This is a genomic window from Micromonospora sp. NPDC049107, assembly GCF_040648595.1.
Taxonomy (GTDB): Bacteria; Actinomycetota; Actinomycetes; order Mycobacteriales; family Micromonosporaceae; genus Micromonospora.
Genome location: NZ_JBEZEC010000006.1, coordinates 343,290 through 399,092, shown reverse-complemented (window position 1 = coordinate 399,092; position 55,803 = coordinate 343,290). Strand labels below are relative to the sequence as shown.

At 73.4% G+C, this 55,803-nt stretch carries 56 protein-coding genes, 1 pseudogene and 1 riboswitch (1 of these 58 cut by a window edge); of the genes and pseudogenes, 31 read left to right on the top strand and 26 right to left on the bottom strand.

Annotated elements, in window-relative coordinates:
- A protein-coding gene (locus AB0B55_RS17680) for a TerC/Alx family metal homeostasis membrane protein (protein ID WP_357121751.1) crosses the window boundary here: on the bottom strand, nt 1-886 show its 5' portion. Its footprint begins 137 nt before the window's first position; the window shows 886 of its 1,023 coding nt (coding positions 1-886); it begins with the start codon at nt 884-886; the stop codon falls past the left edge of the window.
- Between the two features lie 221 nt (nt 887-1,107).
- On the bottom strand, nt 1,108-1,518 hold the full coding sequence (locus tag AB0B55_RS17675; protein WP_357121748.1) for a DUF2267 domain-containing protein: 411 nt from the start codon (nt 1,516-1,518) through the stop codon (nt 1,108-1,110).
- Between the two features lie 159 nt (nt 1,519-1,677).
- On the opposite strand from AB0B55_RS17675, the gene AB0B55_RS17670 reads away from it, so the two are divergent.
- Both AB0B55_RS17670 and AB0B55_RS17665 read left to right on the top strand, forming a co-directional pair.
- On the top strand, nt 1,678-1,950 hold the full coding sequence (locus AB0B55_RS17670) for a DUF2795 domain-containing protein (protein ID WP_357121745.1): 273 nt from the start codon (nt 1,678-1,680) through the stop codon (nt 1,948-1,950).
- 42 nt (nt 1,951-1,992) lie between these two features.
- Nucleotides 1,993-2,661 (top strand): DUF1345 domain-containing protein, encoded by a 669-nt coding sequence (locus tag AB0B55_RS17665; protein ID WP_357121742.1) that lies wholly within the window; start codon nt 1,993-1,995, stop codon nt 2,659-2,661.
- Nucleotides 2,662-2,941: 280 nt separating this feature from the next.
- On the opposite strand, the gene AB0B55_RS17660 is transcribed toward AB0B55_RS17665, so the two are convergent.
- From AB0B55_RS17660 to AB0B55_RS17645, 4 genes are all read right to left on the bottom strand, one after another.
- Nucleotides 2,942-3,913: a pirin family protein gene (locus tag AB0B55_RS17660; protein WP_357172231.1), complete on the bottom strand. Its 972-nt coding sequence runs from the start codon at nt 3,911-3,913 to the stop codon at nt 2,942-2,944.
- 136 nt (nt 3,914-4,049) lie between these two features.
- Nucleotides 4,050-4,781, bottom strand: coding sequence for a hypothetical protein (locus AB0B55_RS17655; RefSeq protein WP_357172229.1), 732 nt, complete (start codon nt 4,779-4,781; stop codon nt 4,050-4,052).
- 721 nt (nt 4,782-5,502) lie between these two features.
- Nucleotides 5,503-6,063, bottom strand: a complete 561-nt coding sequence (locus AB0B55_RS17650; protein ID WP_357122326.1) for a hypothetical protein — start codon at nt 6,061-6,063, stop codon at nt 5,503-5,505.
- Between the two features lie 523 nt (nt 6,064-6,586).
- Nucleotides 6,587-6,898 (bottom strand): MazG-like family protein, encoded by a 312-nt coding sequence (locus tag AB0B55_RS17645; protein WP_357121731.1) that lies wholly within the window; start codon nt 6,896-6,898, stop codon nt 6,587-6,589.
- Nucleotides 6,899-7,114: 216 nt separating this feature from the next.
- On the opposite strand from AB0B55_RS17645, the gene AB0B55_RS17640 reads away from it, so the two are divergent.
- Complete coding sequence (locus tag AB0B55_RS17640; protein ID WP_357172227.1) at nt 7,115-8,497, top strand: hypothetical protein; 1,383 nt, start codon at nt 7,115-7,117, stop codon at nt 8,495-8,497.
- Between the two features lie 59 nt (nt 8,498-8,556).
- Here the strand turns inward: AB0B55_RS17640 and AB0B55_RS17635 are convergent, their stop codons facing one another.
- The 3 genes from AB0B55_RS17635 to AB0B55_RS17625 form a co-directional block, all read right to left on the bottom strand.
- Nucleotides 8,557-9,270, bottom strand: a complete 714-nt coding sequence (locus AB0B55_RS17635) for a hypothetical protein (RefSeq protein ID WP_357121725.1) — start codon at nt 9,268-9,270, stop codon at nt 8,557-8,559.
- Nucleotides 9,271-9,502: 232 nt separating this feature from the next.
- Nucleotides 9,503-10,615: a DUF3626 domain-containing protein gene (locus tag AB0B55_RS17630; protein WP_357172225.1), complete on the bottom strand. Its 1,113-nt coding sequence runs from the start codon at nt 10,613-10,615 to the stop codon at nt 9,503-9,505.
- A complete protein-coding gene (locus AB0B55_RS17625) occupies nt 10,612-11,055 on the bottom strand; it encodes a VOC family protein (protein ID WP_357172223.1) in 444 nt (147 codons plus the stop codon). The genes AB0B55_RS17630 and AB0B55_RS17625 overlap by 4 nt, the downstream gene beginning before the upstream one ends.
- Nucleotides 11,056-11,109: 54 nt before the next feature.
- Here AB0B55_RS17625 and tsaA point away from each other — a divergent pair, with 54 nt between their 5' ends.
- A complete protein-coding gene (gene tsaA, locus AB0B55_RS17620; RefSeq protein WP_357172221.1) occupies nt 11,110-11,523 on the top strand; it encodes a tRNA (N6-threonylcarbamoyladenosine(37)-N6)-methyltransferase TrmO in 414 nt (137 codons plus the stop codon).
- A 38-nt stretch (nt 11,524-11,561) separates the two neighbouring features.
- Here tsaA and AB0B55_RS17615 read toward each other — a convergent pair whose 3' ends face one another.
- Both AB0B55_RS17615 and AB0B55_RS17610 read right to left on the bottom strand, forming a co-directional pair.
- Nucleotides 11,562-12,173 carry an MBL fold metallo-hydrolase gene (locus tag AB0B55_RS17615; RefSeq protein WP_357172219.1) on the bottom strand — a complete coding sequence of 204 codons (612 nt, stop codon included), beginning with the start codon at nt 12,171-12,173 and terminating at the stop codon, nt 11,562-11,564.
- On the bottom strand, nt 12,173-13,258 hold the full coding sequence (locus AB0B55_RS17610; protein ID WP_357121710.1) for an S-(hydroxymethyl)mycothiol dehydrogenase: 1,086 nt from the start codon (nt 13,256-13,258) through the stop codon (nt 12,173-12,175). Before AB0B55_RS17610 ends, AB0B55_RS17615 begins: the two co-directional genes overlap by 1 nt.
- Nucleotides 13,259-13,440: 182 nt before the next feature.
- On the opposite strand from AB0B55_RS17610, the gene AB0B55_RS17605 reads away from it, so the two are divergent.
- From AB0B55_RS17605 to AB0B55_RS17595, 3 genes are all read left to right on the top strand, one after another.
- Nucleotides 13,441-13,860 (top strand): hypothetical protein, encoded by a 420-nt coding sequence (locus AB0B55_RS17605; RefSeq protein WP_357121707.1) that lies wholly within the window; start codon nt 13,441-13,443, stop codon nt 13,858-13,860.
- A 70-nt stretch (nt 13,861-13,930) separates the two neighbouring features.
- A complete protein-coding gene (locus AB0B55_RS17600) occupies nt 13,931-15,106 on the top strand; it encodes a low temperature requirement protein A (RefSeq protein WP_357172218.1) in 1,176 nt (391 codons plus the stop codon).
- Nucleotides 15,107-15,181: 75 nt separating this feature from the next.
- Nucleotides 15,182-16,651: a cryptochrome/photolyase family protein gene (locus tag AB0B55_RS17595; protein ID WP_357121701.1), complete on the top strand. Its 1,470-nt coding sequence runs from the start codon at nt 15,182-15,184 to the stop codon at nt 16,649-16,651.
- On the opposite strand, the gene AB0B55_RS17590 is transcribed toward AB0B55_RS17595, so the two are convergent.
- Genes AB0B55_RS17590 through AB0B55_RS17570 form a run of 5 tightly spaced genes read right to left on the bottom strand, consistent with a single transcriptional unit; the run spans nt 16,652 to nt 20,538 of the window.
- Nucleotides 16,652-17,524: an SDR family oxidoreductase gene (locus tag AB0B55_RS17590; RefSeq protein WP_357172216.1), complete on the bottom strand. Its 873-nt coding sequence runs from the start codon at nt 17,522-17,524 to the stop codon at nt 16,652-16,654. It lies immediately after the preceding gene.
- Nucleotides 17,511-19,001, bottom strand: coding sequence for an NAD(P)/FAD-dependent oxidoreductase (locus AB0B55_RS17585; protein WP_357172215.1), 1,491 nt, complete (start codon nt 18,999-19,001; stop codon nt 17,511-17,513). The genes AB0B55_RS17590 and AB0B55_RS17585 overlap by 14 nt, the downstream gene beginning before the upstream one ends.
- 58 nt (nt 19,002-19,059) lie before the next feature.
- Complete coding sequence (locus tag AB0B55_RS17580; protein ID WP_357121692.1) at nt 19,060-19,587, bottom strand: PH domain-containing protein; 528 nt, start codon at nt 19,585-19,587, stop codon at nt 19,060-19,062.
- Nucleotides 19,588-19,597: 10 nt separating this feature from the next.
- On the bottom strand, nt 19,598-20,059 hold the full coding sequence (locus AB0B55_RS17575) for a hypothetical protein (RefSeq protein WP_357172213.1): 462 nt from the start codon (nt 20,057-20,059) through the stop codon (nt 19,598-19,600).
- Nucleotides 20,059-20,538: a hypothetical protein gene (locus tag AB0B55_RS17570; RefSeq protein WP_357121686.1), complete on the bottom strand. Its 480-nt coding sequence runs from the start codon at nt 20,536-20,538 to the stop codon at nt 20,059-20,061. Before AB0B55_RS17570 ends, AB0B55_RS17575 begins: the two co-directional genes overlap by 1 nt.
- 44 nt (nt 20,539-20,582) lie before the next feature.
- On the opposite strand from AB0B55_RS17570, the gene AB0B55_RS17565 reads away from it, so the two are divergent.
- From AB0B55_RS17565 to AB0B55_RS17535, 7 genes are all read left to right on the top strand, one after another.
- On the top strand, nt 20,583-21,560 hold the full coding sequence (locus AB0B55_RS17565; RefSeq protein WP_357172211.1) for a WYL domain-containing protein: 978 nt from the start codon (nt 20,583-20,585) through the stop codon (nt 21,558-21,560).
- Between the two features lie 90 nt (nt 21,561-21,650).
- A complete protein-coding gene (locus AB0B55_RS17560; RefSeq protein WP_357172209.1) occupies nt 21,651-22,283 on the top strand; it encodes an ATP-binding cassette domain-containing protein in 633 nt (210 codons plus the stop codon).
- On the top strand, nt 22,280-23,554 hold the full coding sequence (locus AB0B55_RS17555) for an extracellular solute-binding protein (RefSeq protein ID WP_357121677.1): 1,275 nt from the start codon (nt 22,280-22,282) through the stop codon (nt 23,552-23,554). The genes AB0B55_RS17560 and AB0B55_RS17555 overlap by 4 nt, the downstream gene beginning before the upstream one ends.
- A complete protein-coding gene (locus AB0B55_RS17550) occupies nt 23,551-25,317 on the top strand; it encodes an ABC transporter permease subunit (RefSeq protein ID WP_357121674.1) in 1,767 nt (588 codons plus the stop codon). Before AB0B55_RS17555 ends, AB0B55_RS17550 begins: the two co-directional genes overlap by 4 nt.
- Nucleotides 25,314-27,713 (top strand): tetratricopeptide repeat protein, encoded by a 2,400-nt coding sequence (locus AB0B55_RS17545; RefSeq protein WP_357121671.1) that lies wholly within the window; start codon nt 25,314-25,316, stop codon nt 27,711-27,713. The genes AB0B55_RS17550 and AB0B55_RS17545 overlap by 4 nt, the downstream gene beginning before the upstream one ends.
- 72 nt (nt 27,714-27,785) lie before the next feature.
- Complete coding sequence (locus AB0B55_RS17540) at nt 27,786-28,409, top strand: ABC transporter ATP-binding protein (RefSeq protein WP_355049939.1); 624 nt, start codon at nt 27,786-27,788, stop codon at nt 28,407-28,409.
- Nucleotides 28,406-29,836: a DUF6297 family protein gene (locus tag AB0B55_RS17535; RefSeq protein ID WP_357172207.1), complete on the top strand. Its 1,431-nt coding sequence runs from the start codon at nt 28,406-28,408 to the stop codon at nt 29,834-29,836. Before AB0B55_RS17540 ends, AB0B55_RS17535 begins: the two co-directional genes overlap by 4 nt.
- 11 nt (nt 29,837-29,847) lie before the next feature.
- Here AB0B55_RS17535 and AB0B55_RS17530 read toward each other — a convergent pair whose 3' ends face one another.
- Both AB0B55_RS17530 and AB0B55_RS17525 read right to left on the bottom strand, forming a co-directional pair.
- The gene (locus AB0B55_RS17530) at nt 29,848-30,879 is read right to left on the bottom strand and encodes a PHB depolymerase family esterase (protein ID WP_357172205.1); all 1,032 of its coding nucleotides are present in this window, start codon (nt 30,877-30,879) and stop codon (nt 29,848-29,850) included.
- Nucleotides 30,880-31,124: 245 nt separating this feature from the next.
- Nucleotides 31,125-31,841 (bottom strand): SDR family oxidoreductase, encoded by a 717-nt coding sequence (locus AB0B55_RS17525; protein WP_357121662.1) that lies wholly within the window; start codon nt 31,839-31,841, stop codon nt 31,125-31,127.
- 70 nt (nt 31,842-31,911) lie between these two features.
- On the opposite strand from AB0B55_RS17525, the gene AB0B55_RS17520 reads away from it, so the two are divergent.
- Entirely contained in the window at nt 31,912-32,727 is an 816-nt protein-coding gene (locus AB0B55_RS17520) for a helix-turn-helix transcriptional regulator (RefSeq protein ID WP_357121659.1), read from the top strand.
- Nucleotides 32,728-32,756: 29 nt separating this feature from the next.
- Here the strand turns inward: AB0B55_RS17520 and AB0B55_RS17515 are convergent, their stop codons facing one another.
- Nucleotides 32,757-33,359 (bottom strand): MBL fold metallo-hydrolase, encoded by a 603-nt coding sequence (locus AB0B55_RS17515; RefSeq protein WP_357121656.1) that lies wholly within the window; start codon nt 33,357-33,359, stop codon nt 32,757-32,759.
- Between the two features lie 54 nt (nt 33,360-33,413).
- On the bottom strand, nt 33,414-34,022 hold the full coding sequence (locus AB0B55_RS17510; RefSeq protein WP_357121653.1) for a hypothetical protein: 609 nt from the start codon (nt 34,020-34,022) through the stop codon (nt 33,414-33,416).
- Between the two features lie 163 nt (nt 34,023-34,185).
- Here AB0B55_RS17510 and AB0B55_RS17505 point away from each other — a divergent pair, with 163 nt between their 5' ends.
- The 3 genes from AB0B55_RS17505 (at nt 34,186) to AB0B55_RS17495 (ending at nt 36,624) form a co-directional block, all read left to right on the top strand.
- Nucleotides 34,186-35,277 (top strand): hypothetical protein, encoded by a 1,092-nt coding sequence (locus tag AB0B55_RS17505; protein WP_357121650.1) that lies wholly within the window; start codon nt 34,186-34,188, stop codon nt 35,275-35,277.
- Nucleotides 35,278-35,353: 76 nt separating this feature from the next.
- Complete coding sequence (locus AB0B55_RS17500) at nt 35,354-36,217, top strand: pentapeptide repeat-containing protein (protein WP_357172203.1); 864 nt, start codon at nt 35,354-35,356, stop codon at nt 36,215-36,217.
- Between the two features lie 164 nt (nt 36,218-36,381).
- Nucleotides 36,382-36,624 (top strand): preprotein translocase YidC, encoded by a 243-nt coding sequence (locus tag AB0B55_RS17495; RefSeq protein WP_357121644.1) that lies wholly within the window; start codon nt 36,382-36,384, stop codon nt 36,622-36,624.
- Here AB0B55_RS17495 and rnhA read toward each other — a convergent pair.
- Nucleotides 36,621-37,094: a ribonuclease HI gene (gene rnhA / locus AB0B55_RS17490; RefSeq protein ID WP_357172202.1), complete on the bottom strand. Its 474-nt coding sequence runs from the start codon at nt 37,092-37,094 to the stop codon at nt 36,621-36,623. The genes AB0B55_RS17495 and rnhA overlap by 4 nt on opposite strands.
- 83 nt (nt 37,095-37,177) lie before the next feature.
- Here rnhA and AB0B55_RS17485 point away from each other — a divergent pair, with 83 nt between their 5' ends.
- Together AB0B55_RS17485 and AB0B55_RS17480 are read left to right on the top strand one after the other, a co-directional pair.
- Entirely contained in the window at nt 37,178-37,906 is a 729-nt protein-coding gene (locus AB0B55_RS17485; RefSeq protein WP_357172200.1) for a tyrosine-protein phosphatase, read from the top strand.
- A gap of 56 nt (nt 37,907-37,962) precedes the next feature.
- Nucleotides 37,963-39,072 (top strand): serine hydrolase domain-containing protein, encoded by a 1,110-nt coding sequence (locus tag AB0B55_RS17480; protein ID WP_357121636.1) that lies wholly within the window; start codon nt 37,963-37,965, stop codon nt 39,070-39,072.
- A 10-nt stretch (nt 39,073-39,082) separates the two neighbouring features.
- On the opposite strand, the gene AB0B55_RS17475 is transcribed toward AB0B55_RS17480, so the two are convergent.
- A complete protein-coding gene (locus AB0B55_RS17475; protein WP_357172199.1) occupies nt 39,083-40,381 on the bottom strand; it encodes a lycopene cyclase family protein in 1,299 nt (432 codons plus the stop codon).
- Nucleotides 40,382-40,453: 72 nt separating this feature from the next.
- Here AB0B55_RS17475 and AB0B55_RS17470 point away from each other — a divergent pair, with 72 nt between their 5' ends.
- The 4 genes from AB0B55_RS17470 (at nt 40,454) to AB0B55_RS17455 (ending at nt 44,022) form a co-directional block, all read left to right on the top strand.
- On the top strand, nt 40,454-41,281 hold the full coding sequence (locus AB0B55_RS17470) for a metalloregulator ArsR/SmtB family transcription factor (RefSeq protein WP_357172198.1): 828 nt from the start codon (nt 40,454-40,456) through the stop codon (nt 41,279-41,281).
- Between the two features lie 334 nt (nt 41,282-41,615).
- Nucleotides 41,616-42,110, top strand: a complete 495-nt coding sequence (locus AB0B55_RS17465) for a hypothetical protein (protein ID WP_357172197.1) — start codon at nt 41,616-41,618, stop codon at nt 42,108-42,110.
- An 88-nt stretch (nt 42,111-42,198) separates the two neighbouring features.
- Nucleotides 42,199-42,810, top strand: coding sequence for a class F sortase (locus tag AB0B55_RS17460; RefSeq protein ID WP_357172196.1), 612 nt, complete (start codon nt 42,199-42,201; stop codon nt 42,808-42,810).
- Nucleotides 42,811-42,915: 105 nt separating this feature from the next.
- A complete protein-coding gene (locus tag AB0B55_RS17455; RefSeq protein WP_357172266.1) occupies nt 42,916-44,022 on the top strand; it encodes a magnesium and cobalt transport protein CorA in 1,107 nt (368 codons plus the stop codon).
- 89 nt (nt 44,023-44,111) lie between these two features.
- Here AB0B55_RS17455 and AB0B55_RS17450 read toward each other — a convergent pair whose 3' ends face one another.
- Complete coding sequence (locus tag AB0B55_RS17450; protein ID WP_357172195.1) at nt 44,112-44,825, bottom strand: MBL fold metallo-hydrolase; 714 nt, start codon at nt 44,823-44,825, stop codon at nt 44,112-44,114.
- A gap of 97 nt (nt 44,826-44,922) precedes the next feature.
- Here AB0B55_RS17450 and AB0B55_RS17445 point away from each other — a divergent pair, with 97 nt between their 5' ends.
- A complete protein-coding gene (locus AB0B55_RS17445; protein WP_357121615.1) occupies nt 44,923-45,342 on the top strand; it encodes a YchJ family metal-binding protein in 420 nt (139 codons plus the stop codon).
- Between the two features lie 56 nt (nt 45,343-45,398).
- Here the strand turns inward: AB0B55_RS17445 and AB0B55_RS17440 are convergent, their stop codons facing one another.
- Together AB0B55_RS17440 and AB0B55_RS17435 are read right to left on the bottom strand one after the other, a co-directional pair.
- Complete coding sequence (locus AB0B55_RS17440) at nt 45,399-46,790, bottom strand: MFS transporter (protein WP_357172194.1); 1,392 nt, start codon at nt 46,788-46,790, stop codon at nt 45,399-45,401.
- Between the two features lie 791 nt (nt 46,791-47,581).
- Nucleotides 47,582-48,304, bottom strand: a pseudogene (locus AB0B55_RS17435) (hypothetical protein); the annotation flags it as partial.
- 173 nt (nt 48,305-48,477) lie between these two features.
- Between AB0B55_RS17435 and AB0B55_RS17430 the strand changes: the two are divergent.
- The 6 genes from AB0B55_RS17430 to AB0B55_RS17405 all read left to right on the top strand — a co-directional run bounded on the left by AB0B55_RS17430 (nt 48,478) and on the right by AB0B55_RS17405 (nt 54,809).
- The gene (locus AB0B55_RS17430; RefSeq protein WP_357172193.1) at nt 48,478-49,608 is read left to right on the top strand and encodes an N-acetylmuramoyl-L-alanine amidase; all 1,131 of its coding nucleotides are present in this window, start codon (nt 48,478-48,480) and stop codon (nt 49,606-49,608) included.
- Nucleotides 49,609-49,860: 252 nt separating this feature from the next.
- A complete protein-coding gene (locus AB0B55_RS17425) occupies nt 49,861-51,435 on the top strand; it encodes an FMN-binding glutamate synthase family protein (protein ID WP_357172192.1) in 1,575 nt (524 codons plus the stop codon).
- A gap of 427 nt (nt 51,436-51,862) precedes the next feature.
- On the top strand, nt 51,863-52,576 hold the full coding sequence (locus tag AB0B55_RS17420) for a GNAT family N-acetyltransferase (protein WP_357172191.1): 714 nt from the start codon (nt 51,863-51,865) through the stop codon (nt 52,574-52,576).
- A 90-nt stretch (nt 52,577-52,666) separates the two neighbouring features.
- A complete protein-coding gene (locus tag AB0B55_RS17415; RefSeq protein ID WP_357172190.1) occupies nt 52,667-53,104 on the top strand; it encodes a VOC family protein in 438 nt (145 codons plus the stop codon).
- A 57-nt stretch (nt 53,105-53,161) separates the two neighbouring features.
- Nucleotides 53,162-54,349 (top strand): DNA polymerase IV, encoded by a 1,188-nt coding sequence (gene dinB / locus AB0B55_RS17410; RefSeq protein WP_357172189.1) that lies wholly within the window; start codon nt 53,162-53,164, stop codon nt 54,347-54,349.
- 103 nt (nt 54,350-54,452) lie between these two features.
- A complete protein-coding gene (locus AB0B55_RS17405; protein ID WP_357121596.1) occupies nt 54,453-54,809 on the top strand; it encodes a hypothetical protein in 357 nt (118 codons plus the stop codon).
- A gap of 75 nt (nt 54,810-54,884) precedes the next feature.
- Here the strand turns inward: AB0B55_RS17405 and AB0B55_RS17400 are convergent, their stop codons facing one another.
- Complete coding sequence (locus tag AB0B55_RS17400) at nt 54,885-55,553, bottom strand: transglycosylase family protein (protein WP_357172188.1); 669 nt, start codon at nt 55,551-55,553, stop codon at nt 54,885-54,887.
- A riboswitch (cyclic di-AMP (ydaO/yuaA leader) is annotated at nt 55,553-55,723 on the bottom strand. Its footprint overlaps the gene before it by 1 nt.
- Nucleotides 55,724-55,803: the final 80 nt, after the last annotated feature.

The following is a 55,803-nucleotide window of genomic DNA, read 5'->3' as shown; positions in this document are numbered from 1 at the left end:
CCCAGATGCCGTGGGCCCAGTGCAGACCCAGCTTGAGCCCGATGAACGCCAGGATGATCGCCAGACCGTAGCTGAGGTGCACCAGCCGGCTCAGCGCCGCGTGCAGGACGAAGTAGAGCGCCCGGAGGCCGAGCAGGGCGAAGGCGTTGGTGGCGAAGACCAGGTACGGGTCCTCGGTGATCCCGTAGACCGCCGGCACCGAGTCGACGGCGAAAACGATGTCGGTGGCCAGCACCGCGACCACCACCAGGGCGAACGGGGTGAGCGCCCGCCGGGCGCCCTCCCGGACGGTCATCCGGGTGCCGTGGTAGTCGTCGACCACCGGCATGACCTTGCGCAGCAGCTTGACCGAGCGCATCGTGTTGATGTCGACCTCCTGCTCGTGCCCGGAGAGGGCGTCGCGCAGGAGCTTCACCGCGGTGGCGATGAGGATGATCGCGAAGAGCAGGAACGCGAAGTCGAGGGTCTGCAACGCCGCCGCGCCGAGGGCGATGAAGACCGCCCGCAGCACCAGGGCGCCCGCGATGCCGTAGAGCAGCACCCGCTGGGCCAGCACGGCCGGCACCGCGAACGCGGCCAGCAGCAGCATGAAGACGAAGAGGTTGTCGACCGAGAGCGACTTCTCGACGAGGTAACCGGTCAGGTATTCGACGCCCTGCTGGGAGCCGTAGCGGGCCCAGAGCCAGCCGCCGAAGGCCAGCGGCAGGGCGATGTAGAAGGCCGACCAGCCGATCGCCTCGCGCATGGACACCTCGTGCGGCTTGCGCGTCACCAGGAAGTCCAGCACCAGCAGGAGCAGTACGCCGGCGATCGTCACCGCCCAGAGGGTGGGCGTACCGATCGACGTCAGGTCACTCGCCGCCGCCAAGGGGGACAATTCGGTCATGGGGTCTCCTCGAACACCGTGTCATGTTCGAGGTCTCCTTCACCCATCACCAGATGGGCAACCACCCGAGGCACGCCGGGCGTGCCGTACTGACCGGAATGGTTCGTGGGAAGTACTCCCCTCGCCACGACCAGGTTAGGCCAGGCCGGATCGACACGCCAAGCCGGACGTCGATGGTTGCCCTGGCCAACCGCTGTGTGCGCCTGCTTCTCCGCCCGCCGTCAGGCGCGGCGCAGCGTCGCGCCGGGGGCCATCGCCTGCTCGACGAGGTCCCGGTAGTCGCGCGGCAACTGCGTCGCCACGTCGTCGAACTCGCCGCCCGTGATCGCCTCGCGCAGCGTGGTGAACACCGCCCGGACGGCGTCCCGCGCCGCCGGCTCCTCGACCCGCGCCCGCAACGCCACGCGCGCCACGAACTCGGCCGCCCCGAAGCGGTCCGCCTGCTCGGTGCTCGGGCTCGGCTTGAGCACCAGTTGCAGCGGCTGCGGCAACTGGGCAGCCAGGTCCAGCACCTCGCCACCGGTCAGCCGCTCGGCGAACGTCTCCAGCACCGCCCGGGTCAGCTCGACGGCCTGCTCCGACGACGTACGGGTGCGTTGGGAAACCTGGTCGACGAAGGTGTCGTAGTTCATCGCGTACTCCCTCGAACTGTGTCTGCGGCGCCTGCGGGTACCCGCCGCGCCCCGGTGGAAACGACGCCGGATTTCCCGGACCGACCCGGGCGTGACCCGACGGCGGACGGGTAACCGCCGCCGGACGCGACCAATCCATGCCCCGAGGGAGCCCCAGACATGGCGAGCTACGCGGACGTCCTGCAGTACCTGTCGAGCCTGGACTACCCGGCCGAGAAGGACGACGTGGTCCGCGAGGCCGAACGCGAAGGCGCCCCGCCGGACGTGCTCAAGGCGCTGCGCGCCCTGCCGCCGGTCGACTACGCCAACGGCACCGAGGTGGCCCGCTCGGCCGGCATCGAGGCGGCCCCCGAGGTCGGCCCGGCGCAACGCGCCACGCAGGCCCGGGACAAGAAGCACAACCGGGTGTCGCAGCACCTGCGCGGCCTCTGACCACGCGGTGGGGTCGTCCGTCGTGGCGAGCCGGCGTCGCCGATGACCGGCACCGGTCCGCTGTCGCGCCCGCCGGACGGGCACACCCCCGCGGCGACGCAGCTCGCCATCGTGGCGGCCGTCGGCGTCCTCGTGGGCGGCGTCTTCGCCCTGGCGCTGTCGCCCGCGCTGTCCCCGCTGGCCGGCTGGGACGCCGCCGCGCTGAGCTGGCTGACGCTGGTCTGGCGCAAGCTCTGGCCGATGGACGCGCCGCGCACCGCGCAGCTCGCCGTGCACGAGGACCCCAACCGGGCCACCCGGGACGTGGTCCTGCTGATCGCCTGCCTCGCCAGCCTGCTGGCCGTCGGGCTGGTCCTGGCCAGCGCGCACGCCGCGCCACCCGGAGTACGCCGCGACCTGTACGGCGCGCTCGGGGTCCTCAGCGTGGTGCTGTCCTGGCTGGTCGTGCACACCGTCTTCGCCGCCCGCTACGCGCGGATCTACTACACGGGCCCGGACGGCGGGGTGAACTTCAACCAGAGTGAACCGCCCCGGTACTCGGACTTCGCCTACGTGGCGTTCACCGTCGGGGCGACGTTCCAGGTCTCCGACACCAACCTGACCAGCAACGAGATGCGCCGGACGGTGCTGCGGCACTCGATGGTGTCGTACCTGTTCGGCGCGTTCGTCATCGCCGTCACGGTGAACCTGCTGGCGGGGCTGGCGCATTGAGAGCTGAGGCCCGGCTGCGTCACGGGCGGGAGCCTCGCCGGGACAGGCGGGCGCCCCTTGGCCACGAACCGCGACCGGGGGCGCCACGCAAACCTGCCCAGGCGGTGGACCACGTCCGAACCGGTCGCGGCCACCAGGCGGTGGATGCCCGCCCGAACCGAGCGGTCAGCACTGCCGGGTACAACCATACGACAGAACATCCTCCGTACGGTCAGTTTTTGCCGAACTGTGGGCCAACGCACGTCAGCCCTCGGTCGGCCGTTCCGCAGAGCGGGTCGGGTCAGCCGTGCAGGCCGCCGGTACGGTCGCGGGCCTTGAGCCGGGTGGTGGGCAGCGCGGGCGCGGGCAGCGGCGACGCCGCGTCGTCGGCCACCACCCCGAAACGCCGCCCCGCCATCCAGTCGTCCCGAGCCTCGGCGATCTCCTCGTGCGAACGGCCCACGAAGTTCCACCACATGACCAGCGGCTCCTCGAACGGCGTACCGCCCAGCAGCAACAGCCGCGCCCCCGCCCCGCCGCGCACGGTCAGCTCACGCCGACCCGTACCCAGATAGAGCAGCGCCCCCGGCTCGAAGCCCACCCCGGCGGCCTCGGCCGCGCCGGACATCGCCAACACGGCGTACTCGAAGTCGGGTCGCAACGGGAGCGTCGTCGGCGCGGACCCGCCCAGCTCGAGCTGCACGCCCACCAGCGGGGTGTGCACCACCGCCGGCGACCGCTGCCCGGCGAACTCGCCCACCAGCAGCGTCGCGTCGACCTCACCGTCGCGCCAGCGCGGCAGGTCGGCGTGGTGGGCGAAGTCGGCCGCGCCGGCCCGCGCCGGGTCCGGCAGCGCCACCCAGAGCTGCACACCGTGCATCACCGGCGGGTGCGTGGCCGGCGACCGCTCCGAGTGGGCGATGCCGTGCCCGGAGGTCATCACGTTCAACTGGCCGGGTCGGATCGCCTGGACGTTGCCCAGGCTGTCCCGGTGGATGATCTCGCCGTCGAGCAGCCACGTCACCGTCTGCAGCCCAGTGTGCGGGTGCGGCGGAACCTCCATGCCCGGTCGCTGCGCCACATCATCCGGGCCGAAATGGTCCACGAAGCACCACGCGCCGACCATCCGTCGGGGCCGCTGCGGCAGCAGACGCCGCACCGTCGTGTACCGACCGAGCGGCACGTCGTGGCCGGGCAGCAGCACGCTGCCGGGATCGACGTCGGCCACGCCGGGCGGTCGGGTCTGCGCCAGCATCGATTCGGTACGCTCCACCGCCCGACTGTACGCTCGCGCGCTCCACCGACAGCGGCGCTTCCGGTTCGGGGTGACCCCCAACTCAACCGCGCGGGCGCTCGGACCCGCGCTCGATCCACCCGGCGTCACCCCGGCCGCTGAAGCCGGCCCGCCGTCACCGGGCCTCGGCCACCGTCACCGCGTTGACGCCCGCGACCAGGTCCAGAAAGATCCGGTTGGACGAGCGGTCCCATCCCGGCGTGCTCACCAGATCCCCGGCGGCGACCCCGTTCCACCGCTGGTCGCGGACCACCACCGAGCCGGCGCCCGAGCCCGCGCGCACCCGCACCGGCGGCGTGCCCGGCACCCGGACGGAGAGCCGGCTGGTCCCGCCGGTCAACCGCACCGTCATGACGCCGCGATCCACGGGCGGCAGGATGAGATCGGTACGAGCGGAGCCGCCGACAAGGTCCACTCCCCGCAGACGCGCCCGCGTCAGATCCAGCACCTGCTCACTGACCCCACCCTCCAGGCGCAGACGCCAGGCGACCCGCTCGCTGAGCAACACCCGTACGGCCCGTCCATCGGACGCGCCGGCGGCCACCACGCCGAGCCGGACCGTCTCCCCGTCGAGCACCGGCCGGGCAGCCACACCCGTGCCGGACGGGCTGCTGATCCGGTAGAGGTCGTCACCCAGGTCCGTCACCCGCAGGTCGAACGACGTCAACCCGTCGACGAGTACGAAGGTGGCCTTCTGCCGGCCCGCCAACGACGCGGTCATCGTCTGGTCGGATGCCGCCGCGGCGTCCTGCCTCGTGTCCTGCGGACCCGTGTCACTGTAGGTCTGACCGAGGCGGTAGGGGTCACTCACGATCACCGCGACGGCCATGACGCCGAGCACCAGCACGACGGCAGCGGCGGTCAGCAGCAGGCGGGCACCGACGGACCAGCGTCCCGACGCGACCTCCGCCTCCGGTGGCCCTACCTCCGTGTCCTGCCTCGAATGCGGCGCAACGTCCCGGCCCGCAGGTGAGCCTGCGTCGGACGCTGGGCGAGGCTCTGTCTCGGGCGGCGGTTCCGCTGTGCTGGTCTCCCGGTCCCGGCTGGCCGGCTCGGACCCCGGTTGGCTCGTCGCCGGGTCGTCGGCCGGCAGGTGCGCCGCAGCCGTCCGAGCCGCCGCCATCGTCTGCGCGAATTGCCGACCTGTTCGGCGTGCCGCCTGATGCTCGCTGCCGTCACCCACCACGGCCATGCCCTGTCCCTCCGCCGGTCCCCGCCGGAGGGTACGGACGCGATCGTCGATCGGATCACCGCGCGCTGACAACGCCACTGCGCTACGTCGCCACGCGGGATCCGCAGCCCGCTGGCCACCGACGGCGTCCACCGGGACAGCTTGGGCCATCGTGATGACCCGCGGGCATCACGCCGCCGGCGGTAGGCCCACCCCGGCCCCACCCCACGCCGCGACGCCGCCACCCGACACCGCCCCAACAAGCGTGATGCCTGTGCGTCATCTTGATGACCCACAGGCATCACGCCACCGACGGTAGGCCCACCCCGACGCCGCCGAGGTCTGGAAATGCGGCGATGGCCGGCACCCGTTGTCGGGTGCCGGCCATCTGTGTGTCTTAGCTGTTCCAGTTGTGGGCGACCAGGTCGGTGGCCTGCTGCTCCCACTGGGCGTAGGCGTCGGGGTAGGCGGAGACCTGGACGGTCTGGGCGGCGTCGGTCAGGGGCATGTCCTGCCAGCCGTCGACCTGGCGCAGGCCCTTGAGGAACGCGGTGGTGGAGTACTCGGGGTTGGTGATCTGCTCGGGGGTGCCCCAACCGCTGGTCGGGCGCTGCTGGAACAGGCCGAGGGAGTCGTGGTCGTTGGCGTCGCCGAGGTGGCCCAGGTTTTCCAGCTTGGACTCCTGCAGGCTGGTGGCGATGGAGATGACCGCGGCCCGTTCGGGCAGGCCGGCCTTCTTGGTGGCGGCGATGATGGCCTTGGCGTTGGCGGTCTGCTCGCCGTTGAGGTCGATGTGCGACTGGTCGCCCTGCGGCTTGGGTGCGGTGGTCTGCACCGCGGCGGGCTTGGCGTCCACGGCCGGGGTGGCGGCGTGGGCGGCGATGGGGCCGGCGAAGACGCCACCGGCGAACGCGAGACCAGCGATGGACAGCATGCTCTTGCGGAAGATCGTGTTCATGGGGGTTGCTCCTTCGGGGGTAGGAAACACCCACCCGTCACCAGTGCGGGGGATCGGTGACGGGGGTGTCAGCACCTCGTCCGGGCGCTCAAAGACTGGGGGGCGGCCTGCGAGCGGGGGGGGCTCGTGGCGGCCGGTCCGGGTGTAACGACCCGGGGGCCGGGGCCATTCCCCGGGGGCCGACGATCCGCGAGGGCTCGTCGCGCCGGGACCGGGTGTAACGACCTGCGGTCCGGGGCCATTCCCGGGGGCTTGGCTCCCCCGGGGCGGGGGGCTCGGCCGTGGTCCTGCGATCGTCGGAGGGTGTAACGACCCCCGGCCCGCCACGATTCCGGCCCACGGGTGCAGCGGGTCACCACAGCGGCCCCACAACCGGACATACCGCCCGCGCGGTGGTCGGCCTGGGTGATCGACTCCGGATCGCCGAACTCGGGGCATCCCGGACCGGTCGATGCCCCGATATCGGCGAACTCGTGTCGATCACGACACCGCACGACCGCCGGGGGGCCGGCGGCGGGCTGCCTCACTCGCCCAGGCGAGATCGGACCTTGTTCGCACACGAGTCCAGAACGGTTCGCGCGTCGAGTCCCAGGCTCTCGATCGCCACCAACGCGGTGAACACCACGTCGGCCAGTTCGGCTGCCACGTCCTCGCGCGTGTGGGTGACACCCTTGCGCGGATTCTGCCCGAGCAGGCCGATCCAGGCGGCGGACGCCTCGCCCGCCTCCTCGGTCAGCTTGAGGATTCGGCAGGTCAGTTCCGTCTCCCCGGTGCCGTTCGCGGTGTCCAGCCAGCCCCGCGCAGCCCGGGCCGCCGCCCAGATCGAGTCGTCCACGACGACAGTCAACCGCATCGGACCGGACCGGCCGACGATCGGCACCCACGCCGTCGAGGCCCAGCGCCACCGGGCTCCCTCGGGGCCTGACCGGTCGGTCAGCGTAGCCATTGACTCCGGTCGAAGGCGGTCCTAGGTTCAGGACGCTACCGGCCGGTAGGCAACCGTCCCGCCTGGTCGCCCCCGCAGGCGACATCCGTCCGATGGGGAGCATCGATGCTGTCCGTACCCGTTCGCACCCTGCGCCGCCTGGTCGCCGCCACCGCGACACTGACCCTGGCCGTCGGGCTGATCGGCCCCGCACCCACCGCCGCCGCAGCAGGCGTCGCAGCGGACCGCGGCTCCGACGGCGACCAGCCGCTGCCCGGCTACACCTTCCAGAACCCGCCGCTGACGCCGCTGACGGTGGCGGGTAAACCGACGACGGTACGTCAGGGCGTGCACCGGCACGCCGCGTACATCATCGAGGTTCCCGCCCGGTGGAACGGCGACCTGGTGCTGTGGGCGCACGGCTACCGGGGTCAGGGCACGGTTCTCTCGCCGGAGCCGCCGGGTTTCGAGCTGCGCCAACGGTTGCTGTCCCAGGGGTACGCGTGGGCGTCGTCGTCGTACGACCGCAACGGCTTCGACATCCGCTCCGGGGTGCTGGGCACGAAGGATCTCGCGGACCACTTCGCCCGGACGGTGCGTCGGCCGCACCGCACGTATCTCGCCGGGGTGTCCATGGGCGGGTACGTCATCGGTCGCTCGCTGGAGCAGTATCCCGGCTACTACGACGGCGCCCTGCCCATGTGCGGGGTGCTCGGCGACCAGAGGCTGCTCGACTTCTACCTGGACTACAACCTGGTCGCGCAGGCGCTCGCCGGAGTGCCGGCCTACCCCACGCCGACCGACTACCTGAACAACGCGGTGCCGCGCATCCAGGCGACGCTGGGCCTCGCGGGGCTCACGCCGACCGGCCCGGACACGACCACCGAGCGGGGCAAGCAGTTGCGGGCCGTGACGGTGGACCGTTCGGGCGGGCCGCGTCCCGGCGCTGACGCCGCGTTCGCGGTGTGGAAGGACTTCCTCTTCTCGATCATGGTGACCGAGGGCGGCGACTCCCCCGCCCAGCGGCCCGGACAACTCGCCACGAACCTGCTCACCCGCTACCGCCCGAACAGTCCGGTCGACCTGAACTCGACCGTGCGGCGGGTCGCGCCGGAGAACGTCCGGCAGCGGCTGCTGCCGACGCTGACGGAGGTGCCGCGCATCGCCGGCCGTCCCAGCGCGCCGGTGGTCAGCCTGCACGACCTCGGTGACCTGTTCGTACCGTTCAGCATGGAGCAGGCGTACGCCACCGACGTGGCACGGCACGGTCGTAGCCGGCTGGTGGTGCAGCGGGCCATCCGGGCCGCGCAGCACTGCGAGTTCAGCCCGGCCGAGGCCGGGGCCGCCTGGGACGACCTGGTGTCCTGGGTACGCACCGGCAAGCGCCCGGCCGGCGACACCGTGACCGATCCGGCGGTGGTGGCCCGACCCGACTACGGCTGCCGGTTCAGCGACCGGGCGGTGTACGCCGCCGGGGATGGCACCCGCCGCCTCTACGCCCCCTGCTGACGAAAGACGAGACCGGCCGGCCCCCGTGACGGGAGCCGGCCGGTGTGTTCAGGATGCTGTCACCAGAGCTGCTGGACGAGGTCCGCCGCCTGCTCCTCCCACTGCGCGTACGCGTACGGGAACGCGGAGACCTGCACGGTCTGCGCGGCGGTGGTTAGCGGCAGGTCCTGCCAACCGCCCACGTTCTTGAGCGCGTCGAAGAACGCCGTGGCGGCGTACTCCGGGTCGGTGATCTGCTCGGGCGAACCCCAACCGGACGACGGACGCTGCTGGAACAGGCCCTGCGAGTCGTGGTCGTTGGACGCGCCGAGGTGGCCGAGGTTGTAGAGCTTCGACTCCTGCAACGAGGTGGCGACGCCGATCACCGCGCCACGGTCGCCGACGCCGGTCTTCTTGGCCGCGTCGACGATCGACCGGGCGTTGTCGAGCTGCGCCTTGTCGAGCGGGATGCGCGACTGCGCGCCTTCGATGCCGTGCGGGATCAGCTCGTCGCGGCTCGGCTTGCCGGTCGGCGGCTTGCCGGTGGCGGAGCCGGTGGTCAGGCCGGATTCGACGGGCTGCTCCTGGTGCGCAGCGCCGGTGGCGGCCTTGCCGGTGGCGAGGTCGATGGCGGCGACGGCGCCCTGGTGCGGCCCGGAGGTGACCGGGGCGGCGGTCGCGGTCGGCGCGAGCGCCAGACCACCGAGGGCGGCCACACCCACCACGCCGAGCGCGGTCTTGCGGTACGAATCCTTGGCGATGGCGGGGAGCCATCGAGTGAAGTCGGGCTTCACGATGGTTCCTTTCGATCGTGCGGAGCGCTCCGGGGTGAACGCCCCTCGGGAGGGACCGCGGGAAAGGGGTTTGGGCTCCGGCGGTACGGGGGACACAACCGGGTTGACGAGTCGGTCATTCCGGAAATGCCGGAGTCACCCCCGAGCTGGGACCCGGTCACACCGGGGAATTCGGATGGCCGGCCGGACCCGGGTGACGGGTGGGCGGATTCGGACTATCGACGCAGACGGGTCAGCCCGGATGGGCCACGCCGAACCGGACGAGCACGTGCCAGAGCTGTTTGAGGTGCGCAAGGGTGTCGGCCACCGGACCCCGGTCGGCCCACCGCTGGGGCTCGGTCACCAGCGACACGGCGCCCCGGCCGATCAGCGCCGCGTCCACCGGCGCGTCCGGTTGGCCGAACTCCCGGTGCAGGCGGGCCGCGAGCACCGGGATGGCGGGACCCCGGAACTCGGCGTCGACCTCGCCGACGGGCAGCACGAAGCCGGGGTGCCAGCGCAGCGGGAAACCGTACCGACGCGCGAGAGATTCCAACTGCTCGCCGGTGGCGGTGCCGACGAAGGACGGGTCCGCAACCAGCTCCTCGACGTCGGACGCGAGGTCGAGAGCGCCGTGGACCTGGGCCTCCACGTAGTCGTCGAGCGCCCGACCGACGGTTCCCGGCGTGCGCGGGCCGTCGAGCAGCGTCCGCGCCAGGGCGGCGACGTCCGTCTCGGCGCGGCCGAGGCACACGCCGGTACGGGCCACCTCGGCCAGGAGCCCGGCGAGGACCGCCTCGAAGGCGTCCGCCGTCCCCACCACACCGGGGCCGAGGTAGCTGTCGCCGAGGCAGAAGGTCGCCCGCGCCAGCACCGCCGGACGCAGCCGCAGATGGCAGGAGCCGAAGCGGGGGCAGGCGCCGTCGGCGTGGTCGAGCAGGTTCAACCCACCGTAGATCGGGCGGTCCGCCGGGGTCACCCCGGTCTGTTGGTACGCGCCGCCGAACATCCGCCGCTCCCAACGGTCCCGGTCGCCACCGGGGTACGCGGTGAGGCCACCGGCGGAGATCCCCGTGACGAACTGACTGCGGTACACCCCGTCCTCGGCCAGCGCGGTCGCGACGGCACGCCCGTCGGCGCACAACCGATCCGGGTGGAAGTTGACGGTGATCCGGCCGCGCTCGACGGCGGCGAGCAACCGCTGAGCCGGCTCGTCGACAGCGGCGGCGGCGAGGTGGCGGGCGATCGTGGCGAGCGCCGCAGGACGCTCGGTCACCGCCGACGACCGCACGTACGCGAGGGCGGACGCCTGCGCCGGCGTCAGGGCCCCGGCGTGCGGCCCGTCCCGCTCGGACGTCGCCGTCACGGCGTGTCCGGCTCCGTGTCCGGCTCCGTGTCCAGCTCCTGGAAGACGGTGATGTGCAGGTCGGCGGGGGCGTCGAGGCGCGCGTTGAGCGAGCGCCACGGCGTCAGCGTCGGCGGCGCGACCTCCCTCGCACCGGCGGCGACCAGCCGGGCCGTGGTCGCGGCGGCGTCGTCCACCTCGAAGGCCACCCGGAGGCGCGGGGCGACCTGACGGCCCACCTCGACCTCGTCGATCAGGCGCTTCTGCGCTGGGTTGGCGATCTCCAACGTGGCCCGGCCGGCGTCCAGGATCACCACCCGCGCGTCCCCGTCGCTGGTGAACTCGGCCTCCACGGGCAGGCCGAGCGCGTCCCGGAAGAACGCCACGGCGGCCTCGTGGTCGGCCGCCTCCACGACGAGGCGCAGCTGACGGACGACGGGTACGGGCTGCTCGGCGACCATGCGGCGGATCGTAACGCCCTAGGCTGGCGGGGCACTGTCCCGAAGGGAGCAACGATGGTCGACGCGTACCTGCTGCGTCCGGTCGGCCGGGTCGCCTCGCCGCTGACCGACGCGGCGACCGCGCCGCGGCAGGGCGACGAGGGCTCGCCACCGGCCTCGCTAGTGTTCGAGCCGCAGGTCGAGCCCGCCCTGCGCGACCTGGACGTCGGCGCGGAGCTGCTGGTGCTGACCTGGTTGGACCGGGCCCGGCGCGACGTCCTGGCGGTGCGTCCGCGTGGTGACGAGACCCGCCCGGTGACCGGCGTGTTCAGCACCCGCTCCCCGCACCGGCCCAACCCGATCGGGCTGCACCGGGTCCGGGTGCTGGCGGTGGACGGGCTGCGCGTCGAGGTCGCCGACCTGGAAGCCCTCGACGGCACCCCGGTGCTGGACGTGAAACCGGTGCTGGGCGCGGCCGACGAACGCTGAGGCGTCCGCCGGCCGCTCGGGTCAGTGCCCCGGGCCAGTCACTCCGGCAGGTGCGGGGCCTCCGCGCCGATGGTGGTGTCGTCGCCGTGGCCGGTGTGCACGACCGTGTCCGGTGGCAGGGTCAACAGCCGGGTACGGATCGACTCGACGATGGTGTCGAAGTCGCTGTACGACCGCCCGGTCGCGCCCGGTCCGCCCTGGAACAGGGTGTCGCCGGTGAACACCGCGCCCAGGCCCGGGGCGTGGAAGCTGCACGCGCCGGGACTGTGCCCCGGGGTGTGCAGCACCTCCAGGGCGGTGCCGGCCACCTTGACGATCTGCCCGTCGTGCAGTTCGCCGTGCGGCGGCAGGTGGGGGTGGACCAGGTCCCAGAGCACCCGGTCGTCGGCGTGCAGCAGGATCGGCGCGCCGGTGGCCTCGGCCAGTTCGGGGGCGACCCGTACGTGGTCGTCGTGCGCGTGGGTGGCGAGGATGGCCCGCACCCGGCGCTCGCCCACCAGCGCGAGGATCGCGGCCACGTCGTGCGGCGCGTCGAGGACGACGCACTCGTCGTCGTCGCCGATCACCCACACGTTGTTGTCCACCTCGAAGGTCTGCCCGTCGAGCGAGAACGTGCCGGCGGTGACCGCGTGGTCGACCCGGACGGTCATCAGAACACCACCACCGAACGCAGCACGTCGCCGTGGTGCATCCGCTCGAACGCGTTCTCGACCTGGTCGAGGGCGATCTCCTCGGTGACGAAGGCGTCCAGGTCGAGGCGGCCCTGCCGGTACAGCTCGGTGAGCATCGGGAAGTCCCGGCTGGGCAGGCAGTCGCCGTACCAGCTGGACTTGAGCGCGCCGCCGCGCCCGAAGACGTCCAGCAGTGGCAGCTCGATCCGCATCTGCGGGGTCGGTACGCCGACCAGCACGACGGTGCCGGCGAGGTCCCGGGCGTAGAACGCCTGCTTCCAGGTCTCCGGTCGGCCCACCGCGTCGATGACCACGTCCGCGCCGAAACCGCCGGTGGCGGCGCGGATCGCCTCGACCGGATCGGTGTCGGAGGCGTTCACGGTGTGCGTGGCGCCGAACTTCCTCGCCCAGTCCAGCTTGCGACTGTCGGTGTCCACGGCCACGATCGTCGTGGCGCCGGCGAGGGCCGCGCCGGCCACCGCCGCGTCCCCGACGCCACCGCAGCCGATCACCGCGACCGAGTCGCCGCGGGTCACGTTGCCGGTGTTCAGGGCCGCGCCGAGGCCGGCCATCACACCGCAGCCGAGCAGGCCCACCGCGGCCGGCCGCGCCGCCGGATCCACCTTCGTGCACTGCCCGGCGTGCACCAGCGTCTTCTCGGCGAACGCGCCGATGCCCAGCGCCGGGGTGAGTTCCGTGCCGTCGGTGAGGGTCATCCGCTGCTTCGCGTTGTGCGTGTTGAAGCAGTACCAGGGTCGGCCGCGACGGCAGGCCCGGCAGTCGCCGCAGACCGCCCGCCAGTTAAGCACCACGAAGTCGCCCGGGGCCACGTCGGTGACGCCCTCCCCCACCTGTTCGACGATGCCGGCCGCCTCGTGGCCGAGCAGGAACGGGTAGTCGTCGTTGATGCCGCCCTCGCGGTAGTGCAGGTCGGTGTGGCAGACGCCGCAGGACTGGACCCGGACGATCGCCTCACCGGGGCCGGGGTCGGGCACCACGATGGTGGTGACCTCGACCGGTGCGCCCTTGCTGCGGGAGATGACTCCCCGGACTTCCTGGCTCACTGCGCCTCCTGGTGGTGGTCGGTGGCGGGACCCGGGGCCGGGCGGTGAAGCGGGCTCGGCGGTGGGCCCCGGGCGAACCTACCGCGATCACCACGGCCGGCCCAGTCGGCCAGGGGGCGGGTTATCGCGGGTCACGCGGGGTACGCGGGCCACGATTCGGACCACGGCCACCGGGAGTGATCATGAAAATCGCGCACCTGCCGCTGCGGGCCAGCATCGGCGCGTACTTCCTCGACTCGGGTCTCGGCAAGCGCAATCTGGAGGGCGAGGCCGCGCAGGCCATGCACGGGATGGCGGTGGCGGCAATGCCGCAGCTCGGCCAACTGGACCCACCCCGGTTCGCCAAGCTGCTGTCGTACTCGGAGATCGCCCTCGGGGCGGCGCTGCTCGCGCCGTTCGTGCCGACGCCCCTGGTGGGGCTCGGCCTGACCGCGTTCGGCGCGGGTCTCGTGCAGCTCTACCTGAAGACGCCGGGGATGCGCCGGCAGGGCAGCATCCGACCGACGCAGCAGGGTGCCGGGCTGGCCAAGGACGTGTGGCTGGTCGGCGCCGGCCTGACGCTCGTGCTGGAGGGGCTGACCCACCGCCGTCGGCGCGGCTGATCAGGCGTAACCGCGCCGCCGGCACCCGTTATCGTGTGCCCGACCCCGACGGTCGGCCTGAGGAGCTGCGGTGACCCACAGTCGTTCGGTGCGGCCGTTCTACCGGCCCATGCGGCCCCGCCGCCGGGACGAGCCGCACCGCGCGGCCACTCCACTGGAACTCTTCTTCGACCTGTGTTTCGTGGTGGCCGTGGCGCAGGCGGCGTCCGCCCTGCACCACGACGTCGCCGAAGGGCACCTCGACCACGCGCTGCGCAGCTACCTGATGGTGTTCTTCGCGATCTGGTGGTCGTGGATGAACTTCACCTGGTTCGCCTCGGCGTACGACACCGACGACGACGTCTACCGGATCACCACGCTGGTGCAGATCACCGGGGCGTTGATCCTGGCGGCCGGGGTGCCGCGCGCGTTCGCCGAGGGCGACTTCACCGTCATCACCTACGGGTACGTGGTCATGCGGCTGGCCGCCGTCGTGCAGTGGAGCCGGGCCGCCGCCGGAGATCCGACGCACCGGGCCGCGGCGCGCAGGTACGCGATCGGCGTGACCATCGTGCAGCTCGGCTGGCTGCTGCGGCTGGCGCTGCCGGACGACTGGGGCATCGTCACGTTCCTGCTGCTGGCGCTCGCCGACCTGCTCGTTCCGGCGGTGGCCGAGCGGCCGGGCATGACCCCGTGGCACCCCGGGCACATCGGCGAGCGGTATGGACTGTTCACGCTGATCGTGCTCGGCGAGGCGGTGCTGGCGATCTCCCTGGCGATCCAGACCGGGCTGGACGCGGGCGACCACGGTCTCTGGGCGCTCGCGGCGGCCGGCGCGGTCATCGTGTACGCGCTCTGGTGGCTCTACTTCGACCGCCCGGTCGAGGCGCCGGACCGGCTGCCGTACTCCCTGGTCTGGGGCTACGGCCACTACCTCGTCTTCGCCGCGATCGCCGCCGTCGGCGCCGGCCTGCCCGTGGTGGTGGACCACGAGCGGCACCTCGCGCACGTGTCCGGAACGACCGCCGCGTACGCGGTGGCCGTACCGCTGGCCGTCTTCCTGCTCACCGTCTGGGTGCTGCACGTCCGCCGCCAACAGCACGGCGCGGTGGTGGTCGCCTATCCGGTCGTCGCCGCGGTGGCGCTGCTCGTGCCGCTCGGACCGGCCCCGGTGCCGGTGCTCGCGCTGCTGCTGGTCGCCCTCGTGGCCCTGACGGTGGTGCTGCGCGAACGTGACGCCGGGGCCGTCACGAGCCGTACGGCCTGACATCGATCTGGATCAGACATCGATCATCCGGCCTGCCGGCGCGCGGGACGGCCCGAAAATGGGCAGAATTGCGGGATGTTACGCCGCCGATGGTTGCTGGCCGACCAACTCGGGCCACATTTCCTCGACGACCCCGATCAACCGGTCCTCCTGGTGGAGATCCGGGAGCTGTTCCGCCGCCGCCCGATGCACCGGCAGAAGGCGCACCTGATCCTCTCCGCCCTGCGCCACCGCGCCGCCGAGCTGGGCGACCGGGCGCTACTGCTGCGCACCGACACGTTCCGCGAGGCACTGACGCAGGTCACCGAGCCGGTGGAGGTGTGCCACCCGCACTCCCGGGCCGCGCTGGCGTTCGCCCGTTCGGTGCCCGGCCTGACCGTGCTGCCGCCGCGCGGTTTCATCACCAGCCAGTCCGACTTCGCGGCCTGGGCGGACCGCACCCGGCGCGGCCCGCTGCGGATGGCCGACTACTACCGGCAGGCCCGTCGCCGGCACGAGGTGCTCAGCGGGCCCTCCCGGATCGCCGCCTCGGCTCCGACGCCGCGCCGCCCGCGCGGTGAGGCCGCCGCCGTGCCCGCCACCCCGCCGCCACCACCGCCCATCGTCGAGGACGACATCGACGCGCAGGTCCGCCGCGACCTCGACGGGTGGGCGGCCGACGGGGTCCGGTTCGTCGGTCGGGACGGCCCCCGGCGGTACCCGGCCACGCACGACGAGGCGCAGGCCCGGTTGGCGCACTTCCTCGCGTACCGGCTGCCCGGGTTCGGCCGCTACGCCGACGTGATGAGCGCCGACGACCCGCTGTTCGCGCACTCGACGCTCTCCTCGTCGTTCAACCTGGGGCTGCTGCACCCCGAGCCGGCCGTGCGCGCCGCCGAGCAGGCGTGGCGGTCCGGCGCCGCCCCCCGTACGGCGGTGGAGCCGTTCATCCGCGGGCTGCTCGGTTGGCGGGAGTTCCTCTGGCAGTTGTACTGGTACCACGAGCCGCGGTTCCGGGGCGCGAACTGGCTGGCCGCGACCGAGCCGATGCCGCAGTGGTTCGCCGACCTGGACGCCGACGCGGTGGAGGCGCGCTGTCTGGCCGACGTGCTCGCCGCCGTCCGGGACCGGGCCTGGACGCACCAGAGCCCCCGGCTGCTGGTGCTGGGCAACTACGCGTTGCAGCGCGGCTGGCGTCCCGCCGAGGTGGCGGACTGGTTCCAGCGCTGCTTCGTCGACGGCACCGACTGGGTGATGAACGCGACCGTGATCGGCATGAGCCAGTACGCCGACCTGGCCAGGGTGGACACCCGCCCGTACGCGGTGGACGGCACCGACATCGACGAGATCAGCGACTACTGCGCCGGCTGCCGGTACGCGCCGGAGCGGGCGCTCGGCGAGTTGGCCTGCCCGTACACCGGGGGTTTCGAGAGCTTCCTGCACCGCAACCGGGAGCGGTTGGTGGCCGACCCGCGACTCGCCGCCGAGCTGGCCCGCCGCGACGAGCCCGAGCACCGGGAGGCGGTGCTGGCCCAGGAGGAGAAGCGCGGCGGCAGCCCGCCCTGATCAGGTGGGGTCGGCGACCGGCGGCGGGACCGGCGCGGGCCGCGCCACGCCCCGGTTCAGGCCGACCATCAGCACCCGGTGGTACGACGCCGGCATGATCCGGGCCAACAGGTCGGGCACCTTCGCCGACCAGCCGATGAGCACCCGGCCCCGCCGTCGCTCGACGCCCCGCAGGATCACCTCGGCGGCCCGCTCAGGGGCGATGGTGAGCAGCTTCTCGAACTGCGCCCGACCGGCGGCGTACTCCTGGGCCGGCACGCCGCTGCCGACGCGGGCGTTCTCGGTGATCCGGGTCCGGATCCCGCCCGGGTGCACCGACGTCACGCCGATGCCGTCGTCGACCAGCTCGTGCCGCAGCGCCTCGGTCAGGCCCCGGACGGCGAACTTGCTCGCCGCGTACGCGACCTGCCCGGCCGGCGCGATCAGCCCGAACAGGCTGGAGATGTTGACCAGGTGCGCCCCCGGTTCGGCCTTGAGCGCGGGCAGCAGCGCGTGCGTCACCTGCGCCACCGCCCGGAAGTTGATCTCGATGACCCAGCTGAACTCGTCGAACGTCACCTGGTCGAACCGACCGCCGAGGCCGACGCCGGCGTTGTTCACCAGCAGCCGGATCCGCGGATGACGCTGGCCGATCTCGACCGCCACCCGCGCGGTGGCCGCCGGGTCGGCGAGGTCCACCCGGTAGGTGTGCACCCGCCGGTCCGGGTGCGCGACGCCGATGGCGGCGACGACCGCGTCCAGCCGCTCGGCGTCCCGGTCCAGGAGCACCAGGTCACAGCCGCGACGGGCCAGGCCGTGCGCCAGCGCCGCGCCGATGCCGCTGGCCGCGCCGGTCACCACTGCCGTCGCGCCGGCGAACTCAAACCTCCGCACGATCGGTGCTCCTTCCCTGGCGGGCGCGGCGGGAGAACCGCACACCCTCGTCGGCGAGCCGGCCGTGCCGCATCAGCAGCACGTCGCGGACGTAGTTCTGGTGCAGCCGCCACGGCGTCCGCGCGCCCTGCCGGGGCAGGGCCGCGACACCGCGCAGCACGTACGAGGAGCGCAGGTCGATCAGCGGCGCCCGCTCATCGCCGGGCGGCGGCAGCGGGGTCACGACGTGTTGGCCGGTCCGGTCCAGGTGGCGCAGCAGCCGGCAGACGTAGCCGGCGACCAGGTCGGCCTTGAGGGTCCACGACGCGTTGGTGTAACCGATGGTCAGCGCGAAGTTCGGCACCCCGGAGAGCATCATGCCCTTGTAGGCGACGGTGTCGGGCAGGTCGACGTCGACACCGTCGACGCGCAGCGTCAGGCCGCCGAGGGCGAGCAGATTGAGCCCGGTCGCGGTGACCACGATGTCGGCGCTCACCTCGTCGCCCGAGGCCAATCGGAGGCCGTCGGCGGTGAACGTGTCGATGTTGTCGGTCACCACCGACGCCCGACCCTCCGCCACGGCGGTGAAGAGATCGCCGTCGGGCACCACGCAGAGGCGCTGGTCCCACGGGTCGTACCGGGGCGAGAAGTGCCGGTCGACGTCGTACCCGACCGGCAGCAGGCGCGTCGCGGCCCGCCGCAGCAGCCGTCTCACCAGCCCCGGCGCGCGCCGGCTGAGCTGGAACGTGGCCGTGGACAGCAGCACGTTCTTCCACCGCACCACCGGATACGCCACGCCCGCCGGCAGCCGACGCCGCAGGGCGTCGGCCAGCCGGTCGCGTGCGGCCAGGGCGATGAGGTACGACGGTGAGCGTTGCAGCATCGTCACGTGGGCGGCCCGCCGCGCCAGGGCCGGCACCAACGTCACGGCGGTCGCGCCGCTGCCGATCACCACCACCCGCTTGCCGGCGTGGTCGAGGTCGTCCGGCCAGTGCTGCGGGTGCACCAACCGCCCGGCGTACGCGTCGACGCCCGGCAGGGCGGGCGTATAGCCCTCGTCGTACCGGTAGTAGCCGGTGCAGGCGAACAGGAACGAGCAGGTCAGCACCACGGTCTCGGTGGTGTCGGTGCGCTCGGCGTACACCGTCCAGCGGGCGGCGTCGCTGTCCCACTCGGCGCGCGTCACCCGGTGGGAGAAGCGGATGTGCCGCTGCACGTCGTACTCCCGGGCCGTTTCGCGCACGTACTCGAGGATGCTCGCGCCGTCGGCGATCGACCGCGCGTCGGTCCATGGCCGGAACGCGTAGCCGAGGGTGAACATGTCCGAGTCGGACCGGACGCCCGGGTAGCGGAACAGGTCCCAGGTGCCGCCGACCGCGTCGCGCGCCTCCAGCACCGCGTACGTCTTGTCGGGGCAGTCGCGGCGCAGGTGGCAGGCCGCGCCGACGCCGGACAGGCCGGCGCCGACGATGAGCACGTCAACGTGGTCGGAGGGCATCGTTTCCTCCATCCGGGGCGGTGGTCGGACCCTAACACCGCGACCGAACGACCGTTAACTAGCGCCGGACCGCCTGCGGGCCGGAGCGGCGGGACGCCCGCTCGGCGTCGAGCCGAGCGAGCATCCCCTCGAAGTCGTCCGGAGCGAGGACCGGTCCGCTGTTCTTGCGCCACCCGCCCTTGCGGGACCGCCGCTGCACCGACGACTCGAACGCGCCGCCGGTCGTCCGCACCCAGCACGCGAGGCGCACGGTGGGCCCGCCGAGGAACAGCGCGGGACGCGCCTCGAACCCGGTCACCTCCGACCATGGGAACGTCCGGGTACGCGAGATGTGCCGCAGCCGTACGCCCTCGTCGTTGACGTAGATCCCGGTCAGGTACATGCGGGTGACGCCCGTCAACCACAACCCGAGGAAGGGGAACACGGTGAACACGCCGACATCGTCGCGCGGGTCGAGGTCTCCGCGCAGCAGCGCCGACCCGACGCCCGCCAGCATCGCCAGGCCCACCACCGATCCGACCACCACCATGAGCCCGGTGACCGCCTGGGTGAGGCCCCACGGATCCATCCGCCGCCATCTGCGCACGGCCCGCAGGCTAGTCCATGGACGCTCGCGTCGATTCCATGATCCAGTTCGTCTCCCAGGTGCGTTCGCCGTCGACCGAGAACGCCTGCTCCCAGCGGGCCGTCGTCGCGGTGATCCCGGACCAGATGAACCGGCACCGGACCGGACGCCCCTCGTGCTGGTCGTCGGCGTAGAAGCGGCCCACCCCGTCGACGAAACGACCGACCATCGGCGGCTGCTCCAACTCGCCGCGACCGCTGTTCATCCAGTAGATCGACCACTGCTCGCTGGCCGGGTCGAAGATCCTGATCGTGGCACCGGAGAAACCCCTGGTCGGGAAGGTTATCTCGTCGAAGTTGCCGCCCCCGCCGAAGAAGCTGCGCGCCACCGACACGCCGGGGAACTCGTCCCACTCGTCGCAGCCGGTGAGCCGTTCGCGGAGCCGCCGGTTGACCACGTTCCAGGTGCCCACGTAGAAGTCGAAGTCGCCCATCAGTGGCCCACCGGCCCTTCCGCCCGCGAGTCGCCCAGATAGCCGGCCAGGTCGGGGCTCTCCGGGGCCAGCAGGTGCCGGACCCAGGCGGCCCGCTCGTGCTCCAGCACCGCCAACTCCCAGACGCAGCCGACCTCGCGCCGACCCAACTCGACGAAGTGGGTCGGGTCGTCGTCCGGGCAGTCCAGCACCGGCTGACCGGCCACCGCGATGTGCGCCTGCAACGCGTTGTCCCACACCCAGGTGTACGCCAACAGGTAGGCGCCGGTGTCCGCGCCCCGGTGCAGCACCACCCACCCGGCGGCCGGCGTGCCGTCGCGCACCGCGCGGGCCAGCAGCGCTGGCAGGACGTCGTAGGCGGCCTTCTCCACCGCCGGTTCGATCGGCTGCCCCGGCTGGTCGATGTGGTAACGCTTGAGCTGCCAACCGTCCACCACGATCGGCTCCAGCGTTCGTAGATCCTTGTCGTCGAATGCCATGCCGGGACGGTAGGACCACTTCGCTGACAGCTAGTGTCAGTGAAGTGCGGGCCAGTCGACTCATTTCCGTCCTGCTGCTGCTCCAGTCGCACGGCCGGCTGACCGCCGCGCAACTCGCCGAGCGGCTGTCCGTCTCCCCACGCACCATCTACCGCGACGTGGAGTCGCTGCACGCCGCCGGCATCCCGCTCTACGCCGAGGCCGGGCACGCCGGCGGTTACCAGCTCGTCGACGGCTGGCGGACCCGGCTGACCGGCCTGACCGCCGAGGAGGCCGAGCGGCTCTTCCTCGCCGGGCTGCCCGGCCCCGCCGACGAGTTGGGCTACGGCGACGTGGTGGCGGCGCTGCGACTCAAGCTGAACGAGGCGCTGCCCACGCCGTTGCGCGACCGGGCCACCCAGCTCCAGCAACGCTTCCACCTGGATACACCCGGTTGGTACGCGGACGGCGACGCCTCCCCCGAGCTGGCCCGCACCGCCGAGGCCGTCTGGCGGCAGCAGCGCGTGCGGGTGCGGTACCGCAGTTGGCGGGGGGAGGTGACCCGGGTGCTGGAGCCGTACGGCCTGGTGCTCAAGGGCGGCCGATGGTACGTGGTGGCCACGCAACCGGGCCGGTCCGAGCCGGCGACCTACCGGGTCAACCAGATCCTCGCGCTGACCTCGCTGGACGAGGAGTTCGACCGGCCGGCCGACTTCGACCTGCCGGCCTGGTGGCGCGAGCACGTGGTGCGGTTCCGCGCCCGACTGCACCAGGACGAGGCCGCCGTACGCCTGTCCCCCGACGGCCGGCAGCGGCTGCGGGAGATCGGCAGTGATCCGGTGGTGGCCGCCGTGGACGCCAGTGCCGGTCCCGCCGACGCCCAGGGCTGGGTGACCGCCGTGCTGCCGATCGAGTCGTTGACCCACGCCCACGGCGATCTGCTGCGCCTCGGCGCCGACGTGGAGGTGCTGACCCCGGTCGCGCTGCGCGAGCTCCTGGCCGCCACGGCCGCCGGCCTGGCAGCCCTCTACGGCCCCCGGTAGGTGCCGTCGCCTTCCACAATGGAAGATCGGCGGGACATCGACTGTCGGCCACGTGTGCCACCCTGGGACGGTCGCCAGCGGTCACCGGAGGTGAGGGCAACGCTACGACTACGCGCGCTGGTCGCCGTCCCCGGCACCGGGCCGGTCACCCTCGACGTCGCGGCCGGCGAGACGGCCGCGCTGGTCGCGCCGCCCCGGGTCGGCACGGCCGTGGCCCGGGTGCTGGCCGGCCTGGCCGCCCCGGTCACCGGTCGGATCATGGTGGGCGCGCGGGACGTCACGTCCCTGCCGCCACCACGCCGGCAGATCGGCTACGTGCCGGCGGGCGGCGCGCTGCTGCCGCAGCTCACCGTGCGGCGCAACATCGAGTACGGCCAACGCAAACGCGAACGGGTGCACGAGATGGCGGACGACTGGACGGCGACGGTGGTGGAGCGGCTGGAATTGGCGCCGACGCTCGACCTGCTCCCGCACGTGCTCTCCGACGCGCAGCGGTTCCGGGTCGCGCTGGCCCGCGCCGCCGTCTGCCTACCCGAGGTGCTCGTCGTCGACCTGCCCGTCGACCCCGCCGGCGGCAGCCGCCTCGGCGACCTGCTGCCCCGCCTCGCCCCGTCGGAGACGCCGGGGGTCGCCACGCTCGTCTGCACCGCCGATCCGTCCACCCTGGCCGACATCCCGACGCGGCACCACCTGGTCACCGAGCCCGACGAGGTCCCCCGGTGACGTCGGCCGGTGGCCTCAGCCGCCGTACCCTGCTGCGCGCCGCCGCCGTCGGCGCGGCGGCCACGGCGGCCGGGTGCGGCGGCGGCACCCGCTCGATACAGGTGGCGGTGGTCTGGAGCGGCGGCGAGCTGGACCGCTTCCGCGAGGTCGTGGCCGCGTACCCCGCTCCGGTGCGGGTGGTCAGCGCCGGCAACGACATCGACGCGTTCCTGCGCGCCCGGCACCTCGCGGGCACCTCGCCGGACGTGGCGATCCTGTCGCGTCCCGGCCTGGTCACCGAGTACGCCGCGCGGGGCTGGCTGCGCCCGGTGCGACCGTCGACCGAGTACGCGGTGCCGATCGGCCTCGGCGACCTGCTGATAGCCAAGGGGCAGCGCTACGGCCTGTGGGTCAAGGCGGCGCACAAGTCCCTGGTGTGGCATCTGCCCTCGATGCTGCCCGAGCCGCCGACGAGCTGGGACGCACTGGTCTCGCTGACCCGCCGCCTCGGCGCGCTCGCCCGCGACGGCGGTCCGGCGCCCCTGGCCATCGGCGCGGCGGACGGCTGGGTCCTCACCGACTGGTTCGAGAACGTGCTGGCCGACCTCGCGCCCACCGCCTACGACGCCCTCGCCGCGTCCGAGGGTGACTGGCAGGGCCGGGCGGTGCGCGACACCCTGGACCGGCTCGCCGAGCTGTGGAGCATCGACGGCGCGTTCCCCGGCGGCGGCAAACGTGCCCTGCTCACCCAGTACGAGGAGTCGGTGATCCAGGTGGTCCGCTCACGGCGGGCGGTGATGGTCTTCGAGGCCGACTTCACCGCCGAGGTGGTGGGCCGGTTCCGCAGCGGCGCCGAGGAGCCGGTCACCTTCCGCTTCCCGAGCGCCGGGGCGGGCAGCGGCGCGCTGATCGTCGGCGGCGACGTCGCGGTGGCCTTCGACCACGACCGGGGCGGACTGGAGCTGGTCGAGTGGTTGACCCGGGCCGACTCGTTCGGTCCCTGGCTGCGGGCCGGCGGCTACCTGTCGCCGAACACCACCATCGCGCTGACCGAGTACGCCGACCCGGTCCGCCGGCAACTGGCCCGCGAGATGCGCGGCCCGGACACCCTGCACTTCGACCTCTCCGACCAGTTGCCGGGGGCGTTCACCGGCTCCGACGGCGTCGGCATCTGGCGCATCATGCAGGACTTCTTCGCCGACGTCACCGGCGGCGTGCCGGCCCGCCGCGCGATCGACGACGCCACCGGGCAGCTCGCCGCGGCGGCCCGCGAGGCGGGCGGTGACCGGTGAGCGAGACCCGGGTGCTCGGCGAGCTGGCGGTGCTCGACGACGTCGGCCCGCCGCGCCGGGGCCGGGCCTACCCGGCGGCCGGTGCGACCTCCGCCCTGCTGCTGCCGGCCGCGCTGCTGCTCGGGGCGCTGGTGCTGTGGCCGGTGCTGCGCACGCTGCACGCCAGCGTTACCACCGACGGTCGCTGGGTCGGCGCGGAGCACTTCCGGGCCGCCCTCGCCGCGCCGCACACCGGCGCGGTGGTCGGCCGTACGGTGCTGTGGGCGGTGCTGGTGCCGGCCGTGGTGACGGCGTTGGGCTACCTGTTCGCCGTCGTGTCGCGCCGCTCACAGGAGGGTGGCCTGGTCCGGCTGATCCTGCTGGTGCCGGTGGCGTTGCCGCTGGTCGTCACCGGCGTGACCTTCCGGCTCATGTACGACCCCGACCCGACCCGTGGCCTGGTGACCCTGCTCGCCGCGCGGGTGACCGGCCGCTCCACCGAGGACGCCCCGCAACTGCTCGGGCCGGGCCTGGTGACGGTGGCGTTGATGTCGGCGTTCGTCTGGGCGTGGGTGGGGCTGGCCGTGCTGGTCTTCCGGGCCGCGCTGGACCGCGTACCGCCGAGCCTGGCCGACGCGGTACGCGCCTACGGTGGCGGCCGGCGACACGTCCTGTGGGACGCGCAGTGGCGGCCGCTGTTGTTGCGTACCGTCGCGGTGGTTTTCGCCCTGGTGGCGCTCGGCACGAGCCGCACCTTCGACCTGATCCTGGTGATGACGCCCGGGTCCGTCCGCGACGACGCGGCGGTGCTCGCCCTGCGGGTCTGGCAGACCTCGGGCGGCACCACCACCGGGCAGGGCGCCGCGCTCGGCGTCGTCTGGCTGGCGGCGGTGGCCGCCGGAATGCTGGTGGCGGCGTTCTTCGTCCGCCAGGCGTGGCCGCCGCCGCGGGTCGAGGCGACGCCCGACGCGGCGCCGACGCGGCCGCCGCGCCGGCTGTTCCGGGTGCTCGCCGCCGCCGCCGCGGTGGCCTGGCTCTTTCCACTGGTGGTGCTGCTGGCGACCTCCGCGCACGGGCAGGTCGACGCCGCCGCGCAGGGCTGGTGGTCGGCCCCGCCCGGCGCGGGCTCCTACGAGGCCCTGCTCGGCGGCGACGAGCTGTGGCGGGCGCTCGGCTTCACCCTGCTGCTGGCCACCGTCGTCACCGCGACGGTTCTCGTCGTCGGGCTGCTGGCCGCGTACCCGCTGGCGTGGCTGACCGGGCCGGCCGCGCAGGCGACCGGCCTGCTGCTGATGGCCGCCACCGTCGTCCCGGTGCAGGTGATCGCCGGGCCGGTCAACGAGGTGCTCGGCCTGGTGCTCTCCTCCGGCACCGCACGCGGGTTGGCGCTGGTGCACGTGGCGCTGGGGGTGCCGTTCGCGGTGCTGGTGCTGCGCAACGCGTTCGCTGACCTGCCGGCCGACCAGGTGCGCGGCGCTCGCCTCGGCGGCCGGCGGTGGTGGGGCACGCTTCGTCGACTGGCCCGGCACAACCTGCCCGCCGTGGTCGCCGTGTCCGTGCTGGAGTTCGTCCAGGTCTGGAACGACCTGGCGGTGGGCCTGCTGTTCAGCAGCCCGGAGGCCACTCCGCTCGGGTTGTTCCTGGCCGGGCAGAGCCGCGGCTTCGTGTCCAACAGCGGGGTCCTGGCAGCCGGTTCGGTGCTCGCCTCGGTGCTGCCGGTGGCGCTCATGGTGCTCGCCCGGCGGCAACTCGTCGCCGGCCTGGTCTCCGGGGGCGTACGGTGACCCGCCCCACCGGCGCGCCCGGTCGAGGGCCGAGGTGGCCGCTGCTCGCCGCCGTCGTCTCGCTCCTCGGCGGCGTGCTCGGCAACGTGGGCATCAACCTGCTCTCCGAGCTGGTGAGCAGCGCGCTCGGCCCGGCCGCCGAGCTGCTCGGCCCGGCGAGCATCGTGATCGGCCTCGTCGGCGCGATTGGCTTCGCGGTGTACGCGCATCAGCGCCGGGCCGGGCGGAAGACCGGTCCGGAGCCCACCGAGGTGGTCAGCACGCCGGTCGAGGATGTGCCGACCCTGCCGTACACGGCGGGGTTCACCGGCCGCGACGAGCACGTGCGGGCGGTGCTGGACCTGCTCGCGCGCGAGCACGCCGTGGCGGTGCTGGGCCGGCGGGCGGTGGGCACGTCGGCCTGCGCCATCGAGGCGGCGAACCTGTGCCGGGCGGACTTCCCGGACGGGCAGTACCACTTCGACCTGCGCCGGGGCGGTCGACGCCGGTCTCCCCGGCAGGTGCTCACCGCGTTGGCGGGGGTCCTGGGCAGCGCGCCGCCGGTATCCGGTCGGCCGGACGCCCTCGCGGCCGCGGCCGCCGCGATCCGCCGCAAGATCGACGGTCGCAACATCCTGCTGGTCCTGGACAACGTCGACCGGCCCGAGCAGGTCCGCGCGCTGCTACCGCCGACCGCGCGCACCTGCCGGCTGCTGCTGGCCGGCGGTCCCGCGCTCAGCGGGTTGAACGGGGTGGTGGAGCACTGGATCGCCGAGCCCGGCCCGGACGAGGCGGTCGAACTGTTCGCCGCCGCTGGCGGCGCCGCCCCGGCCGCCCGGGTCCGCCGCGCCGACCCGCGTACCGATCCGGCCGTACGCGAGATCGTCGACCTGTGCGGCCGGCAGCCGCGCACCGTCCGCGCGCTCGGCTACCGCACGGCCCAGCACGGCTGGCGGCACGTCGACGTCCTGGACGCGCTGCGCCGGGCGGTGCGCACCCCGCCGCACCAGCGGGTCGCCGTCTCGCCGGCGGCCCAGCTCGTCACCGAACGGGACACCGCCTACCGGGCATTGACCCGCGAGGCCCGCCGGCTCTACCGCCTGATGTCGCTGGCGCCGGCCCCGGTGGACCGGCCGACCATCGCCGCGCTGGCCCGCCGGCACCCCGAGCGGATCACCGGGCTGCTGGACCAGTTGGCCGCCGCCGCGTTCGTGGTCGGCGCCCCCGGCGACCGGTACGAGGTCCGTCCGCTGCTCGCCGCGAACGCCCGCCTGCACCTGCGCGACGCCGACCCGGCCCGTTCCCGGGTCGCCGCGCAGGCCCGGCTCACCCGGCATCTGGCCCGGCGGGCGGAACGGCACGCCGCCAACCTGACCGTGCTGGGCTCCCCGCCGGACCGGGAGTGGTCGCTGCCGCTGGACGACGACCCGTACGGCTGGTTCGACCTGCACCAGGAGTTGCTGCTCGCGGTCGTCCGGGTGCCCGCCGGGGCGGCCGAGACGCTGCCCCGACGGGTACGCCGGTGGTGGTTCCGGTTGGCCGTGGCGCTGTGCGGGTGGCTCGCCCACGTCGAACGGCTCGACGAGTGGGAGCAGGTGTGCCGCACGGTCCTGGCCACCCCGACGGCCGACGACCGACCGGAGATCGCCGGCTGGGCGCACAACGAGCTGGGCGTGCTGCGCCGACGTCGGCACGACCCGCAGGGGGCGGCGGCGGCGCTCACGCTCGCGGTGGCCGAACGCGGCCGGCGGGGCACCGCCCAGGCGCGGATGAACCTCGGCCTGGCCCTGCTCGACCTGGGGCAACTCGACGACGCGGTGGAGCACCTGGAGCTGTCCCGCCGGCACCGCTCGTCCGCGGACCGGGCCGGGCACGCCCTCACCCAGCTGGGCCTCGGCGCGGCGCAGCTGGCCCGGGGTGAGCTGGACGCCGCACACCACCATCTGGTGCGGGCGGCGAACACGTTCCGGTCGGTGGGTGACGCGCGCGGTTACGCCGCCGCGCTGACCAACCTGGTGCTGGTGCACGCCAGCCTCGGCGAGCACCTGGACGCGGCGCAGGCCTGGCGGGCCGCGCTGCGCGAGTACGAGTCGGTCAACGACCCGACCAGCCGCGCCGCGGCGCTGCTCAACGCGGGCGCGACGCTGCTGACCAGCGCGCCGGGGCAGGCGCGGGCGGCGTACGAGCTGCTGGCCGAGAGCCGACGGCTGCGCGAGGACGTCCGGCCCACGGCGGGGCTGGCGCGTACCCTGCTCTACCTGGGCGACGCCGCCGCGGCGCTGGGCGACCGGGCCGACGCGCGGCGGCGGTGGGCGGACGCGGCGACGGTGGCCGAGGAGGTCGGCGACGACCGGGCGCTGGCCGCCGCCGACGAACGCCTGGTACCCGACGTCGAAGCGCCACCGGCCACCCCCTGAGCGGTGTGTCCCCCCGGGTCGGCGTGATGTCGATCGCTCGTCGTGGTCGGTGGCGTCGGTCTGGGAGAGTGTGTGACCGTGGACGCTCTCTCGGTGCGGGGACTCAGCCGCAACTTCGGCAACCTGGTCGTGCTCGACGATGTGACCTTCACGCTGCCGCCGGGCCGGATCGCGGTGGTGCTGGGCCCCAACGGCAGCGGCAAGACCACTCTGCTGCGCTGCGTGGTGGGCGCCGACCGGCCGGACGCGGGCGAGGTGCGGGTGCACGGGTACCGGGCCGACGAGACCGACCCGCAGGTGCGCTCGCTGGTGGCCGCCGCCCTGGACGACATCGACTTCTTCCCCGACCTGTCCGTGGTCGAGCACCTGGAGCTGGTCGCGTACGCCCACGGGGGCAACGCCGAGCCGGTCGAGGAGGTGCTCACCGAGCTGGGCCTGGAACCGGCCCGTGATCAACTCCCGGTCACCCTGTCCAGCGGGCAGCGCCGCCGGCTCGCGCTGGCGTCCTGCTTCGTCCGGCCGCGTCGGGTGCTCATCCTCGACGAGCCGGAACAGCGCCTCGACGTCGCCGGACGGCAGTGGCTCGCCGACCGGCTGCGGCGCGAACGCGACGCCGGCACCACCGTGCTGATGGCCTCGCACGACCCGGAGTTGATCGACGCGGTCGTGGACGAGCGGATCGAGATCGGCCGGTGACGGCCGCGCCGACCACGATCGCCGAAGCGCCCGCCGGGCTGCCCACGGCCCGACAGGTCCGTACGCACCTGCGCCGCGCCCGCCGCCGCCACCACGAGCACTCGCTCGGCGATGTGCTGGGCGACGCCTACGTCATGGTGCTGTTCGTGGGCATGTACGGCTGGTTCGCGATCAGCGCCAGTCGCAACATGCTGGACTCCCCCACGGTGGGCCAGGCCGAGCCGGGGGTGCGGTGGTGGCTGGCCCTCGCCGCGCTGCTCGCCGGCGCCGGGCTCGTCTGGCGCGGCCTGCGCGCGTTCGGCCCGCTGCTGGTCACCCCGGCCACCCAGAGCTGGGTGACCAGCGCGCCGATCGATCGGCGGGCCTGGCTGGCGCCGCGCCTCGCGGTCCTGGTGGCGGGCGCGGCGGTGGGCACGGCCGCGCTCGGGGTGGCCGTAGCGGCGCTCGGCGGTGTCAGCGACCCGGCGACCCTGGGCTGGGCGGCCGCCGCCGGCGCGGGATGGGGCGCCGCCACGCTGGCGTTCAGCGTCGTCGCCCAGAGCAGCCGGACGGGACGGCGGTGGCCGGCCCTGGCCGGCGCGGTCCCGATGGTGGCCGCGGCGGTCATCACCGCCGTCGTGGTGCTCATCGGCCGCCTCGGCGAGGGACTGCCCCGGCCGTCGTCGACGCCGACCATCGCGCTGGTCGCCGTCGCCGTGCCGCTCGCGGTCGTCGCCACGGTGTTGGCGGTACGCGCGCTGCCCGTCGTCGACCGGGCCACCCTGACCACCGGCGCGCAGTTCGCCAACGCCGCCGCCACGGCCACGATCCTGCTCGACCCGAGCCTGCTGACCGGCCTGGTGGAGAGCCGTCGTTGGCGGCGGGTCGGCCGGGTCCGCAGCAGCCGGTTCCTGCCCGGTCCGGGCTGGTGGGCGTTGCTCCAGGCGGACGTCCGACGACTGCGCCGGCACCCCAGCGCGCTGCTGATCTGGGCGGGTCTCGTCGGTGTCCAGTACGCCGCCGCGCTCGCCCTGCCCGGCCTGGCCGGGGCCGCGCAGGTGGTGTTCGCCTATCTCGCCGTCAACCGGCTCACCGGCGGGCTGCGCGCGGTCAGCCGGTCGGCCGGACTGCGCCGGGCGCTCGGCGGCAGCGACGCCCTCCTGCGCGGCGTCCACGTGGTGGTGCCGGCGATCGGCGCGGGCCTGTGGTGGCTGCTGACCCTGCCGAGCCTGCCCAGCGTCGACGCCGGCCCGACCTGGCTCGCGCCGACGCTGGTGCTCGGGGTGGTGGCCGCCGCCTTCCGGGCCGGCACCCGCCCGCCGATCGACTACGGCGGCGCGACGGTCAACACGCCGTTCGGAATGGTCCCGGTCGACCTGCTGCGGCAGGGTTCCCGGGGGCCGGCGCTGCTCGCCGTGGTCGTCCTGCTCCAGCTGTTCCTGGGCTGAGGCCGTCGCCGTCAGCCGTCCAGACGGCGGACCATGTTCATGATCGTTTCGAGCTGGGCGCCGCCCTTGATCGGGAAGTTGGTCGCGCCCAGGTAGCCCCACCAGTCCCAGCAGCCGTTGGGGTTGCTCAGCGCCGTGCCGGCCTGCGGATAGAGCACGACCAGGTTGTTGGTGTCCGCGTACTGGTTGAGGTTGGCCCGGTCGACGAACGCCGTACCCACCGACCCGGCCCCCTGCACACAGCCGTGCAGCGCGACCAGCAGCCGGCACGACTGGCCGACCGCGCACGCCGACGGGACGTACGCGTAGCCGTTGGCGTCCATGCTCAACCCGTTGGCCCAGCCGTTGACGGCGAACGTGTTCTGGTCGAAGCGCACGAGCGTGCCGCCCAGCGCTCCCGTGTTGCGCGCGTTGACTCCGCCGAGCAGTTTGCGCAGCAGGGCGTTCTGCGGATCGGTGCCGCAGTCGTTCAGGTAGGGCGACGCGGTCGCCGTACATCCCAGCGTGCCGTACGGGGTTACCCACGCGTGACCGGCGGCCGAGCCGCTGTCGTACTGCACGCTGGCGCCGAAGCGCTGGTAGTAGCGGACCAGGTCGTCGGTGACGGACTTCTTGACGGCGGTGTCGTTGTTGCCGTGGAACACGTACACCGGGTCACCGGAGAGGTTGCCGACCGGGTCGATCCAGCCGTACGACGCCCAGGTGCGGGTGTACGTCTCCAGCGCCGACACGTTCGTCGGGTAGATGTTGTCACCGCAGCCGTAGAGCGCCTGGGCGACGGTGTTCTGGGAGCAGTAGTAGGGCCCGGCGGCGAAGACGGCCGCGCCCCGGATCCGGGACGAGTAGGCGACGTGCAGCTGGGTGGCCAGGTAGCCACCGGAGGACACCCCGGCCACGTACACCCCGGAGATGTTGTAGCTGCCCAGCGACCCGGACACCGGGGTCGTGGTGGCGGGGGTGGCGGCCTGGGCGGGGGCCGCGACGGTCAGGATCAGCAGCAGGACGGCGGTCAGGGCGGTGACGGCTCTGCGCGGTGTGGTCATGGACGCTCTCCTCGGCAGCGCCGGCGGGGGCGTCGACGCGCGCCGAAGCTACCGTGACGTGGACCACACCCGACATGAGCCCGACCGACACGCTTGTCGATGCCGGTGTGTGCGCGGCCCACCCACGAGGGTCGTGGCGACGCGCCTGCCGAGGTTCCATCCGGGCCCTGTCGAGCTGCCCCGGAAATGGGGCATCAGGACCCCCGCGCGGACGGCGTCGGCGAGCGGGCGGCGGCGCCAATGACTCACCAGGGCACGGGCGTTCCGTCCCAGGAGAAGAAGCCACCGGTGGGGCCGTCGTCCGGCAGCAGGGCCAGGCGGAGGGCGCCCTGCGCGGCCTCGGCCGGGTCACCGCCGGCAGCGGCGGCCCGAGGGTTGAGATCGGTGGCCCGCAGGCCGGGGGCGAGCGCGTTGACCTTGAAGCCGTCCTCCGCCAGCGTCTGGGCGTACAGGACGGTGAGGGCATTGAGAGCGGCCTTGGACGACCGGTAGGCGGCGGCGGCCCCGCTTCCCGGGGTGAACTGGGGGTTGGGGGTGGTGCTCCAGGTCAGCGACGCGGTGCCGCTGGAGATGTTGACGATGCGCGGACTCGGGGACCGGCGCAGGGCGGGCAGGAAGGCATTGGTCACTGTCACCACCCCGAACACGTTGGTCTCGTAGGTGCGCCGGTACTCCTCGACGCCGGTGCCGGTCGGCGGATCGAGGGACGGCGAGATGCCGGCGTTGTTGACCAGTACGTCCAAGCCGTCGATCTGAGCCGCGGCCTCGGCGGCGGCGTCGGGATCGGTCACGTCCAGGATCAGCAGACGGGCTCCGGCTCCGATCTCCTCGACGGCCCGCTGCCCGCGCCCGGGGTCACGGGAGCCCACGTACACGGTGAGACCCTCGGCCGCGAGCAGTCGGGCGATATCCTTGCCGATGCCCTTGTTGGCACCGGTGACCAGAGCTGTGCGTTCATCCATGACGCGAGTCTTCCCTGGTCGGGGGGTGCTCTGTCAGGGACAGCCGGTACCAGGCAGTTCAGGAGGCGACATGGCGAGGCAGGAGCTGGCGCACTACCTGCGGGACCGCCGGGCGGCCCTGCGTCCGGGCGATATCGGCCTGGCGGTGACGGGCACCGACCGCCGCACGCCGGGTCTGCGCCGCGAAGAGGTGGCGGAGCTCGCCCACATGTCGGTCGACTACTACACGCGGCTGGAGCAGGCGCGGGGGCCGCGGCCGTCGGCCCGGATCCTGGACGCGCTGGCCCGCGCGCTGCGGCTCACGCCGGCCGAGCGCAGCCACCTGTTCCGCCTGGCCGGTTCGAGCGCGCCACCTGGCGTCAGCGCCGTGCGGCGGGTGCGCCCGCACGTGGCCCGGATGCTGGAGCGGCTGCCGGAGACCGCTGCCATCGTCACGGACGCGGCGTACGACGTTGTCACCTGGAATCCGCTGGCCCGAGCACTGCTCGGCGCCGACCCTGGAGGCGGGACGACGAACCTGGCCCGACGCCGTTTCCTGGGCCAGGGGCAGATGTACGAGAGCTCCAGCGCCGAGGAGTTCGGGCACATCGTGGTGGCGCGGCTGCGCCGCGCCGCGGACCGCTACCCGCGTGACGCGCAGCTGGCCGCGCTGCTGGCCGAACTGCACGCCGGCAGTGCGGAGTTCCGGCAGATCTGGGCGGCGCGTCCGGTCCACGCTCCCGGGCATCGCACCAAGACCCTGGACCATCCAGCGGCCGGTGCGCTGCGGTTGAACTGCGACGTCCTGCTCGTGCCCGAGGATGACCAGGAAGTCGTCCTGATGACGGCCGACCCCGGATCACCTGCTGCGCGGGCCCTGCGCGGGCTGGCCACGCAGGCGACCTGAAACGAAGGACGCGCGGACGGCCGCGTCGCTCAGGCGGTGTCGCCCGGGGCGAGGTGGCGGTAGCCGGGGATGGTCTCGGCGAACCAGCCGGCCACACTTGCCAGGCCACGATCGTTGAGCTGCGCGTCGTGAATGGGGTACGCGGCCTCGGCGCGCACCGCGCGGGCGAAGCGGATCGCCTCGTCGAGGCGGAGCCACGACCCCTGGGCGGGCACGAGCAGGGTGCGCACCGGCTCGTCCGGCACGTGCACCGAGTCGCCCGGGTGGTAGAGCCCGTCACCGACCAGATAGCCGAGGTTGGGACAGTCGGGCTGACCCTCGTGGATCACGGCGTGCCGGCCGCCGTGGGCGCTCACCGGGATGCCCGCGGCGGTGAAGCGCTGCCCCGGACGTACCCGGGTGACCGGCAGCGGGGCGAGGTCGGGCAGCCGGGCCCCCTCGGGGGCGTACACCGGCACGCCGAGCCCGGCCAGCCGCAGCACGTCCACGTGGTCGGTGTGCTCGTGAGTGACCAGGACGGCGTCCGCGCCGACCAGCGCGCGCGGCTCGCTCCAGGTGCCCGGGTCGATCACCAGCACCGCGCCGTCCTGCTCGACGCGGACGCAGGAGTGCGTGAATCGGGTGATCCGCATCCGCCGACGGTACCCGCGCCCTCGCCCAGGAGTTGACCGTCGACGGCAGCACCGTCACCGCCGCCGCCCCGGTGACATGCGGACGATGTAAAGGAACTGCGCTCCGAACGCCGCGAGCGCGACCGCCACCCCGGCGACGACCATCAGCCAGTGCCAGCCCCCGACCATGCCGAGCACCAGGGCCACGCCCGACCCGACCAGTGCCGCGTTGACCGCGCCCACGAGCGCGGCCGTGGTGAGCAGGAACTCCCAGCGCCCGGGCCGGGTGCCCACCAGCATCCGCGCCGTATCCGCGCTGTCGTCGGACGCCACGGCGTCGGCGAAGAAGTCGTGCTCACTGGCGAGACGGTGGTGGTAGTAGGCGCGGATGCGCTGGATGCGCTTCATGTCCAGCGAGTTCTCCACGGTGGTCTCCACCAACCGCAGGAACGTCAGCCCGCCGATGATCACCAGGGTCGGCAGCACCGCGCCCAGATAGGGCCGCACCACCTGGTCGTTGCCGGCGGCGAAGCCGAGACCGATCAGGGCCGCCGACAGCACGGACAGGAAGATCGTGGCACGCCCGGTGGCCTCGTCGATCGTGCCGGCGCGGGACGTCTGCAGGGCGTAGTGCTCGGTGTTGAGGACGCTCAGCAGCGCCTTCTCGCGTTCCGCGTCGTCCACACCGTCACCTTCCGCGCTCGCCCGACTCCGATACCGTCACCCTACGAGTGGCACAGCGGGCCCGACCGACGAAACGACCGGTCGCGAACGGGACAGCGAGCGGCAAAGCCGGCACGTATCCTCCGCATCTCGGCGGGCATGGGCCACGACGGAAGGGGACCGGATGCCCAAGTGGGCGGGGCGGGGCCGCCAGCGACGCGCCTTCGTGGTCGGTGGGCCGTTGCTCGGTGTCGCGCTGGTGATGCTGGTGGCCGCCTGGCGCAGTGCCGGCTTCCTCAGCGACCTGCTGCTCAACCTCGGGTCCAGCGTCGTGCTCGCGGCCATCTCGTACGTCATCTTCGATCCGCTGTTCGAAGAGGCCCGCAAAGCCCGGGTGCAGGAGCACCTGAGCTTCGACCAGGCGGCGTTCGTGACGCGCCTGCGCCGCTCGGCGCGCCGGGTCCGCATCCTCGACACCTGGACGATCCTGCTGGAGCAGCGGCACCGCGAGGAGACCTTCGACGCCGTACGCGCGGCGCTCAGCAACGGCGCCCACGTCCAACTGCTCCTGCTCGATCCCGACTGCACGGCCGCGCAGCAACGCTCCGAGGAGTTGGAGCGGCAACGGGTGGACGTGCCGCGCCAGATCCGTACCAACCTGCGGCACCTCGCCGCGTTCTCCGACGGCCTCGATCCGGCGGTGCGACACCGGTTACAGGTACGGCTCTACGACGCGTCCCCGTCGATCCAGCTCTACCAGTGGGACAGTCGGGCGCTGATCTCGTTCTTCCCGATCGGGAAGCTGTCGTTCAACGTGCCCCAGCTCGAGGTCGACATGGACAGCCCGTGGGGCGGATTCGTGCACTCCCGCTTCGAGGAGCTGTGGGAGCACCAGCGGGAGACCTCGAACCTGGACCAGTACTGGTCGGTGACCGTGACTCTGCGCCACGAGGACTCCGACGTCGTCGAAGTGCGCGTGCCCTACGTGACGGTGGAGGGGCAGCACTACGTCGACTGCCGGGCGTTCCGGGTGACCGGCCCGCTGACCGTGCGCGCCGTCCTGCCGCCCCGCCCGGGAGCGATGCCAGCGGTGTTCGCGCTGGCTGAGCCGGCCGACGGCGACCGGACGCCGGCCGCCGTCGTGGCCCGGCACTTCGACCAGAAGTACGGGCACGGCGACGGGCAGCGGGCAGTTCGCCGACTGGTGCCGCCGCCGGAGGGTCCGCGTACCCCCGTTCCTCGTGCCGCGGCGGCCGGCGACACGCACGGAGGGTGACCCGGCTTCGACTCGTCGGGTGCCGGGCGGGACACTGGTGACCGCCCGCGTGCCACCGACCAGGAGGAGTGTGCCCGTGCCGCCCAGCCCCGGGCCGACGCCGCTGCGGGCCGACTGCGCGCGCTGCTTCGGGTTGTGCTGCGTGGTGCCGGCCTTCGCCGCGTCGGCCGACTTCGCCATCGACAAGCCGGCCGGGCGGGCCTGCCCGAACCTGCGCCCGGACCACCGCTGCGGCATCCACCCGGAGCTGCGGGAGCGCGGATTCGCGGGCTGCACCGTCTTCGACTGCTTCGGCGCGGGGCAGCAGGTCGCGCAGGTCACCTTCGGTGGGCGGGACTGGCGGGACGCTCCGGAGACCCTGCCGGCGATGGCCGAGGCGTTCCGGGTGCTGCGTCCGCTGCACGAACTGCTCTGGTATCTCACCGAGGCGCTGTCGCTGGGCCCCTCGGCCGGGTTGCGCGCCGAGCTGGACCGCGCCCGCGTCGAGATCACCGGGCTCACCGAGGGCGATCCGACTCGCCTGCGCGCGGTGGACGTCGACGCGCACCGGGCCCGGGTCAACCCGCTGCTGTCGCGCGCCAGCGACGCGGCGCGCGCTCCCGGGGGCATCGACCGGCGGGGCGCGCACCTCTTCGGCGTGGACCTGCGTCGGACGGCCCTGCGCCGGGCCAATCTGCGCGGCGCGCTGCTGATCGGCGCCGACCTGCGCGGCGTGGACCTCACGCTGGCCGATGTCACGGGTGCGGACCTGCGCGGGGCCGACCTGCGCGGCGCGGACCTGCGGACGACGCTGTTCCTGCACCAGGCGCAGCTCGACGCCGCGCGTGGTGACGCGCGCACGGCCCTGCCGGCGACGCTGATCCGGCCGCCGCACTGGACGGCGCTCGCGCTCACCCCGGTGCGCGCCCCGGCTGCGAGCCGCCGTGGGCGGCGGCGCTGACGACGGTACGAGGTCCGCGTCCGCCGGCCGATCCCCCGCCGGCCGGACACCCCGTCGCCGACAACCCCGGCCGCCGAGCCGGCAGCGGCCGGCGGACGAGGTTTCGTGGGTGACCCGCCGGGTAGCCACCGCCGACGCGGACCGGCACCGACGGGAGGCACGGCGTGGGCTACCGAAAGCGCGACGGTGAGCTGCCGGGCGACCCGCAGCACAGCGAGGACGAGGCCGGCCAGGTGCCGTTGGTGCAGGTCGAGACGGACACCGAGGTCCCCGCGCCGGCCGACACCGACGAGCGGCCGGACATCGTGACCGAGGGCGACAATTCGGGTGTCGCCGGGGGCTCGTCCGGCAGCAGCGGCGGCGGGTCGAGCATGCCGGGACACCCCGACGCGACCCGCCGGGGCTAGCGGCTCGCCAGCGCCGCGCGCGCCTCGGTCATGCCCTTGTTGGCCAGACCGTCCGCGCGCTCGTTCTCCGGGTGGCCGTTGTGCCCCTTGACCCACAGCCAGGTGACCTCGTGGCGCTCGCAGGCCGCCTCCAACCGCTGCCACAGGTCGGCGTTCTTCACCGGCTGCTTCGCGGCGGTCCGCCAGCCGTTGCGCTTCCACGACGCCAGCCAGCTCGTGATGCCGTTGCGCACGTACGTGCTGTCGGTGTGCAACTCGACGGTGACCGGCCGGTTCAGGCTCTCCAACGCCTGGATGGCCGCCATCAGCTCCATCCGGTTGTTGGTCGTCGGCGTGGCCTCGCCGCCGCACAGCTCGCGCTCGTGGTCGCCGTAGCGCAGCAGCGCCCCCCAGCCGCCCGGCCCGGGGTTGCCACTGCACGCCCCGTCGGTCCAGATCTGCACGCCCCTGCCGGCCGCCACGTCCACCATGGCAGGCAACCTACCGGGCGGCGACCGTGCGCCGGCCGTTCGGGGGCCGGCGCGGCGACATCGAAGGCACTAGGGTCGGCCGGATGGAGCGGCACGTGGCGTTCGACCATCTACACAACTTCCGCGATCTCGGCGGTTACCGCACCGACGACGGGCGTACGGTCCGCTGGCGGCTGCTCTACCGCTCGGACTCGCTGGGCAAGCTGGCGGGCGCCGACCTGGACCGTTTCCACGCCCTCGGCGTCGGCACGGTGATCGACCTGCGATATCCGTCGGAAATCGCGGCACGGGGTCGCGCGCCGCAGGTTGACGGGTTGGCCTGGCACAACCTCAGCGTGGAGCACCGCCCCTACAACCAGGCCACGATCGACCCGACGGTGGATCCGTGGCGCTACCTCGCCGACCGGTACGCCGAGGTCGCCGAGGACGGGGTCGCCGAGCTGCGCCAGGCGTTGGAGGTGATCGCCGCCGCCGAGGCACCGCTGGTCTTCCACTGCGCGTCCGGCAAGGACCGCACCGGCCTGCTGGCCGCGCTGCTGCTCGCCCTGCTCGGCGTCGACGAGGAGCAGACCGCCGCCGACTTCGCGCTCACCGAGCTGGCCACCGCGCGCCTCATCGCCGACTGGAAGGCGCTGAACCCCGACCGTGAGCTGCTCTGGCCCGGGTACGGTCGCGCGCCCGAGGCCATCATCCGGCACTTCCTGGCCGATCTGACTGACGCGTACGGATCGGTTGTCGGTTACGCCACCGACCGGCTCGGCGTGGACGAGGCGTTGACCGCCCGGCTGCGTGACCGCCTCCTCACCGGGTAGGACGGTCGCCGAAAATCGCGCGCCGACCGTGGCCCGGTCTGTCAGAGTCGACCGTCGTGGACGGAAACTGGGACGGCCTGCGAGCCGACGTATTAAGCACGATCGACGAGCTGATTGCCGCCGGGCGGGAGTCCGGGGTGCAGGTCGCCGCTTACCTCGACGGCGAGCCGATCCTCGAGGTGCACGCCGGGGCCGCCGACCGGGCCACCGGCCGGGCACTCGCCGCCGACACCCCGATCTGGAGCGTGTCGACCGGCAAGGCCCTCACCGCCACCGTGGTGCACGTGCTGGTCGAGCGTGGCGAGCTGGACTACGACCTGCGGATCGTCGACGTGTGGCCGGAGTTCGGCCGGCACGGCAAGGACGGGGTCACCCTGCGGCACGCGCTCACCCACACCGCGGGTGTGCCCGCCCTGCCGGTGGACGTGACGCCGGAGGACTTCACCGACTGGGACCGGATGTGCGCGATCGTGGCCGACGCCGAGCCGATCGCCGCGCCGGGCGCGGTGAAGGCGTACCACGCGTGGACGTTCGGCTGGCTGGTCGGTGAGGTGGTGCGCCGGGTGACGGGCCGGCGCGTCTCGGCGGTGCTCGCCGAGGACGTGGCCGGGCCGCTCGGCGTCGCGGACGAGCTGTACCTCGCGGTACCGGCCGCCGACCTGGACCGGCTGGCCCGGGTCGAGGACCGCAACCTGTCGGCGCTGTTCGACTTCGCGAGCGCCAACCTGCCGAACTTCGACCGGGTCGCCCCGCCCGGCGTCCGTCCAGGCGCGCAGGTCGGCGGCCGGGCCGACGTCCTCACCGCCGAGGTGCCGGCGACCGGCACCATGACCGCCCGCGCCGCGGCGCGGATGCTCGCCGCCCTGATCGGTGAGGTGGACGGCGTCCGGCTGATCTCGCCGACCCGGCTCCGGGCCGTGACGACGCCGGACGGGCCGCCCGGCCCGGAGTGGGTGTTCGGGCAGGAGACGACCTGGGGCCTCGGGTACGCGGTGGACGACGACGGCTCGTTCGGCGCGGCCGGCAGCGGCGGCAGCCTCGCGTACGCGTACCCGGAGCTGGGGTTGACGGTCGCGGCGACGAAGACCCTGCTGGGGGCCGGCGACGGTGACCCGATGGAGGACCTGCGGGTGCTGATTCGCGACGCGGTGTCGGCCCGACGCTGACCGGGTCGGGTCAGTTTTCCGGGGAGGGGACGGGTCGCTGCGGACCGCCCACCACGGCCGCCGGGATGGCCGGAGCCGGACGGGCGGGCCGCAGGCGGTCGCGTAGGCGTAGCGCGGCGTCGCCGGCCGTGGCGGCGATCATCGGCAGGAGCCGGGTCGAGTTCATGATCGCGATCTCCTCGGCCGGGTTGGTGACGCCGTCGAGGAAGCGCAGGACCCGCTCGGCCGGGTTGCGGTCGAAGAGCCGGTCGAAGAAGTCGGGCCCGCCCACGCCACCGGAATCCAGCGCGCGCAGCGCCACCGCGTCCATCCAGCGGTGCCGGGCCGGATAGGCGGGGGCCGGCACCGGCGGCCGGCCGGCGGCGAGCGCGCGGGCCACCTGGTCGGCCTGGCGGTACATGGCGGAGAAGGTGAAGCCGGTGGAGGGCCGGGTCGCGCCACCGGCCGTGCCGAGACGTACGACGCGCGGGGAGGGCCGGGCCGGGAACGGCGCGTCGGTCATCGGGATCACCCCGTTCTCGACCTCGCGGACCCGCAGCCCGTCCGGGTCGAGCCCGAGCAGGTCGCGGTAGCCGGCCAGCGCCGTGTCATAGCCGGCGTCGGTGAGCAGGTCGGGCGAGAACTCGGTGTACTCGACGAGGGCGTACCGGTCGCTCACCGGGAGCACGTAGCCGAAGGAGACACCCCGGGCGGGCTGCGGGGTGCGGAAGTCCATGAGCACCGCCCGCCGCGGGTCGAACACCGGCCGGTCGGCCTCCAGCCACCAGCCACGGAAGTGCTGCAACCAGGTCGTCCGCCCGGCGCGGGCCGGTGGCCGGGGGCGGGAGTCGAGTGCCCAGCCGGCCCGGATCTCCCGCCCGTCGCCGGTGCGCACGACCACCCCGGTCCCGTCGTCGCGGACCACGTCGGCGGGTGCCGCGATCCGCGTCACGTCCAGCCGGCGCTCGGCCTCGGCAGCCCGGTCGTAGACCGGGCCGGAGCGCAGCATGGCGTACCGCAGGGGGGTCAGGTCCAGGACGCGACGCCGCGCGGGCGTGACCACCTCGACCTGGTGCCAGCTCGCGCTGAGCAGCGGGTCGAGGTCGATGTCGGGGTGGCCCCAGAACGCCCAGGTGCGGTCCTGACCGCGCCGACGGACCGGGTCGACGACGGCGATCCGCGGGCCCCGGACGCCGTGCCGGTCCAGCGCGGCGAGCAGCAGCGAGGCGGCGCCCCCGCCGCCGAGCAGCGCGAGGTCGACGTCGAGCCGTGCGGGATCGGTCACCCGCCCCACGCTGCCACACGGTGCGATTCGACCACGCGCCGCCATCGCGTTGACACGCAACCATTTGGTTGCCTATGGTGCACAGGTAACTGTTCGGTTCCCTGTCGAGGGAGAGTCGTGGACGACGCGTTCCGGGCCTTGGCCGACCCCAGCCGGCGTCGACTGCTGGACCGGCTCAACGACCGCAACGGCCAGACCCTGCGGGAGCTCTGCGAAGGGCTGTCCATGACCCGTCAGGCCGTCAGCAAACACCTGTCGGTGCTGGAGGCGGCCGACCTCGTAGCGACCGAACGACGCGGCCGCGAGAAGGTCCATTACCTCAACGCCGCTCCGATAAACGCGATCGCGGACCGCTGGCTCAGCCGCTACGACCGGGAGCGTGCCGCCGCGCTCGCCGACCTGACCACAGCATTGGAGCAACAGCCCATGGAGAGCCCTACGTTCGTCTGCACCACGTATGTCGCCACCACGCCGCAACGTCTCTGGGCCGCGCTCACCGAACCGGCGTTCACCCGCCGTTACTGGGGCGGAGTCGCGCTGGTGTCCGACTGGACGGTCGGCGCGCCCGTGCTCTGGCAGGACGCGCCCGACGTCGAACCCCGGGATCTCGGCCAGCGCGTGTTGGTCGCCGAGCCCTACCGACGCCTCTCCTACAGTTGGCACGGCTTCCAGCCGGAACACGCCGAGCACTTCGGCTGGTCCCCCGAGGAGTTGGCCGTCCGACTGGGCGAGCGCCGATCGACGGTCACCTTCGAGATCGAGCCGCACGGGGAGTCGGCCGTCCGGTTGATCGTCCGCCACGACGGCTTCTCCCCGGACAGCGAGATGCACCGGGCCATCAGCGGCCAACTTGACGGCAGCGGCGGCTGGCCGGAGTTGCTGGCCAGCCTGAAGACCCTCGTTGAGACCGGCGAGCCGATCGCCGCGCCGACCCAGGCCGGCTGACGCCTCGCTGATCCAGGCCCCGCCCTCGCCGATCCACGCGCGCGCGATGAGGAGCATTGGCGCCGCCGGAGCCGATACCTCGCCATCGGCCCAGGGGTGACAGCCCGACCGCAGCGGACATCGACCGGAGCACCGACGCCGGTCGGTCCGTGCAGGCCCAAGGGCTGCTCTCCCCCGCCTTCGGGTGGACACGTGACGGCAACGAAGGTTTCTCATTTTCACCTGATCGGGGTCCCAACCCACCTAGTGTTGGGCACACCGGTGCTAGTCACGGAGTTGGCCACCCGAACGACGTCCCACGCAGTCAGCGGACGAAAAGTGAGGGAAGACGCGTATGAAGGTCTCAACAGCACTCTGCTCGGCGGCGCTCGGCGTGGGTCTCGGCACGCTCCTGCTGCCGGGCGCCGCACTGGCCGACACCGTCGTGTCACCGGCCACCACCCCGGTCGGAGGAACCGTCGTGCTCACCGCGACGACCTGCAACCCGAAGTCGGGTGACGTCATCTTCCGGGTCACCGGACCCAACCGCGACGAGAACGTCCGATCCACCACGGCCGCCGCGGGCGGCGGGCTCAGCGCCGAACTGTTCACCGCCGGGTTCACCCTCGGCACGTACACGGTGGCCGCGACCTGCGGCGACGGCAGCTCGGCGGGCAGCGCCACCTTCGCCGTCACCCCGATCGGCGGTGCCCCGGCCGGCTCGGGCGGCGACAACCGGGACGGACGCGACGCGGGCGCGCTCGCCGCCGGAGGCACCCTGCTCGGCACGGCCGCCGCGGGCGCGGTGCTGCTGGTACGCCGACGCCGCCCGGTGTCGACCGTCGCCTGACCGGCGACCGCTCCATCCCAAGAGGTCGGGTGCCCGTGCCGGTACGACCGGCGCGGGCACCCCGACGAGCCCTTACGGAGGTGCGCACGTGTGGTGGCGGCGAAGCCTGCCGGCCGTGGTCGCCCTCCTCGGCGTCAGCGGGCTGGGGCTGATCACGGTTGGCCTCACCGCCGACCCGGAGCGGCCACCCGGGCCGTCGGCTGACGCGCCGACCCGCACCCGTCCCGCGCCGGACCTGGCCCCCCTCCCCCACGCAGCGCCCGTCCGGGTGCGGATCCCCGCCATCGACGTACGCGCCGAGATCGTCCCCGTCGGTGCTGACTCCGCCGGGGTGCTGGAGGTGCCGCCCCTGGACCGGCCGACCCTCGCCGGCTGGTACCGGTACGGGGTGAGCCCCGGCGAGACCGGCAACGCCGTCCTGGTGGGACACGTCGACTCCCCCGCCGGCCCGGCGGTCTTCTTCGACCTCGGACGCCTGCGCGCCGGCCAGGAGATCCAGGTCACCCGGGCCGACGCGCGGGTCGCCACGTTCACCGTGGACGGCGTCCACGCGTACCCGAAGGACCGCTTCCCCAGCGGCCTGGTCTACGGCCCGGCGGACGTCGCCGGACTGCGCCTGATCACCTGCGGCGGCCGGTTCGACGACGCGACCGGCAACTACGTGGACAACATCGTCGTCTCCGCCACCCGTACCGCCTGAGGTAAGCGCCCCACTGTCGGGGGCCGGACGCCGCTGGGCAGAATCCGGTGGCACCATGCCCTGCGAGCGCCGTGGCCGCGACGGTGCGCGGGGAGGGGGCGCGTGGTGGATCAGCGAGCGGTACGGGACCGGGCCGGTCGGGGCGTACGCGCCCTGGCCCGTCGACTGCTCGGCCGTCCCGGAGGCGAGACTCCCGCCCCCCGGCGGTCCAATCCGGACGCCGTGGTCGACTGCGCCGTGTACGTCAAGGGTCGCCGCGAGCCGGGCCGACCGCACTACGACGACGCGTACGCGCGCGCCCGGCGCACCCGCGACGCCTTCGTGTGGCTCGGACTGCACGAGCCGGGGCCGGCGGTGCTCGCCGCGGTGGGGCGCACCTTCGGGTTGGACGAGCTGACCGTCGAGCGGGCGCTCGCCGACGGGCACCGGCCCACGGTGCAGCGGCACGGGCCGGTCACCCTGCTGGTGCTGCGGACCGCCGGGTACGTGGAGCACGCCGAGCTGACCGACACGTCCGAGGTGATCGACACCGGTGACGTGATGGTGCTGCTCGGTGACCGCTTCGCCGTGACCGTGCGGCACGGCGCGGCCGGGGCGCTGCGCGACGTCCGCGCCGACATCGAACGCCGGCCGGCGCTGCTGGCCGCCGGTCCCTGGGCGGTGGCGTACGCGGTCTGCGCCCGCATGGTCGACACGTACCTGGAGGTGGCCGGGCACGTGGAGCGCGATCTGGAACGCGTCGAGGAGGCGGTCTTCGCCCGCGAACGGTCGGCCGACATTCAGCACATCTACCAGCTCAAGCGGGAGGTCGTGGAGTTCAAGCGGGCGGTGCTTCCGCTCCAGACGCCCCTGCGGACACTGCTCGACCCGACCGGCGACGGACCGCCGCGCGCCCTGCACCGCTGGTTCGTGGACGTCGACGGCCGGCTGGCTCGGGCCGTGGACCGGGTGGCCGCGTACGACGATCTGCTCACCTCGATCGTGCAGTCCCGCCTGGCGCAGCTCGCCGTCGAGCAGAACAACGACATGCGAAAGATCGCCGCGTGGGCCGCGATCGCCGCCACGCAGACCGGCATCGCCGGCGTCTACGGCATGAACTTCGATCACATGCCCGAGCTGGCCTGGCGCTACGGTTACGCGGGCGCGCTGGCCCTGATGGCGGTGGCCGCGCTCGCCCTGTACCGCCTGTTCCGCCGCTCGGGCTGGCTCTGACCCCCACCCCCGTGATCTTGCACTTCCGGTCGCCGACATGCACCCTTTGCCGGCAATGCGGGGACAGCATGTGCAAGATCGGCGAGGGGTCAGGATCGGCCGCGGGCGAGGAAGGCGCGGATCCGTTCGCGGGGCCGGTCGGTCAGCTCCGGGCCGTGGGTGAACGCCGCGATGTCGTACTCCAACTCCCCGAAGACGTGGGCGGTCTGCCGCGTCATCCGGTAGTCGCTGCACAACAGCTTCGGGGCCCAGCGGACGCCGAGCACGTTGAACAGCGCGTCCCCGGTGATCAGCAGTCGGGTCGGCTCGTGCAGCAGTGACACGTGACCGGGCGAGTGCCCGGGGGTGTGCACCACCCGCAGGCCACCGCCGACGTCGAGCACGTCGCCGTCGGCGAGCGGCTGCGCCACCTGGACGGCCGGAAACCGGCCGCCGGCCATCCGGGTGAAGAACCGGCCGCCGGTCACCGCCGGGTCCACCGGTGGGTTGTGGCCGCCCTCGGCGTACGGGACGTCGGCGGCGTGCGCGGCGATCGGCGCGCCGGTACGGCGGGACATCTCGGCCGCCCCGCCCGCGTGGTCGGGGTGCGCGTGGGTGAGCACGATGCGGGTGACGTCCGCCGGCGTCTTGCCCATCGCGGCCAGCCCGCGCACGATCCGGGCCGGGGCCTTGGCCAGCCCGCAGTCGACGAGCGTCACGCTGCCGTCGTCGTCGACGAAGGCGTACGAGTTGACGGCCGAGCGCCCCACGGTGGGGATGCGCCAGACGTTCGGAGCGAGCGACACCGCCGGGGAACGCGTCATGTTGGGGATTCTAGGGGCGATCGTCGACCATCACTGTCCGTCGACGCGTGGGCGACCGGTTCTCGCGGCCGGCCGGCGGGTACGGCAGGATGGGCCGGTGGGCAGAGCGGGACGAGGCCGGCGGGCGGACGCGACGACCGGCGGGCGCTGCCCGTGCGGGTCCGGCGGGGCGTACGCCGACTGCTGCGCCCCCGTGCACGGCGGCACCGCCGAGGCGTCGACCGCCGAGGCGCTGATGCGCTCCCGGTTCAGCGCGTTCGCGCGGAACGACACCGGCTACCTGCTGCGCAGTTGGCACTCCGACACCCGGCCGGAACGGCTGGAACTGGACCCGGCACAGCGGTGGACCCGGCTGGAGATCGTCGAGACCGAGCGCGGTGGTCTGCTCGACGCCACCGGCACGGTCACGTTCCACGCCCACTACCGCGAGGCCGGTCGGCCGGGCACGCTGACCGAACGCAGCCGCTTCGTCCGCGCGGACGGTCGCTGGGTCTACCTCGACGGCGAACTGTCCTGACGGCCCCGCCGACCTACGACGACGGCCGACGGCGGGACCGCCGCCGGGCCACGACCTCACCCCGGGCCGCGCGCACCGGTCGCGGCGACGTCGTCACGCACGGCCGCGGGGCGGCGTCGGCGACCCCGCACCACCAGCGCCACCACGAGGTACGCCCCGGCGGCCACCGCGAACGCGACCGCGTTGCCGGCCGCCGTGGCGACCAGCCCGTACCCGGCGTACGTCCCGATGATCAGCACGTCGGTGAGCATCCCGGCCAGTGAGGTGACGGTGGCGCGGCTGCCGCCGGTGATCCGGGCCTGTAGTCGCGCGTCGGCCAGGACAGTCGCCAGTTGCGCGGCCGCGAACGCCACCGCGAGCAGCACGAAACCGGCCGGATGCCGGACGAGTGCGCCCCCGGCCAGCGCCAGCGCGACGAGCCCCAGCAGCGCGGCGTAGCCCCGACGGCCGAGCCGTTCGCCCACCGGGGCGAGCAGCCCGCCCACGGTCACGCCGGCCCACAGCAACAGGAGCAGCAGCGGCACCGCCCGCGCGTCAGCGCCGGTGTCCAGGGCCAGCAGCGGCGTGTACTCGTCCAGCGCTCCCCAGTCGGCGGCCACCACGGCGACCAGCAGCACGGCGGCCCGCACGGGTGGCCGCGTACGGACCTGCCGCACACCGGCCCACAGCGTCCCGGTCCAGGTCAGCTCGTCGTCGTGGTCGTCCGGACCGGACGCCACGACCGGCGGCGCGCCGTCGTCCGGGGTGACGAGCGGTGGCGGGGCGACGGGCGGTGGCGGGGCGATGGGCGGTGGCAGGGCGACGGAGGGTGGCGCGACAGGCGGCGGTGGCGCGTCCGGCGGCGGTGGCGCGTCCGGCGGCGGGCGGTGCTCGGGGAACCGGGTGGCGACGGTCGCGGCGAGCAGGCAGGCGAGCACGCTGCCCGCGCCGACCGCCGGGTACCCACCGGCGGCGAACACCGGGCCGGCGAGCACCCCCGTGACCACCACGCCCAGGACGCCCGCGGTGCGCGCGCGGCCGAGCACGCGGGCGTACCGGTCGCTCGCGTCGAGGCGGGCCAACTCGGTCCAGACCAGTGCCTCCAGCGCGCCGGAGACCAACGCGCCGCCGGCGCCCCAGAGCAGGAAACCGACCGCGAAGGCCGGGTACGACGGGAACAGCACCCAGAGCGCGTAGCCGGCGGCGGTCACCAGCGGGGCGAGGCACAGCAGCAGCCGGCGGGAGACCACGTCGGCCCACGCGCCGGACGGCACCTCGAACAGGATTCCGGCGCCCGACCAGATGACGAACAGCGACGAGATCTGCCCCACCGACAGGCCGGTGTCGGCGAAGAGCACCACGTACAGCGGGTAGAGCAGGACGAGGTCGCTGAGGAACGCGTACCCGTAGAGGGTCGCCGAGAGGCGGCGCACCGCCGGGTCGGGCACGCGCGCGGCGAGATGGTTCATGGGGGCCTTCCCGTGGGAGTGGACGCGGACACCGGACGTGCGGTGTCCGCGGTGGCCCACGGGTGTGGCCTACGGGGCGGGATCAATGTCGCCAGGTCATGTCGGCGATGGTAGACCGGCCGCGCCGACCCCGGCCAGGCTTCTCGACGGGCCGAGCGAGACGGGAGCGGGGCGGAATCCCGGTGGATTCCGCCCCGCTGGCCCGCCGCTCGGCCCGACCCGGCTCAGCGCCGGTCGGGATCCACGGGCGGGATGACCGTCGTGGTCTCGCTGTCGTCGCCGGTGCGCTGCCCGGGGACCGCACCGCCGCTGATCACCTGGGTCGTGTCGGCCTCCCGGCCGGGGCCCACCACCTGCGTCGTGTCATCGGTCGACGGCCGCACCTGCGTGGCGTCCGCGTCCGACGGCCGGGTGACCACCTGCGTGACCTCGGGATCGGACTGACGAGGGGTCACCTGCGTGGCGTCCGCGTCGGACGGCCGGGTCACGATCTGCGTGGCGTCCGCGTCCGACGGGCGGGTCACGATCTGCGTGGCGTCGGCGTCGGACGGGCGGGTCACGATCTGCGTAGTGTCGGGGTCGGCGGATCGGGTCGTTACCTGCGTGACGTCGGCATCCGACGGGAGGGTGGTCCCCGACGTGCGGTCCGCCTCGAAGGGGCGGCCGACGGCCGACGTGCGGTCCGCGTCGGCGCGGGCGGCGGTCGAGCGGTCCGCTTCGGCCTCGACACGAGCGGCTTCGGCACGGGCCTCTGCCGCGCGAGCCTCCTCGACACGAGCGGCTTCGGCGCGGGCGGCTTCGGCTTCGGCCTCGGCGCGGGAGGCACGGTAGGCGCGGGTGTGCGTGGCGATCAGCTGCGACTCCTGCTCGGCGCGGGTCAGCCACGACTCCCAGCGGCTCTGCATCGGACGGATGAGGCCACCACCGACTCCGACCACGAGGATGCCGCCGACGGTGGCCAGCACGGCGATCAGCACCGGGGTGGTGACCGCGGTGGCCACGCCGATCTGGTTCAACGCGGCGATGACGCCCAGGCCGAGGATGAACACCGAGGCGATGCCCGCCAGAGCCCGGCCGTACGACAGCCCGCCGAGCGCGCCGCCGATGATGTCCTTGACGGCGTTGGCGATGGCGGCGGCGACCACGACGATGACGATCGCGACGAAGGCGCGGGGCAACCACGCGACCACGGCGGTGATGAGGTCGGAGATCGGGTTGGGGCCCCAGATGCCGAAGGCCAGCTGGAGGGTGAGCAGCAGCACCGCGTAGTACACGAGCTTCGCGACGATGTCGCTGGCGTCGTACCGGGATCGGTTGAGCGCCCGACGGATCCCGCCGCGCTCGACGGCGCGGTCGAAGCCGACCCGCTCGAGGATCTTCTCCACGATCTTCAACACGGCCTTGGCGATCAGCCATCCGGCCACCAGGATCGCCACGAAGGCGACGGCCTTGGGCAGGAAGAGCATCACCGAGCGGAGGGCGTCGCCCACCGCGTCGCTGACGTTGTCACTCATCTGGTCATTCCTTAGGGGCAGCGGGGATAGTCGGCCCCACCTACCCCCACCAGCGCGCAGGGAAACGCCGCCGACCCCTGGCGCGCCGGCGGGTCTGGCAATATTCTCCGTGTTGCGTGCGGCCACTGGAGCTACTTTTCATCCCCCCGCCGTCGGCCGCAGGAGGAGCTGTCATGCACGTCGAGCATTCCGAAGTGGACCGCCGGACACTGCTGCGCGCCGGTCTCGGCGCGGCCGCGGTCGCCGTCGTCGGAAGTGAACTCGCCTTCTCGGGCGCGGCGCAGGCCGCCCCCGGCACGGACCTGGACTGGATCATCGGCTGCGACGAGTGGGGCGCCCGCCCACCGGCGGACCCGCTGTCGGTCAGCGCCATCGCCACCAACAAGATCATCGTGCATCACATGGCGTTCCCGAACGTCACCGACTACTCCCGCGAGCAGGCGGTCAAGCTGGCCCACGACTGCCAGGACCTGCACATGGACGGCAACGGCTGGTCGGACTCCGGTCAGCACTTCACGGTGAGCCGGGGCGGCTACGTACTGGAGGGCCGCCGGGGCAGCCTGGAACGCCTCGAAGCCGGCGACCGCCAGATGATCGCGGCGCACTGCCCGGGTGAGAACGGCCGGGCCATCGGCATCGAGAACGAGGGCACCTACGTCACCGAGACGCCACCGGAGGCGCTCACCGACTCGCTGGTCAAGCTCTGCGTCGCGATCAGCCGGCAGTACGGGCTGCACGCGTACGACATCTTCGGCCACTGGGACTTCCGCACGACCGATTGCCCGGGCGCGGCCTTCTACCGGCAGTTCCCCGAGCTGCGGCGGCGCGTGCACGCCGCCCTCGGCACCTCGCTCGGTGACGTGCCGGCCCGTCGCTGGCCCGACCTGTGGCGGTTCGTCAACTCGCCGTCGGTCCGGGTGGTGCAGCACCTGCTGGCCTTCCGGGGCTACGCCGTGACGGTCAGCGGCACGTTCGACGCCGCGACCGTGGCCGCCGTGCAGGACTGGCAGGCCCGCAACGGCATCCCGGTGGACGTGGACGCCACGCTGACCACGGCGACCTGGGAGACGCTGGCGCCCGAGTTGGACCAGCACGCGAGCGGAGCGCCGGTCACCGCGGTGCAGGAGATCCTGGCCAAGAAGGGGTACGCGGTCACCGTCACCGGGGCCTACGACCATGCCACCCGCAAGGCGGTGCAGGACCTTCAGGCGCTGCACGGCCTGCCCCGCAACGGCAAGCTCAGCACCAGCACGTGGTGCACGATCGTCGGCGGGTCCGTCCGCGAGTCGTTCCGGCACCGCTGAGCCACCGGGTGCGGTGCGGGTCGAACCCGCACCGCACCGGGCCCATCACCAGCGCGAAGCCGCGCGCCTCGTTGTCGGCCCTCCGTCGGCCTGCGACGATGCGGCATCGGCTGGCTGGCTGGCTGGCTAGCTGGCTGGCTGGCTGGCTGGCTGGCTGGCTGGCTGGTCAACATCTCCCAGCCCGGGTCCTGACCAGCGCGTCGGCGCGACCGGTCGGTTTGGCCGGCGGTGCGGGCGGAAAGAGTGCTGGGCATGACTTGGGCCCGTCGAGCCGTACCCGCGGTCGCCGCCGCCGTCGCGGCGCTCGCCGCGAGGGATCTGATCCAGCGCGACCACGCGCTGCTGCGCAACTTCCCGGTGCTGGGCCGCGCCCGGTACCTGCTGGAGGCGATCGGGCCGGAGCTTCGGCAGTACATCGTGGCGGGCAACGACGAGGAACGGCCGTTCACCCGGGACCAGCGCCGGTGGGTGTACGCGTCCGCCAAGCAGGAGAACAACTACTTCGGCTTCGGTACGGACAACAACATCGAGTTCACGCCCGGGTACCCGATCATCAAGCACCGCACGTTCGGCCGGGCCGTGCCACCGTCGTCGCCGACGGCCGGGCACGACGTCCGACTGCCGTGCGCGAAGGTGCTCGGCGCGGCCCGGGATCGGGCGCGCGCCTTCCGGCCAGGGTCGGTGGTCAACATCTCCGGAATGAGCTTCGGCTCGCTCTCCGGCAACGCCGTCACCGCGTTGAACAAGGGCGCCGCCCTCGCCGGATGTCTGCAGAACACCGGCGAGGGTGGCCTGTCGCCGTACCACCGCAACGGCGGTGAGCTGGTCTTCCAGCTCGGTACGGCGTACTTCGGCTGCCGCGATGAACACGGCCGGTTCAGTCTGGACCGGCTCAAGGACCTCGTCGCCGGTGCTCCCGTGCGCGCCTTGGAGATCAAGCTGAGCCAGGGGGCGAAGCCGAGCATCGGCGGCCTGCTCCCCGGAGCGAAGGTGTCCGCCGAGATCGCCGCGACCCGGGGCATCCCGGCCGGGCGGGACTGCGTGAGCCCGTCGCGGCACGCCGAGTTCTCCGACTGCGACAGCCTGCTGGACTGGGTGGAGCTGCTGGCCGCCGAGACGGGCCTGCCGGTGGGCATCAAGTCGGCGGTCGGCGACCTGAGCTTCTGGCAGGAGCTGGCCGGCCTGATGCGCGACACGGGCCGGGGCGTCGACTTCGTGACGGTCGACGGCGGCGAGGGCGGCACCGGCGCCGCGCCGCTGATCTTCACCGATTCGGTGTCGCTCCCGTTCCAACAGGGCTTCTCCCGGGTCTACAAGGTCTTCGCGGAACACGACCTGCACGAGCGGGTGGTGTTCATCGGCAGCGGCAAGCTCGGCCTGCCGGACAACGCCGTGGTGGCGTTCGCACTCGGCTGCGACATGGTCAACGTGGGCCGCGAGGCGATGCTGTCGATCGGCTGCATCCAGGCGCAGAAGTGCCACACCGACACCTGCCCCACCGGGGTGGCGACACAGAACGCGTGGCTGGCCCGGGGCCTCGACCCGACGCTCAAGTCCGTCCGGGCGGCCAACTACCTGGCGACGTTGCGCCGGGACCTGACCAAGGTCGCCGAGGCCTGCGGCGTGGAACACCCCGGCCTGATCGGCACGGACGCCGTGGAGATCCTGGACGGCCGCACCGGCTCCACCCCACTGCACGAGGTGTACGGGTACCGCCCGCACTGGGGCCTGCCCTCCCCTGCCGACCAGAAAGAGATCATCCGGCTGATGATCCCGGAGGCGCCCCAGGGCGGCAGCGCCCCGCCGTCACCCACCGCCGTCGGCTGATCCCGCCCACCGCCCCGCCGCCCACGGGGCCCACCGCCAATCTGCCTACCGCCCCACCGGCCCACCGCCAATCTGCCTACCGCCCCACCGGCCCGCCGCCTACCGGCCCGCCGGCCCGCCGCCAACCTGCCTACCGCCCCAACCGGCCCACCGGGCCACCGGGCCACCGGGCCGCCGCCAACCGCCGCCGGGCCTACCGCCCCACCGGCCCGCGCCCCACCGGCCCGCCGCCCGAAGAGCGTGATGCCTGTGAGTCATCTTGATGACTCACAGGCATCACGCTTCTTGTGGTGCTTCCGCCCCGAGGCCTCTGCGGTGCCATCCGACACCCCCCAAGAAGCGGGTCCGCCAGAGTCTCCTTCGGCGTCATCCGGCGCCGCGCGAATAACTCGTGGAGTCGTGTTCCCGGCCGACCTATGGTGGCGCGGTGCTGATCCGACGTGAGACCCCCGCCGATATCGACGCCATCCGGGCCGTGCACGCCGCGGCCTTCGCCGCCGCCGACCACGGCCCTGCCGACAATCCGGAGCACGGGCCGCAGCACGATCCGGGCCACCGGCCGGACCACGATCCGGGCCACGGGCCGGACCACGATCCGGACCACGATCCGGGCCACGGGCCGGACCACGATCCGGACCACGATCCGGAGCACGGGCCCAGCACGGACACCGCCACCAGGAGCACCGACGGCGGTGGCGACGGTCGCCTGCCGGTCGAGGCGACGCTCGTGGACGCGTTGCGCGTCGACGACGGGTGGCTGCCCGCGTACTCCCTGGTGGCGGTCGATACGGACGGCCTGGTGGTGGGTCACGTGGTGGCCACGCGGGCCCGCGTGGCCGGTGCGCCGGTGGCGTTGGGTCTCGGGCCGCTCGGCGTGCTGCCCGGCTGGCAGCGACGCGGGGTCGGCAGCGCCCTGATGCACGCGGTCCTGGGCGCCGCCGACGCCCGAGACGAGGCGCTCGTGGTGCTCCTCGGGCACCCCGAGTACTACCCGCGTTTCGGGTTCCGGCCGGCCGTCGAGCTGGGCGTCACCCCGCCGCAGCCGTGGGGCCCGCAGTACTTCATGGCCCGACCGCTGACCGCCTGGCACGGATCGATCCGGGGCGAATTCCGCTACGCCCGCCCCTTCGACGACCTGTGACCGGACCGCACCCGCTGTCGCAACGATCCTGTCGGTCCGTCGCGAGAGGATGGCGACATGACCGACCGGACCGGGAACGAGGATGCTGCTATGGCCCGTGAAGTGCAGATAACGTTCGACGCTGCCGATCCTGCCGCCCTGTCGGCGTTCTGGGCCGACACCCTCGGCTACGAGTTGCAGGGCCCGCCCGGGGGCTTCGACTCGTGGGAGGCCGCGTTGGACGCGATGGGCGTGCCGCCGGAGCGACGCAACGACGCGTCGGCGGTGGTCGACCCCACGGGGGCGGGGCCACGGCTGTTCTTCCAGCGGGTGCCGGAGGGCAAGCAGGCCAAGAATCGCGTCCACCTCGATGTGCGGGCCGCGCCGGGGCTGACGGGTGACGACCGGATGGCGGCCCTGGAGGCGGAGGCCGACCGGCTCACCGCTCGGGGTGCCACACGGCTCGCCCGACACGAGCCCGCTCCCCCGCTCGGCGCCGGTCACATCGTCATGGCAGACCCGGAGGGCAACGAGTTCTGCCTCGACTGAGCGGGCGTTCTCCCAGCTCACTGCCGCGACGACCGGCCGTCATGCGAACATGTGTACGTGTCGCACGACGCCCACATCCTGCACGCCGACCTGGACGCCTTCTACGCGTCGGTCGAGCAGCGTGACGACCCGCGCCTGCGCGGACGGCCGGTGATCGTCGGCGGCGGCGTGGTGCTGGCCGCCAGCTACGAGGCGAAGGCGCGGGGTGTGCGCAGCGCGATGGGGGGTCAGCAGGCACGACGGCTCTGCCCGGACGCGATCGTGGTGCCGCCCCGGATGTCGGCGTACACGCAGGCCAGCCGGACGGTGTTCGAGATTTTCCGACAGACCACGCCGCTGGTCGAAGGGCTCTCCATCGACGAGGCGTTCCTCGACGTGGGCGGGCTGCGCCGGCTGGTCGGCACACCGGCCGACATCGCCCAGCGGCTGCGCCGGGAGGTCCGCGACCGGGTCGGCCTGCCGATCACGGTGGGTGTGGCCCGGACGAAGTTCCTGGCGAAGGTGGCCAGCGCAGTGGCGAAGCCGGACGGGCTGCTGGTTGTCGCCCCCGACGCCGAGACTGCGTTCCTGCATCCACTGCCGGTGGAACGGCTCTGGGGCGTCGGTCCGGTCACCGCCGCGAAGCTGCGGGAACGCCGGATCCGTACCGTCGCGGACGTGGCCCGGCTCGGCGAGGCCGCGCTGGTGTCCCTGCTCGGGGCCGGCGCCGGCCTGCACCTGCACGCTCTCGCCCACAACCGCGACCCCCGGGCGGTGCAGGTGGGCCGGCGGCGGGGCTCGATGGGCGCGCAGCACGCGTTGGGGCGTACCCCACCTGCGCCGGAGGAACTGGACGCCATCCTCGCCGGTCTGGTCGACCGGGTCACCCGACGGATGCGGGCGGCCGGACGGTCCGGACGCACCATGGTGTTGCGACTCCGCTTCGGCGACTACACCCGCGCCACCCGCTCGCACACCGTGGCCAAGGCGACCGCCGACACCACCGCACTGCTCGCCGCCGCCCGGACACTGCTGCGGGCCGCCCTACCGGAGATCGACCGGCGCGGGGTCACCCTGCTCGGCGTCTCGGTCGGCAACCTGGACGACAACCCGGTGCAGCCGGAGCTGCCGTTCCAAGCCAACACCGGGGCCGACCTGGACGCCGCCGTGGACGCGGTCCGCGACCGCTTCGGCTCGACGGCGCTCACCCGGGCGGCGCTGCTCGGCCGCGCTCCCGGTGTCGAGATGCCGCTATTGCCGGACTAGAGCGCCCCGGTTGCTGCGACCGGAGACACATCACAGCAGGTCGGCGGTTTAGCCGGCCGCACACAGGTGAAGTCTTGAGGGGAAAGCCTGACGAGGGGGGCCCATGTCCGACGAGACCAGCAACCGACCGAGCCGTCGTGCCGAACGTCCGGGCGACGTGACCGACCCGCTGCTCTGGCAGCTCGCGGTCGACGTGCTCGAGGCCCACGAGGCCGACGACGAGGGTCGCTGCCGCAACCTCCAGTGCGCCGGCCAGTCCTGGCCGTGTGCGGCGCGTACGACCGCCGAGCAGTCGTTGCGACTGGCCCGCAGCACCCCCGACTCGGTCGAGACGGCCATCGACGGTGGCGGGGGCGGCACCGGCTGGACGGCCGAGGCCGCCGCGCCGGCGCAGCGCTGGGGCTGGAACGGCGACGTGATGGCCCGCCGCGAGGCGAGGTCGGCCGCCTCGGCGGCGTGACCCGTCCCGCGAGGACAGCGCCAGACGAACGAACGCTCGGCCGGTGACCCGGCCGAGCGTTCGTCGGTACGTACGTCAGAGAGCGAGCCGCTGCCCCGGGAAGATCAGGCCCGGGTCCGCGCCGATCAGCTGACGGTTGCGCTCGTACAGGGCCTGCCAGCCGCCGCTGCGGGGGTGCCGCTCGGCGATCTCCGACAGGGTGTCCCCCGGCGCGACCACGTACGTGTCGCCGCCGGCCGCCGGGGCGGTCCGCTCGTGACCACGGGTAGCCGGCTGGTCGCCGCGTGCCGGCCGCTCCTTGCCGGAGGTGGACGTCGACGACTTGGAGGTCGACTTCGTCGGGGACTTCGCGGTGGACTTCGTCGAGGTACCGCCCGACGAGCCGCCCTTGCGGCCGCAGGTCGGCCACGCGCCGATGCCCTGCCCGTCGAGCACCTTCTCGGCGATCGCGATCTGCTCGCCACGGCTGGCCAGATCGGCGCGGGCGGCGTACTTCGTGCCGCCGTAGCCGGCCCAGGTGCCCTGGGAGAACTGCAGCCCGCCGTAGTAGCCGTTCCCGGTATTGATCTTCCAGTTGCCGCCGGACTCGCACTGGGCGATCGCGTCCCAGTTGACACCGGCCTGGGCCGGGGCCGCCGGGCCGAAGAGGGCGACGGCGCCGGTGACCGCGCCGACCGCCAGGGTACCGACGGCGACGCGGCGGGTGGTGACCCGTCGATGACGGGGGGTGTACGCAGACGTCATGGATCATTCCTCCACGCCGGCGAGGTGAGCTGTCGGGTTCGGGCCGAGGAGCCCGGCCGCGCGCTGGCGGCTTCACCCCGAGGTGACATGCACCGAGGAACGTTGGGTCCCCCGCTCCTGCCCGGGTTCTGTTTCCGACGACCGGGGGCAGGATTTGGCGTTGCCGGTCGCGGCGTCCACGGTGGTGGACCCGACCGACGGTAGGCACGGTGGGTGACGGTCGCCCACCGCTTGTGAAGTTGTTCACCGG

What these genes read in the sequence shown, in the direction of transcription:
- tsaA (WP_357172221.1), top strand. Translation starts at nt 11,110, where the DNA reads ATGGTCGACGCGTACCTGCTGCGTCCGGTCGGCCGGGTCGCCTCGCCG.
- AB0B55_RS17595 (WP_357121701.1), top strand. Translation starts at nt 15,182, where the DNA reads ATGTTACGCCGCCGATGGTTGCTGGCCGACCAACTCGGGCCACATTTC.
- AB0B55_RS17575 (WP_357172213.1), bottom strand. Translation starts at nt 20,059, where the DNA reads ATGGGCGACTTCGACTTCTACGTGGGCACCTGGAACGTGGTCAACCGG.
- AB0B55_RS17520 (WP_357121659.1), top strand. Translation starts at nt 31,912, where the DNA reads ATGGCGAGGCAGGAGCTGGCGCACTACCTGCGGGACCGCCGGGCGGCC.
- AB0B55_RS17425 (WP_357172192.1), top strand. Translation starts at nt 49,861, where the DNA reads ATGACTTGGGCCCGTCGAGCCGTACCCGCGGTCGCCGCCGCCGTCGCG.
- AB0B55_RS17515 (WP_357121656.1), bottom strand. Translation starts at nt 33,359, where the DNA reads ATGCGGATCACCCGATTCACGCACTCCTGCGTCCGCGTCGAGCAGGAC.
- rnhA (WP_357172202.1), bottom strand. Translation starts at nt 37,094, where the DNA reads ATGGTGGACGTGGCGGCCGGCAGGGGCGTGCAGATCTGGACCGACGGG.
- AB0B55_RS17400 (WP_357172188.1), bottom strand. Translation starts at nt 55,553, where the DNA reads ATGACGTCTGCGTACACCCCCCGTCATCGACGGGTCACCACCCGCCGC.
- AB0B55_RS17475 (WP_357172199.1), bottom strand. Translation starts at nt 40,381, where the DNA reads ATGGCGGCGCGTGGTCGAATCGCACCGTGTGGCAGCGTGGGGCGGGTG.
- AB0B55_RS17525 (WP_357121662.1), bottom strand. Translation starts at nt 31,841, where the DNA reads ATGGATGAACGCACAGCTCTGGTCACCGGTGCCAACAAGGGCATCGGC.
- AB0B55_RS17415 (WP_357172190.1), top strand. Translation starts at nt 52,667, where the DNA reads ATGGCCCGTGAAGTGCAGATAACGTTCGACGCTGCCGATCCTGCCGCC.
- AB0B55_RS17665 (WP_357121742.1), top strand. Translation starts at nt 1,993, where the DNA reads ATGACCGGCACCGGTCCGCTGTCGCGCCCGCCGGACGGGCACACCCCC.
- AB0B55_RS17615 (WP_357172219.1), bottom strand. Translation starts at nt 12,173, where the DNA reads ATGACCGTCCGGGTCGACCACGCGGTCACCGCCGGCACGTTCTCGCTC.
- AB0B55_RS17440 (WP_357172194.1), bottom strand. Translation starts at nt 46,790, where the DNA reads ATGAACCATCTCGCCGCGCGCGTGCCCGACCCGGCGGTGCGCCGCCTC.
- AB0B55_RS17485 (WP_357172200.1), top strand. Translation starts at nt 37,178, where the DNA reads ATGGAGCGGCACGTGGCGTTCGACCATCTACACAACTTCCGCGATCTC.
- AB0B55_RS17530 (WP_357172205.1), bottom strand. Translation starts at nt 30,879, where the DNA reads ATGACCACACCGCGCAGAGCCGTCACCGCCCTGACCGCCGTCCTGCTG.
- AB0B55_RS17585 (WP_357172215.1), bottom strand. Translation starts at nt 19,001, where the DNA reads ATGCCCTCCGACCACGTTGACGTGCTCATCGTCGGCGCCGGCCTGTCC.
- AB0B55_RS17465 (WP_357172197.1), top strand. Translation starts at nt 41,616, where the DNA reads ATGAAGGTCTCAACAGCACTCTGCTCGGCGGCGCTCGGCGTGGGTCTC.
- AB0B55_RS17605 (WP_357121707.1), top strand. Translation starts at nt 13,441, where the DNA reads ATGAAAATCGCGCACCTGCCGCTGCGGGCCAGCATCGGCGCGTACTTC.
- AB0B55_RS17405 (WP_357121596.1), top strand. Translation starts at nt 54,453, where the DNA reads ATGTCCGACGAGACCAGCAACCGACCGAGCCGTCGTGCCGAACGTCCG.
- AB0B55_RS17670 (WP_357121745.1), top strand. Translation starts at nt 1,678, where the DNA reads ATGGCGAGCTACGCGGACGTCCTGCAGTACCTGTCGAGCCTGGACTAC.
- AB0B55_RS17650 (WP_357122326.1), bottom strand. Translation starts at nt 6,063, where the DNA reads ATGAACACGATCTTCCGCAAGAGCATGCTGTCCATCGCTGGTCTCGCG.
- AB0B55_RS17675 (WP_357121748.1), bottom strand. Translation starts at nt 1,518, where the DNA reads ATGAACTACGACACCTTCGTCGACCAGGTTTCCCAACGCACCCGTACG.
- AB0B55_RS17505 (WP_357121650.1), top strand. Translation starts at nt 34,186, where the DNA reads ATGCCCAAGTGGGCGGGGCGGGGCCGCCAGCGACGCGCCTTCGTGGTC.
- AB0B55_RS17570 (WP_357121686.1), bottom strand. Translation starts at nt 20,538, where the DNA reads ATGGCATTCGACGACAAGGATCTACGAACGCTGGAGCCGATCGTGGTG.
- AB0B55_RS17640 (WP_357172227.1), top strand. Translation starts at nt 7,115, where the DNA reads ATGCTGTCCGTACCCGTTCGCACCCTGCGCCGCCTGGTCGCCGCCACC.
- AB0B55_RS17430 (WP_357172193.1), top strand. Translation starts at nt 48,478, where the DNA reads ATGCACGTCGAGCATTCCGAAGTGGACCGCCGGACACTGCTGCGCGCC.
- AB0B55_RS17450 (WP_357172195.1), bottom strand. Translation starts at nt 44,825, where the DNA reads ATGACGCGTTCCCCGGCGGTGTCGCTCGCTCCGAACGTCTGGCGCATC.
- AB0B55_RS17625 (WP_357172223.1), bottom strand. Translation starts at nt 11,055, where the DNA reads ATGGTCGCCGAGCAGCCCGTACCCGTCGTCCGTCAGCTGCGCCTCGTC.